Origin of the sequence: Vibrio sp. 5S239, from assembly GCF_041439575.1 — a bacterium.
In the GTDB taxonomy this organism is placed as follows: Bacteria; Pseudomonadota; Gammaproteobacteria; order Enterobacterales; family Vibrionaceae; genus Vibrio; species Vibrio kanaloae.
This window is the reverse complement of the sequence record NZ_JBGOOM010000026.1, coordinates 1-57671: the sequence shown is the minus strand read 5'-3', so window position 1 is coordinate 57671 and position 57671 is coordinate 1. Positions and strand designations below refer to the sequence as shown.

59 protein-coding genes and 3 pseudogenes (1 of these 62 running past the window's edge) are annotated in these 57671 nt (G+C 43.4%); 46 read left to right on the top strand and 16 right to left on the bottom strand.

Annotation, left to right across the window (positions count from 1 at the left end):
• On the top strand, positions 1–553 hold the 3' portion of the coding sequence (locus ACED48_RS17420; RefSeq protein WP_017058233.1) for an energy transducer TonB. It extends 68 nt beyond the left edge of the window; only the last 553 of its 621 coding nucleotides appear in the window; its start codon lies beyond the left edge, outside the window; the stop codon is at positions 551–553.
• Positions 550–1728 (top strand): lipopolysaccharide assembly protein LapB, encoded by a 1179-nt coding sequence (locus ACED48_RS17415; RefSeq protein ID WP_032547987.1) that lies wholly within the window; start codon positions 550–552, stop codon positions 1726–1728. The genes ACED48_RS17420 and ACED48_RS17415 overlap by 4 nt, the downstream gene beginning before the upstream one ends.
• Before the next feature lie 125 nt (positions 1729–1853).
• Here ACED48_RS17415 and ACED48_RS17410 read toward each other — a convergent pair whose 3' ends face one another.
• Positions 1854–2174 carry a hypothetical protein gene (locus tag ACED48_RS17410; RefSeq protein WP_017058235.1) on the bottom strand — a complete coding sequence of 107 codons (321 nt, stop codon included), beginning with the start codon at positions 2172–2174 and terminating at the stop codon, positions 1854–1856.
• 419 nt (positions 2175–2593) lie between these two features.
• Between ACED48_RS17410 and ACED48_RS17405 the strand changes: the two genes are divergently transcribed.
• The 9 genes from ACED48_RS17405 (at position 2594) to ACED48_RS17365 (ending at position 9289) form a co-directional block, all read left to right on the top strand.
• Entirely contained in the window at positions 2594–3223 is a 630-nt protein-coding gene (locus ACED48_RS17405; protein ID WP_017058236.1) for a PepSY-associated TM helix domain-containing protein, read from the top strand.
• Positions 3224–3293: 70 nt separating this feature from the next.
• On the top strand, positions 3294–3812 hold the full coding sequence (locus ACED48_RS17400) for a DUF2271 domain-containing protein (protein WP_017058237.1): 519 nt from the start codon (positions 3294–3296) through the stop codon (positions 3810–3812).
• 83 nt (positions 3813–3895) lie between these two features.
• Positions 3896–4732, top strand: coding sequence for a DUF4198 domain-containing protein (locus ACED48_RS17395; RefSeq protein ID WP_029627253.1), 837 nt, complete (start codon positions 3896–3898; stop codon positions 4730–4732).
• Between the two features lie 115 nt (positions 4733–4847).
• Entirely contained in the window at positions 4848–5183 is a 336-nt protein-coding gene (locus ACED48_RS17390; RefSeq protein ID WP_017058239.1) for a hypothetical protein, read from the top strand.
• A complete protein-coding gene (locus ACED48_RS17385) occupies positions 5180–5773 on the top strand; it encodes a DUF6162 family protein (protein WP_029627255.1) in 594 nt (197 codons plus the stop codon). The genes ACED48_RS17390 and ACED48_RS17385 overlap by 4 nt, the downstream gene beginning before the upstream one ends.
• A 45-nt stretch (positions 5774–5818) precedes the next feature.
• Positions 5819–6754, top strand: a complete 936-nt coding sequence (locus ACED48_RS17380) for a metal ABC transporter solute-binding protein, Zn/Mn family (RefSeq protein ID WP_017058241.1) — start codon at positions 5819–5821, stop codon at positions 6752–6754.
• Positions 6754–7488 (top strand): metal ABC transporter ATP-binding protein, encoded by a 735-nt coding sequence (locus ACED48_RS17375; protein WP_017058242.1) that lies wholly within the window; start codon positions 6754–6756, stop codon positions 7486–7488. The genes ACED48_RS17380 and ACED48_RS17375 overlap by 1 nt, the downstream gene beginning before the upstream one ends.
• A complete protein-coding gene (locus ACED48_RS17370) occupies positions 7488–8363 on the top strand; it encodes a metal ABC transporter permease (protein ID WP_017058243.1) in 876 nt (291 codons plus the stop codon). The genes ACED48_RS17375 and ACED48_RS17370 overlap by 1 nt, the downstream gene beginning before the upstream one ends.
• A gap of 2 nt (positions 8364–8365) precedes the next feature.
• Positions 8366–9289, top strand: a complete 924-nt coding sequence (locus ACED48_RS17365; protein WP_017058244.1) for an ABC transporter substrate-binding protein — start codon at positions 8366–8368, stop codon at positions 9287–9289.
• Positions 9290–9404: 115 nt separating this feature from the next.
• On the opposite strand, the gene ACED48_RS17360 is transcribed toward ACED48_RS17365, so the two are convergent.
• Positions 9405–9635, bottom strand: coding sequence for a DUF2986 domain-containing protein (locus tag ACED48_RS17360; protein ID WP_017058245.1), 231 nt, complete (start codon positions 9633–9635; stop codon positions 9405–9407).
• A gap of 97 nt (positions 9636–9732) precedes the next feature.
• On the opposite strand from ACED48_RS17360, the gene ACED48_RS17355 reads away from it, so the two are divergent.
• On the top strand, positions 9733–10248 hold the full coding sequence (locus ACED48_RS17355; RefSeq protein ID WP_017058246.1) for a GNAT family N-acetyltransferase: 516 nt from the start codon (positions 9733–9735) through the stop codon (positions 10246–10248).
• A 2-nt stretch (positions 10249–10250) separates the two neighbouring features.
• A complete protein-coding gene (locus ACED48_RS17350; RefSeq protein WP_017058247.1) occupies positions 10251–10646 on the top strand; it encodes a nitrous oxide-stimulated promoter family protein in 396 nt (131 codons plus the stop codon).
• Between the two features lie 104 nt (positions 10647–10750).
• On the opposite strand, the gene ACED48_RS17345 is transcribed toward ACED48_RS17350, so the two are convergent.
• Positions 10751–12148, bottom strand: a complete 1398-nt coding sequence (locus tag ACED48_RS17345; RefSeq protein WP_017058248.1) for an MATE family efflux transporter — start codon at positions 12146–12148, stop codon at positions 10751–10753.
• 50 nt (positions 12149–12198) lie between these two features.
• Between ACED48_RS17345 and ACED48_RS17340 the strand changes: the two genes are divergently transcribed.
• Positions 12199–13092: an AraC family transcriptional regulator gene (locus ACED48_RS17340; protein ID WP_017058249.1), complete on the top strand. Its 894-nt coding sequence runs from the start codon at positions 12199–12201 to the stop codon at positions 13090–13092.
• Positions 13093–13327: 235 nt separating this feature from the next.
• On the opposite strand, the gene ACED48_RS17335 is transcribed toward ACED48_RS17340, so the two are convergent.
• Positions 13328–14479, bottom strand: coding sequence for an MFS transporter (locus tag ACED48_RS17335; protein ID WP_017058251.1), 1152 nt, complete (start codon positions 14477–14479; stop codon positions 13328–13330).
• 292 nt (positions 14480–14771) lie between these two features.
• Here ACED48_RS17335 and ACED48_RS17330 point away from each other — a divergent pair.
• Positions 14772–15064: pseudogene (locus ACED48_RS17330) on the top strand (long-chain fatty acid--CoA ligase); the annotation flags it as partial.
• Positions 15057–16706, top strand: coding sequence for a GMC family oxidoreductase (locus ACED48_RS17325; protein ID WP_017058252.1), 1650 nt, complete (start codon positions 15057–15059; stop codon positions 16704–16706). The pseudogene ACED48_RS17330 and the gene ACED48_RS17325, both read left to right, overlap by 8 nt.
• An 86-nt stretch (positions 16707–16792) precedes the next feature.
• Here ACED48_RS17325 and trxC read toward each other — a convergent pair whose 3' ends face one another.
• Positions 16793–17227 carry a thioredoxin TrxC gene (gene trxC, locus ACED48_RS17320; RefSeq protein WP_016787647.1) on the bottom strand — a complete coding sequence of 145 codons (435 nt, stop codon included), beginning with the start codon at positions 17225–17227 and terminating at the stop codon, positions 16793–16795.
• 122 nt (positions 17228–17349) lie between these two features.
• Between trxC and ACED48_RS17315 the strand changes: the two genes are divergently transcribed.
• The 5 genes from ACED48_RS17315 to ACED48_RS17295 all read left to right on the top strand — a co-directional run bounded on the left by ACED48_RS17315 (position 17350) and on the right by ACED48_RS17295 (position 21396).
• Positions 17350–18447: a ketoacyl-ACP synthase III gene (locus ACED48_RS17315; protein WP_017058253.1), complete on the top strand. Its 1098-nt coding sequence runs from the start codon at positions 17350–17352 to the stop codon at positions 18445–18447.
• Between the two features lie 22 nt (positions 18448–18469).
• Entirely contained in the window at positions 18470–18934 is a 465-nt protein-coding gene (locus ACED48_RS17310) for a GNAT family N-acetyltransferase (RefSeq protein WP_029627258.1), read from the top strand.
• Positions 18935–19043: 109 nt separating this feature from the next.
• A complete protein-coding gene (locus tag ACED48_RS17305) occupies positions 19044–20276 on the top strand; it encodes a glycosyltransferase (protein WP_017058255.1) in 1233 nt (410 codons plus the stop codon).
• 212 nt (positions 20277–20488) lie between these two features.
• A complete protein-coding gene (locus ACED48_RS17300) occupies positions 20489–20965 on the top strand; it encodes a YeeE/YedE family protein (RefSeq protein ID WP_084026624.1) in 477 nt (158 codons plus the stop codon).
• Positions 20965–21396 carry a YeeE/YedE family protein gene (locus ACED48_RS17295; protein ID WP_017058257.1) on the top strand — a complete coding sequence of 144 codons (432 nt, stop codon included), beginning with the start codon at positions 20965–20967 and terminating at the stop codon, positions 21394–21396. The genes ACED48_RS17300 and ACED48_RS17295 overlap by 1 nt, the downstream gene beginning before the upstream one ends.
• 125 nt (positions 21397–21521) lie before the next feature.
• Here the strand turns inward: ACED48_RS17295 and ACED48_RS17290 are convergent, their stop codons facing one another.
• Positions 21522–22400: an endonuclease/exonuclease/phosphatase family protein gene (locus ACED48_RS17290; RefSeq protein WP_017058258.1), complete on the bottom strand. Its 879-nt coding sequence runs from the start codon at positions 22398–22400 to the stop codon at positions 21522–21524.
• A 303-nt stretch (positions 22401–22703) separates the two neighbouring features.
• On the opposite strand from ACED48_RS17290, the gene nrdD reads away from it, so the two are divergent.
• Together nrdD and nrdG are read left to right on the top strand one after the other, a co-directional pair.
• Positions 22704–24824 carry an anaerobic ribonucleoside-triphosphate reductase gene (gene nrdD, locus ACED48_RS17285; protein ID WP_017058259.1) on the top strand — a complete coding sequence of 707 codons (2121 nt, stop codon included), beginning with the start codon at positions 22704–22706 and terminating at the stop codon, positions 24822–24824.
• 174 nt (positions 24825–24998) lie between these two features.
• Positions 24999–25469 carry an anaerobic ribonucleoside-triphosphate reductase-activating protein gene (gene nrdG / locus ACED48_RS17280; RefSeq protein WP_017058260.1) on the top strand — a complete coding sequence of 157 codons (471 nt, stop codon included), beginning with the start codon at positions 24999–25001 and terminating at the stop codon, positions 25467–25469.
• Between the two features lie 152 nt (positions 25470–25621).
• Here the strand turns inward: nrdG and ACED48_RS17275 are convergent, their stop codons facing one another.
• Complete coding sequence (locus ACED48_RS17275; RefSeq protein ID WP_029627259.1) at positions 25622–27049, bottom strand: MATE family efflux transporter; 1428 nt, start codon at positions 27047–27049, stop codon at positions 25622–25624.
• A gap of 135 nt (positions 27050–27184) precedes the next feature.
• Here ACED48_RS17275 and ACED48_RS17270 point away from each other — a divergent pair, with 135 nt between their 5' ends.
• The 4 genes from ACED48_RS17270 (at position 27185) to ACED48_RS17255 (ending at position 32009) form a co-directional block, all read left to right on the top strand.
• Positions 27185–28021, top strand: coding sequence for an AraC family transcriptional regulator (locus ACED48_RS17270; RefSeq protein ID WP_017058262.1), 837 nt, complete (start codon positions 27185–27187; stop codon positions 28019–28021).
• Positions 28022–28232: 211 nt separating this feature from the next.
• On the top strand, positions 28233–29417 hold the full coding sequence (locus ACED48_RS17265) for an amino acid aminotransferase (protein WP_017058263.1): 1185 nt from the start codon (positions 28233–28235) through the stop codon (positions 29415–29417).
• Between the two features lie 11 nt (positions 29418–29428).
• Positions 29429–30112: a RimK/LysX family protein gene (locus tag ACED48_RS17260; RefSeq protein WP_017058264.1), complete on the top strand. Its 684-nt coding sequence runs from the start codon at positions 29429–29431 to the stop codon at positions 30110–30112.
• A 289-nt stretch (positions 30113–30401) separates the two neighbouring features.
• On the top strand, positions 30402–32009 hold the full coding sequence (locus ACED48_RS17255; RefSeq protein WP_077681451.1) for an ABC-F family ATPase: 1608 nt from the start codon (positions 30402–30404) through the stop codon (positions 32007–32009).
• 220 nt (positions 32010–32229) lie between these two features.
• Here the strand turns inward: ACED48_RS17255 and ACED48_RS17250 are convergent, their stop codons facing one another.
• Entirely contained in the window at positions 32230–32754 is a 525-nt protein-coding gene (locus ACED48_RS17250; protein ID WP_017058266.1) for a hypothetical protein, read from the bottom strand.
• A gap of 111 nt (positions 32755–32865) precedes the next feature.
• Complete coding sequence (locus tag ACED48_RS17245; RefSeq protein ID WP_017058267.1) at positions 32866–33243, bottom strand: YgiW/YdeI family stress tolerance OB fold protein; 378 nt, start codon at positions 33241–33243, stop codon at positions 32866–32868.
• A 231-nt stretch (positions 33244–33474) separates the two neighbouring features.
• On the opposite strand from ACED48_RS17245, the gene ACED48_RS17240 reads away from it, so the two are divergent.
• The 4 genes from ACED48_RS17240 to modC are packed head-to-tail and all read left to right on the top strand — an operon-like array spanning position 33475 to position 37557.
• Entirely contained in the window at positions 33475–34947 is a 1473-nt protein-coding gene (locus ACED48_RS17240; protein ID WP_029627261.1) for a cobyric acid synthase, read from the top strand.
• 49 nt (positions 34948–34996) lie between these two features.
• Complete coding sequence (gene modA, locus ACED48_RS17235) at positions 34997–35755, top strand: molybdate ABC transporter substrate-binding protein (protein WP_017058269.1); 759 nt, start codon at positions 34997–34999, stop codon at positions 35753–35755.
• Complete coding sequence (gene modB, locus ACED48_RS17230; protein ID WP_029627263.1) at positions 35756–36454, top strand: molybdate ABC transporter permease subunit; 699 nt, start codon at positions 35756–35758, stop codon at positions 36452–36454. It abuts the gene before it with no gap.
• Positions 36451–37557 carry a molybdenum ABC transporter ATP-binding protein ModC gene (modC, locus tag ACED48_RS17225; RefSeq protein WP_017058271.1) on the top strand — a complete coding sequence of 369 codons (1107 nt, stop codon included), beginning with the start codon at positions 36451–36453 and terminating at the stop codon, positions 37555–37557. Before modB ends, modC begins: the two co-directional genes overlap by 4 nt.
• Positions 37558–37717: 160 nt before the next feature.
• Here modC and ACED48_RS17220 read toward each other — a convergent pair whose 3' ends face one another.
• Positions 37718–38155, bottom strand: coding sequence for a DUF3069 domain-containing protein (locus ACED48_RS17220; RefSeq protein WP_017058272.1), 438 nt, complete (start codon positions 38153–38155; stop codon positions 37718–37720).
• A gap of 153 nt (positions 38156–38308) precedes the next feature.
• Here ACED48_RS17220 and ACED48_RS17215 point away from each other — a divergent pair, with 153 nt between their 5' ends.
• Positions 38309–39259, top strand: coding sequence for a diguanylate cyclase (locus ACED48_RS17215; protein ID WP_017058273.1), 951 nt, complete (start codon positions 38309–38311; stop codon positions 39257–39259).
• 73 nt (positions 39260–39332) lie between these two features.
• The gene (locus ACED48_RS17210) at positions 39333–40346 is read left to right on the top strand and encodes a Solitary outer membrane autotransporter beta-barrel domain (RefSeq protein WP_017058274.1); all 1014 of its coding nucleotides are present in this window, start codon (positions 39333–39335) and stop codon (positions 40344–40346) included.
• A gap of 97 nt (positions 40347–40443) precedes the next feature.
• Here the strand turns inward: ACED48_RS17210 and ACED48_RS17205 are convergent, their stop codons facing one another.
• Positions 40444–41685, bottom strand: a complete 1242-nt coding sequence (locus ACED48_RS17205; RefSeq protein WP_032547988.1) for a GGDEF domain-containing protein — start codon at positions 41683–41685, stop codon at positions 40444–40446.
• A gap of 395 nt (positions 41686–42080) precedes the next feature.
• Between ACED48_RS17205 and ACED48_RS17200 the strand changes: the two genes are divergently transcribed.
• From ACED48_RS17200 to ACED48_RS17160, 9 genes are all read left to right on the top strand, one after another.
• Positions 42081–42449, top strand: a complete 369-nt coding sequence (locus ACED48_RS17200) for a late competence development ComFB family protein (protein WP_017058277.1) — start codon at positions 42081–42083, stop codon at positions 42447–42449.
• A gap of 39 nt (positions 42450–42488) precedes the next feature.
• Complete coding sequence (locus ACED48_RS17195) at positions 42489–42770, top strand: HlyU family transcriptional regulator (protein ID WP_017058278.1); 282 nt, start codon at positions 42489–42491, stop codon at positions 42768–42770.
• A 300-nt stretch (positions 42771–43070) separates the two neighbouring features.
• Entirely contained in the window at positions 43071–44618 is a 1548-nt protein-coding gene (gene pntA / locus ACED48_RS17190; RefSeq protein WP_017058279.1) for a Re/Si-specific NAD(P)(+) transhydrogenase subunit alpha, read from the top strand.
• Between the two features lie 10 nt (positions 44619–44628).
• A complete protein-coding gene (gene pntB / locus ACED48_RS17185; RefSeq protein WP_017058280.1) occupies positions 44629–46008 on the top strand; it encodes a Re/Si-specific NAD(P)(+) transhydrogenase subunit beta in 1380 nt (459 codons plus the stop codon).
• Positions 46009–46308: 300 nt separating this feature from the next.
• Positions 46309–47781, top strand: coding sequence for a sensor histidine kinase VxrA (vxrA, locus tag ACED48_RS17180; protein ID WP_017058281.1), 1473 nt, complete (start codon positions 46309–46311; stop codon positions 47779–47781).
• Complete coding sequence (gene vxrB / locus ACED48_RS17175) at positions 47756–48415, top strand: response regulator transcription factor VxrB (protein ID WP_017058282.1); 660 nt, start codon at positions 47756–47758, stop codon at positions 48413–48415. Before vxrA ends, vxrB begins: the two co-directional genes overlap by 26 nt.
• The gene (locus ACED48_RS17170) at positions 48415–49302 is read left to right on the top strand and encodes a DUF2861 family protein (RefSeq protein ID WP_017058283.1); all 888 of its coding nucleotides are present in this window, start codon (positions 48415–48417) and stop codon (positions 49300–49302) included. The genes vxrB and ACED48_RS17170 overlap by 1 nt, the downstream gene beginning before the upstream one ends.
• Before the next feature lie 50 nt (positions 49303–49352).
• A complete protein-coding gene (locus ACED48_RS17165) occupies positions 49353–50501 on the top strand; it encodes a conjugal transfer protein TraF (RefSeq protein ID WP_017058284.1) in 1149 nt (382 codons plus the stop codon).
• Positions 50502–50542: 41 nt separating this feature from the next.
• Positions 50543–50695, top strand: coding sequence for a YoaH family protein (locus ACED48_RS17160; RefSeq protein WP_004731009.1), 153 nt, complete (start codon positions 50543–50545; stop codon positions 50693–50695).
• 553 nt (positions 50696–51248) lie between these two features.
• Here ACED48_RS17160 and ACED48_RS17155 read toward each other — a convergent pair.
• Positions 51249–51713, bottom strand: a pseudogene (locus ACED48_RS17155) (GGDEF domain-containing protein); the annotation flags it as partial.
• 748 nt (positions 51714–52461) lie between these two features.
• On the opposite strand from ACED48_RS17155, the gene ACED48_RS17150 reads away from it, so the two are divergent.
• On the top strand, positions 52462–52638 hold the full coding sequence (locus tag ACED48_RS17150) for a hypothetical protein (protein WP_017058285.1): 177 nt from the start codon (positions 52462–52464) through the stop codon (positions 52636–52638).
• Between the two features lie 312 nt (positions 52639–52950).
• Positions 52951–53121: pseudogene (locus ACED48_RS17145) on the top strand (single-stranded DNA-binding protein); the annotation flags it as partial.
• A 266-nt stretch (positions 53122–53387) separates the two neighbouring features.
• Here the strand turns inward: ACED48_RS17145 and yciH are convergent.
• Together yciH and ACED48_RS17135 are read right to left on the bottom strand one after the other, a co-directional pair.
• Complete coding sequence (yciH, locus tag ACED48_RS17140; protein WP_017058287.1) at positions 53388–53699, bottom strand: stress response translation initiation inhibitor YciH; 312 nt, start codon at positions 53697–53699, stop codon at positions 53388–53390.
• 3 nt (positions 53700–53702) lie between these two features.
• Complete coding sequence (locus ACED48_RS17135; RefSeq protein WP_017058288.1) at positions 53703–54071, bottom strand: DUF3319 domain-containing protein; 369 nt, start codon at positions 54069–54071, stop codon at positions 53703–53705.
• 100 nt (positions 54072–54171) lie between these two features.
• On the opposite strand from ACED48_RS17135, the gene ACED48_RS17130 reads away from it, so the two are divergent.
• Positions 54172–55140 (top strand): tyrosine-type recombinase/integrase, encoded by a 969-nt coding sequence (locus ACED48_RS17130; protein WP_017058289.1) that lies wholly within the window; start codon positions 54172–54174, stop codon positions 55138–55140.
• A 138-nt stretch (positions 55141–55278) separates the two neighbouring features.
• Here ACED48_RS17130 and ACED48_RS17125 read toward each other — a convergent pair whose 3' ends face one another.
• Together ACED48_RS17125 and ACED48_RS17120 are read right to left on the bottom strand one after the other, a co-directional pair.
• Positions 55279–56274, bottom strand: a complete 996-nt coding sequence (locus tag ACED48_RS17125; protein WP_017058290.1) for a D-alanine--D-alanine ligase — start codon at positions 56272–56274, stop codon at positions 55279–55281.
• Positions 56275–56454: 180 nt separating this feature from the next.
• Positions 56455–57006 carry an SPOR domain-containing protein gene (locus ACED48_RS17120; protein WP_017058291.1) on the bottom strand — a complete coding sequence of 184 codons (552 nt, stop codon included), beginning with the start codon at positions 57004–57006 and terminating at the stop codon, positions 56455–56457.
• Between the two features lie 216 nt (positions 57007–57222).
• Between ACED48_RS17120 and ACED48_RS17115 the strand changes: the two genes are divergently transcribed.
• Positions 57223–57671, top strand: a 449-nt coding sequence (locus ACED48_RS17115) for a CoA-binding protein (RefSeq protein ID WP_371726457.1), incomplete at its 3' end; no start/stop codon positions are given.

Genomic DNA, 57671 nt, shown 5'->3' with positions numbered 1-57671 from the left:
TTGGATGGTCGATAATGGCCATCAACGTTCACCAGACAACAGTGAGACGTTAAGTTTCAACATGGTAATGGTGGAACAAGAACAAGAAGTTCAAAGAAGACAGCGCGCAGTCCCTGAAAAACCTGAAATGCCTGAACCGCCACCGGAAGCGCAAACGTCTCAGTCACAAGCTGAAGTTACGCCTCTGAATTCGATGTCTTCACTGCCTTCTTTGGATTTGAATACATCTATTGACGGCCTAGCGATTAATGCACCGACATTTTCTGATTTTGGGTCAAACCAACAGGCAATGCCTTTGTATCGAGTAGAGCCTCGTTACCCAGCAAAAGCGCTTAAGCGCGGTGCTGAAGGTCATGTGATTATGTCTTTTACTATCGATGAAACGGGACGCCCAGTAGACATTGAAGTCACTGATGCAAACCCACGTCGTATGTTTGAACGTGAAGCGATGAGAGCACTTAAAAAATGGAAATATCAACCGAAAGTCGTCGATGGAAAAGCGATAGCTCAGGTTGGTCAAACCGTGAAACTCGAGTTTAAGTTGGCAAAATGATGAAAAAGATATGGATATTAGTGGGCTTGTTGTTCATGCCCCTTACAACGCAAGCAAAAGACCTAACCCAATATACTGCAATTCGTGTTCAAAAGGCGCATAAGCTGGCTCAAGATGAACAGGTTAAACAAGCGATTGACGTACTTGCAGGCTTGGAGCTTTCTAAAGGCTACGATAAGGCGTACGTTGCTCGAATGTTGGGTGTGTTTTATTGGCAAGAGGGTAAAACGGATGCGGCAATTAAGCAGCTTACTTATGCGGTCGACAGTAATTTACTGATTGATGAACAAGCTTGGGTAACGAAGCGCATGCTTGCTGACTTGTTGTTAAATGATCAGCAGTTCAAAAAAGCGCTTCCGCACTATTACCTGCTAGTAAAAACGGCCCCAGAAACGGAAAAGAAAGACACGCTTTGGATGCGAATTGCACAAGCGGAATACCAAATTGAAAACTGGTCGAAAGTCCTAGTTGCCATCGGTAACCACGACAAGTTTAATTCGAAACCAGAGTTATCATCTCTATCGCTAAAACTCGGCGCACAGCTCCAGTTAAAGCAGTGGAAGCAGTCTATTCCTACACTGGAAAGCCTTATTGAACTCCAACCAGAGAAAGATAACTGGTGGCGTCAACTTGTGGGTATTCAGTTAAGACTAGAACGTAACCGTGATGCATTGAACACGTTAGCACTGGCTGATTTACAAGGCGTCGAGCTGAAAAACTCAGATCGCCGCTTGTTAGCACAGCTTTACGCGAAACGCGGCATTCCAGAGCGTGCTGCTCAAGAGATCGCTAAGTTAGATGATGCGAACAGTGATGTTCAGCTTCTGGCTGAGCAAGCAACCTACTGGCAGTTAGCTAAAGAGTGGGACAGTGCTATTGAAGTGTGGACGCTAGCGGCTAAAAAAGACATCCAATATCATTGGAATGTCGCTCAGCTGCTGGTTCAGCAAGGTTACTATGATCGAGCGCTGGTTGTTCTCGACAAAGTGAAAGATAAAAACAAACAAGCCGACGTTGCTTTAGCGAAAGTACGATCATGGTATAAGCTAAAGAACCTAGATAACGCTCTTGCTCAAGCGAAGCGCGCGAACAACATCGATCCCTCGTCTGAAGCAAAAGGTTGGATTAAATATCTGACTCAGCTTAGAACAGTTAGCGATAACGGAAATGTCTAACTGCTGATAGTGAAAAAAGAAGATAAAAACAAATAAGTAAAAGGGTGTCATCTGATGGTTCAAATGACACCCTTTTTAATTCTGGCGGCTGAAGTACATTCCGTTTTACTGTTTGGATAATTTGCTCAAGGGCTGCACATCGTGCCACTAAACGTTGCACTTTGAATCACGCCTCCGGTGACAGCTATCCAGTTAATGGTACAGTCTCGATAAGGATTCTTAAATATATATAAAGTATAACCATTATCTAATGGCTTCTTCGTCTCAATCCAAGCATAGTTTCGAGATGCCCAAAAACTGATAGGGCGTGAGCGTTCAGTTAGATACTGTTCTTGTACATCAGTTATGTCTGAACCGATATATTCTTGGATGCGCTCTTCCGTGTTGGTTATTTGGCTAGTACACGCAGTTGCTAGCGTGGCAAAAGCCAAAACAATAATACGCATTTCAAAATCCCTTTCAGCTTAATTAGCTATCTTCAAATCGGTTATGGGTTCTATTTTTTAGTAAACCATATCAACCGATGAGTCCATCATTTGTTCTTGATCGTCAAAGTGTTCCAACGATCAAATAGTCCTAACTTCGTTTTTTAACGCCACAGCGCTTATTTTAAACCCACCTCAATCGAGCATGTTGAGGCTAAGGTTTTTTGAGGTTTGACGTTGTTCTCAGTCACCTCCAATACAAGTTATCAATTACCTTCAGTACAAGCTAGCAAGAATATGCATACAGCTCGATGACTTCCGATGTAATGTTATGTAAATCTCCTTACATCGCTCGGCAAACGTAAACAATGTAAATTGAATGCCAATACGAATTATTATCAACTAAATTGACGCCATAAAAATTATAGGTATTGGTTCGTATGTTGCTAAAAAGTAGGGAAGTTCAATCATGGGCTCGTCGACTTCATGTTTATATTTCAATGGCGCTTCTGTTCGTTGTTCTTTTCTTCTCAGTAACAGGTATAACCCTCAATCGACCTGAGTTATTTGAATTAAGTCATCCCAATATCCAGCGCTCTACGTTAACGCTTCCTATGAGTTTGTTCACCATCCAAAACGGTCGATTAAAAGCTGATGAGCCTGCTTTCGAGATGTTTCTGTTTGAAGAAGCCAATCTGTCTGGTGTTCCTTCCGGCTTAGATATCTACGCGGAGATTGAAGACGGTGAGTTGCTGATAGGGGAAGTATCCATGGACTTCAAAGGGCCAGGCTACAACGCTTCTGTATTTGTCGACGTGACGTCTGAAATGGTCGAAGTCGAAACCACCAATTACGGCGTTATCGCGCTTTTGAATGACCTACATAAAGGGCGTAATAGCGGTGAAGTTTGGAAATGGTTTATCGATATTACAGCACTACTGATGATCTTCTTTGTGCTTACTGGCGTGTGTTTACTGTTACCTAAGAAAAAAACACTGAATACCTCTATAAAATGGACAGTGTTTGGGTCTGCAATCTCACTTGTTATCTATTTTGTCGCCGTGCCTTAACACTTATTCGATTGATTAATCGAATTGAGTAATGAATAAAAGGTTAAACGGATTTAAAAGGTTGTTAAACATGAAAAAAATGAACTGGAGCAAGATACTTCTTGTTTTGTCTCTTTTGCCAAGCTTAGGTATAGCACAAACAATTCCTGACACGGCAAAACTGGATGTGACCTTCGAGCTACCGAAGATTGATACCTCAATGTACGCCCGTCCATACGTTGCTGTCTGGGTTGAAAACAGTGAACGAAAGTCAGTGAAAACGATTGAACTTTGGGTCGGTAAAGACGAATGGCTTAAAGATTTGCGTAGCTGGTGGCGAAAGGTTGGACGTTACGATCGTGAATTGGTTGATGCTGTGACATCAGCTACGCGTCCTGCTGGCAAGTACCGTTTCGTTTGGGATGGTAAGAGCGATGACGGACAAGATCTAGAACAAGGCGAATACACGGTTCATATCGAAGTTGTTCGTGAACACGGCGGCCGTAACTACCTTCGTCAAAAAGTATCACTCACAGATTCAAACGCGTCTTATGAATTAAAGGCAACGGAAGAGACGGGGAAAATCACTCTGAACTATATCGCTAAGTAAAAAAGCGTGAACAGAATAAACAGCATTCCTCGCAGGCTTAGGTTAAGCGACACAGCTAAAAATTATAAATAATGGAATTGAACATAATGAAACAGACAAAAATCAAAGTACTTGCACTAGCGGGTGTGATGGCATTCGGCCTAGCGGTAACGACAACAGCGCAAGCTCACCCACGTTGGATCCTGCCGTCTCATTTTACCGTGTCTAAAGAAGGCGGTGACTGGCTAACGTTCGACGTAACAGCATCTCATGGTACGTTCGTTTTCGATAAGCCTGCAGGCAGTGAAAACGCTCATGTCATCATGCCAGACGGCCGCAGCGAGCGTCCTAACTTTGTGATTCGCGGCAAACGTCGTTCAATCTTCGACTTCTATTTTGAAGAAGAAGGCACACATAAAGTAGCGATTAACAACCAGCCGTCTTACTACACGCAATACAAAGCGGGCCGTCGTGACACGGTGAAATGGATCAAAGCAAACAAAGCGGAACGTGACTCTGTTCTTCCTGAAAAGTCGCGTGACGTTGTAACTCAAGTCGGCTTCACTCGTGCAGAAAGCTACATCACAGTAGGTAAGCCAACGGATTCAGTATTCAAAATCGAAGGGAAGCTTCTAGAAATGAAGCCTGTGACACATCCTTCAGACATCGTTGAAGGCGAACCAGTGACGTTCCAATTCTTCTACAACGGTGAAATTCAAAAAGACGTGAAAGCTGAGATCACTCGTGAAGGTACGCTTTATCGTAACCACCAAGAGCAGATTGATGTCGTCAGCGATGAGAACGGTGAAATCACGTTCACTCCAGATGTAGCGGGTCGTTACGTAATGAAAGCGAACTACAAAGGTGAGTTGATTGACAACCCACTCGCAGACAAAGCAAGCGCGAACGTTCACCTAACGTTCGAAGCACTGCTTCAATAACCTGTGATATCAGGGCTAGATCTCTGATTAAGCAACCAAAAACATAAGGGCTCATTTGAGCCCTTTATCGCTCAGTTTACTACTGAGAATTTGCACTGTGGCTAAGGTACGAACCATGACAATAAAAACAAAACTAAAATCTCTCATCACTCCATGCTTGGCTTTAGGACTTGGTTCCGCTGCATTACCTGCGCAAGCACATTTTCCATTGATGAGCTGCTGGTTTGAAGGCAAAACCGTGGCCTGTGAAGCTGGCTACTCAGACGGTAGTAAAGCGATTGATTATGCGGTTGAGATGTACGATTACGAAGACAACTTGATTGCAAAAGAGATGACGGATAAGCGCTCCATCGTTGAGTTTCCAAACCCTGACACTGAGTTCTACCTTGTGTTTGATTCAGGCCACGAGTTTCCTGTTGAAGTAGACGTTGTTGAGATCAGCGAGAAATGATGATCCAAGGTGTACGTGCTGACACGGGCGGCAGAGAAGGCAAATGGGTAGGGCTGATCATTGTGTTCATTCTGAGCTTTGCCACGGTTGCTATCCCATTTCATCAAGCAGAATCCCGCGTGAAAGCGATACTTGATCATCAAATTCTGGTGACCGATGTTGAACAAGAAAACTTGGCAATGTTGTCAGAACTGCGTTTAGCGCATGAAGAGATTCGTGATCTGCGTATGGACTCAGACGGCGAATGGCCAAGTGTTGCATCACTGAAAGATGAATGGGTCGCGCCATTTGTTGAAGATCAGAGTTGGAAGCGCAAAGGTTCTCATGCTTGGCTCTTGGATGAGCGTGGTTACTATTTTTCTACACCAGATCAACATGCAACATCAAGCGATCATACTACACCAACCGATCATGGCTTTGCGAACTCCTTTATTTTGAACGCGAACAGCGTTTCTCCTGAAATCTGGATTTTCTTCGGTGGTGTAGCGAAACAGCCTGATGCTTTTGACCAACACACGCTTGAGTCTGCTGGGTGGAAAATGGTCGTCAATGAATCAGAAGTTGAACAGCATGATGCTTCTTCTCATTAAACAATCCGGCTTACAAAAATGTTCACAAATAATAAGAGATTTACTATGCGAATTATGACTCTATTGATGTCGTTATTGGCGGTGTTCATGACACCCAATGCATTGGCAAAAGAATACAAGATCGATAGCGATAAGCTAACGATTGGCATAACCCTCCAACCTTACTACAGCTACGTAAAAGCCGTGGTGGGTGACAAAGTGAACATACTTCCTTTGGTTGATGCTGGTTTTAATCCGCATAACTACTTACCACAACCCAATGATTTAAAGCGATTGAGCCAGATGGATGCAATCGTAGTAAACGGTATTGGTCATGATGACTTCGCGCTTAAAGTGATTTCAGCCGCGCAACGTGATGACTTAGTCGTGATTGAGGCAAACAAGGAAGTGCCTTTGCTTCCTGCTCTTGGACAGTCTGTTGGTCAAGGTGCCGTTAACCCGCATACCTTTGTTGGGCTTTCGACAACGATTCAAAAGGTTTACACCATCGCCAGTGAAGTCTCTAAACTCGACCCAGACAACGCTACGTTTTATCGCAAGAACGCGCGTAAGTATGCCAAGCAGTTTCGATTGATGAAGCGTGATGCGATGTTGTCATTAGGTGAGCTAGACACATCAGGCATGAAGGTCGCGACTACGCATAATGCTTATGGCTACATCCTTCAAGAGTTTGGTGTTGATGTCGCGGCAGTAATCGAGCCTGCACACGGTGTTGAACCAAGTGCTAGCCAGCTGCAAGAGACGATCGAGAAGATCCGCGCATCAGGCATTGATGTTCTGTTCTATGAACTCAACATGCCAAACCGCTTTGTTGACACCATTGAAGCAGAAACCGGCGTGCAGCTTTACCGTTTCTCTCACATGACGCACGGCGAATATGAAGACGATAAAGTCGAAGTTGAGATGAAGAAGAACCTAGAAACGTTAATCGAAGCAATGAAATTTGCGGCAGCGAACCAAGATAAAAGCGGGAACGCATAATGCTGGGTCCATCGATTTCAATTAATCAACTCGGTCTACAATACGACAACAATGTGATTCTTGATGATATCTCGCTCGAACTTAAAGCGGGTCAGTGTCACGTGATCATGGGGCCAAACGGCGGTGGCAAAACCTCTTTGCTACGCTCTGTTCTTGGTTTGACGCCTTTCTCTGGGCAAATCAATATTCATTGGCCAGAAAAGCCAAGTATTGGTTATGTTCCTCAAAAGGCGACCTTCGAATCGAGCTTACCTCTGACGGTCATGGATTTTGTATTACTCAATCAAACTCGAATCCCACTGTTTTGGCGTCGCAAATCCAAGCAATTGGATCTTGCATTAGCGCAGCTAGACCGTGTTGGTATGGCGACGCGTAGCGACCGCCGTATGGGCCAGTTATCGGGCGGCGAACAACAACGAGTGTTGTTTGCTCAAGCCTTATTGGATAACCCAAGCCTATTGGTGTTGGACGAACCGACTACTGGTATGGACGAACAGGGCGTTCGTTATCTTGAATCTCTCATTCGTGAATGCGTTGATGAAGGTCGCACCATTCTTGCGGTTCACCACGATGTCACCGCAGTGCGTCGCCTGGAAGCAAACGTACATGTTGTGAACCGATTTTTGGTAGATAGCGGTCCACATGAACAAGTATTGCATCAAAGCAAAATTGAAAGCCTATTCCAGCATTACAGCAGTGGTACAGCTGTCGTTAACTCGAAGGAGGTGGCGTAATGGATTGGTTACGACAACTTGCCGTAACTGGTGTTGAAGCGGGTTGGTTATCAGACAGCTTCATGTATGCGTTCATGGTGAATGCACTGGTTGCCGCGTTATTACTTGGTCCGTTACTAGGTGGCCTTGGTACTTTGGTGATCGCGAAGCGTCTGGCTTTCTTCTCTGAAGCCGTCGGTCACGCAGCGTTAACCGGTATCGCTATTGGTGTTTTGCTTGGCGAGCCACCAGAAAACCCAATCATTGGTTTGTTTAGCTTCTGTATGATCTTCGCTCTGCTTCTTCATTTTGTAAGAAACAGAACCAACGTTCCATACGATACCCTAGTCGGTGTTTTCCTTGCACTAGCGTTAGCGGTTGGTGCGGCATTGCTGATGTATGTGGCACGTAAGATCAATATTCACATGCTTGAGAATGTACTGTTTGGTTCAATTCTTACCGTAACGGACCAAGACTTGATGATTCTCGCAGGCAGTTGCGCACTCATCATTTTGCTCTTAATACCAACGTTCAACCGTATTCTGCTGACTTGTATCAGCCCTGATATTGCCAAGGTACGTGGTTACAACACCAGTTTCTATGATTACTTGTTTGTCATGATGATCACCTTAGTGACGATTGCAGCCGTGAAGATAGTGGGTGCGGTTCTGGTCGGCGCGTTATTGCTGATCCCAGGAGCAACAGCTCGACTGCTAACTAAACGCATGGGCAGCTTTGTTTTACTGTCTGCGTTGTTGGCAACTATCGCATGTTTGGTCGGAACAGTATTGCCGATGGAACTTAAACTGCCAGTGCCATCGGGTGCGTCAATCATCATCGTTTCCGCAACATTTTTCCTAGCGGCAACGCTATACCGAATTGTAAGAAAGGCATAATCATGACTTCTTTAATGAATCGTATTTCAAGTTCACTAAAAGCAACGGCTCAAGTGAGTGCAGTCAGCAGCATATTGTTAGGTATCCCAATCGTGTCTTTCAACGTAAATGCAGAGGATATCCTCACCAGTACGCCCGTGACCTACGCGTTAGCGACAGAGCTAACCAAAGGCACTGACATTACGACCGAGTACCTACCACCAAAACGCTACGGTATTGATCGTCTGCCGAATTGGTTTGGTACCAAGGGCGTAAGCAAAGTACTTAAATCAGGTGAAAAGGCGACCGTTGCGTTAACGTTGTCATCCATCTGGCAAGCTGATCCTACCTTTGTATACGCAAGACAAGGTAACATCCGCTTGGTTGAGGTGGATGTCGCTCAAGCGATTACACCGCGCGCGCAAGGTGTGGCAGCGCTGACGTTATCGAATGGCGAAGTGTCTAAATATGCCTGGTTAAACCCGACTAACCTAACGCGTATGGCGGCAATTGTGGCTGATGACTTTAAGTTATTGTGGCCGGCGCAAGCAGATACGATTGATAGCAACTTACAGCGTGTGATGCTTGATGTTCGTGAACTGATTAACAAGCAACAAGCGGTGTTATTGGATAACGACGTAGATTCAGTGTTGTTGCTTTCAGAAAGCTTGGAAGATTTTGCGTCTGGCAGCCAACTGTTTGTTGAAGAGCGCATGTTCAAAGCTGAGCTTGAGTGGACTGAGCAAGACAAAGCCAAGCTTAAAGCGATGTTTTCTGAAGACGATGCGCTTTGGTTAGTCACAGCGAAAAAGCCAAGCAACTTAATTAAATCACTAGTACCGAACGAGCGTATCTTAGTGGTGGATTCCGTTGATCGTTGGGGAAGAACAGGAATTAACGCAAAAGCGCCATTTGCCCGTTGGGAAGTACAGCCTTTCAAAAGTTAATCAGTGAAATTAAAAGCGGTAGGATCAAAAAAGCAGCCGAAATAGAGGCTGCTTTTTTGTACTTGTCCATTGGCTCCGTTCTGAGTGTTAAACAAGAGAACTGCGAGTTTACAATTTACTCTACAGCTTTTTTCTCTTCAGTTTCGATACCGGCTTCTTCAGCTTCAACAGTTGCTTCGACTGCCCCCTCAACTTGTTCTTGAGCGGCTTTCTCTTGTTCTTCCGCTTCCATTTTTGCGCGGTCAGCTTTAGAAATGTAGCGAGGTTTGTTGCTACCATGCAGTTTTGAATTCGCCTGTTTCTGCTTCTTTTTTAGAATTTGATTAATTTTTTTCTTACGGTTCATTGCTGCATAGCCTTGTATTTAGTTTAGGCGGTGGAGGATAATCATTTTAGTTCTAGAACTCAATATTTACATGGTACTCAGCAAGGAAAATATCACTATGCAGGCAGTCGAGACCGAACGTTTACGATTAAGAATGATTACCTATCAAGATGCGGCGTTTATTCAACGATTATACAGCTCAGAAGATTTCCTGCGTTACATTGGTGATAAGGAAATCAGCGATACTGAAAAGGCTGTGGAGTACATCGAAAACAACATTCTTAAGATGCATGAAGAGAAAGGCGTCTGTTTGTTGATGGTTGAAATCAAGGATTCTTCAACACCAATTGGTATCTGCGGATTAATCAAAAGGGATACCTTAGAGTCGCATGATATTGGTTATGGTTTCGTTCCTGAAGTCTATGGTCAAGGTTTTGCCCAAGAAGCAGCGGAAGCGATAATTGAACAAGCTAAGCAGAATGCTGACATCGGTCATTTAGTTGCCATCACAACCTCTGATAACATTCGAAGTATCGCATTGCTGACTAAACTAGGTTTTGTGTTTGAGCGAGTCGAAGACGTATTAAGTGAAAGCGTCAATCTCAACCTGTACGGTTTATCTCTGGGCAATTAATCATGTTTCAACATAACAACATTCTTCAAGGTGAACTCGCAACGGAGTACAAAACCGTTATAGCGATGGTGCACATCTACTGTAAAGCTCACCACGGTGAAGATCGTCAGAATAACGCGTTATGTGAAGAGTGTGAGCAACTGTTGCGTTACGCCGAAACACGGCTCGATAGATGTCCTTATGGTGAAGCAAAACCGACCTGTAACAAGTGTCCAATTCATTGCTATAAACCTGATCCGAAAGAGCAAATGCGTTTAGTGATGCGTTATGCTGGGCCAAGAATGCTACTCAAGCATCCGGTTTTAGCGATTCGACATTTGATTCATGAAAAACGGAAAGTGCCAGAGAAGCCACTGCCAAACGTGTCTAATCGCCATATTAGAATGAACAAGAAGTAAATTACGCTCTAAAACGGTTGTACCAAAAATGAAAAAGGTCTGAGAAATCAGACCTTTTTGTGTTTATAGCCGATGCCTAAACCTAGAACCTTGAACGTAAGAGATTACGCCGCTTGTGGTTCTTCGTAGGTCACTGTCAGGTTGTTGATCCAGCGTCGACTCAGGTAACGGTGTGAACAGATAGTGAGCTTCACTAATTCTTCCACGAGCATCAGACCATAGATGTATTTGAAATCCCATCCCGCGACAAACGCGCCGTAAACACACACTGGAATACCAACCATCCACATCGCAATGAAATCCATACGCAGACAAAATGCATTGTCTCCACCAGCACGAATAATGCCGTTGATGATCACCATATTTAACATACGGATCACTACCGCAAAGCACATGATCATCATCGCTGGCGAAGCGAGTGGGTATAGTTTCTCGTCCGTTAAGTTCAGCCAATTCAATACGTGTTCTTTTCCTAGGAAGAGAATAAGGCCGACAACTGCGCCAAACCCAACCACTGCCTTAATAAATGTCAGCCCCATGCTCATTGCGTCATCAAATTCATCACGACCCAGTGAGTGACCAAGTAGCACTGAACATGCCACCGAAATACCAAAGAAAATCGAGTAACATAGCGACTCAAAAGGCGCCAGCATTGAGAAGACTGCCAGTTCTGTTGTGCCCATATGACCAAAGATCATTTGATACGCCATCGTCCCCATTGCCCACAATACTGCATTCATCGTTAGCGGCAGAGCAATACGACGATAAGACAACCCAAGTGATGGACGATGTGGTGAGCTAGGCGTGGTTAACAACCAATGGTTGCGCATACGCATGTAGCCATACATCAGGCCCACTTGAATCAAGCGCGCTAGGGTGGTTGCTAGTGCCGCACCCGCAACTCCCATCGCTGGAATACCAAAGGCCCCTTTGATGAGTACGAAGTTAAGCGCAATGTTGAGGGCAATCGTCACCGCACCGAGCAATAGTGGGGTGACGGTGTCACCTGATGAGCGCATGCTCGCTTCGACCACGACCACAATGTGAGTCAGCAGCAAAACAGGGAAGCCGTACCAAAGATAAGTAGCACCAAGCTCAATGACGGTTTGATCGCTGGTTTGCAACATCATTAAAAATTGGGAACCAAGAGTGATGATTGCAGTGACAGGCAGCAGAACTTTTAAGCCAAACACCATTGCGATGGATGACACTGTGCGCGCACTTTTTCGGTCATTCTTCCCCCAGTATTGAGCAACTAATGTTCCGTTTGCTGAGGCCAACCCTGCCATAATCATAATCGCAACGAAGTGCCATTTTGATGCAATTCCCACAGCGGCAGCTGCTTCCATACCATAATCACTGACCATTAAGACGTCAGCAAGGGCAAGAATAGCCACCAGTGCACTTTGCAAAGCAACGGGCAAACCAAGTTTAACGATACGAGGTAAGATGCTTTCTGGCTTGTTATTCATAGATGAGTTAGGGTTGATGTTAGTTGTCATAAGCTCTCCGATTTATGGCAGAACTATAGTGACTTGAGTGAAGTAACAACATGTTTAAAAAACAACAAAACCTGTGCGAATCCGTCATTGATGTTATGAAGCCTAAAACAACGTGGCAAGATGAAGTTTTTCTCGCTGAACATTGCAAAGAACGTTTTTTGACCGTTGAAGATATCCCAGAGATGAAAAGCTGCGGTGTCTATATGGGGGGCATGGCGAAGTTGTATGACGCGTATTGGGTTGAACGTGAATCTGTGAATGTTCATACGTTGATTTTTACTCAAGAAGGAGGAGGAATCCTCACCACTTCAACCTCGGTACAAGCCATCACGCCATACACGCTTGTGGTTCTGCCTGCGGGAACGTCATTTCGCTTCGAGCTTGATCCTCAATACAATTATTGGAAAATGGCGTGGATGCTGACGCCCGATACATTGCAATGGCAACATATTGCGGGCTTAGGTCAGAGTATTGTGCCTTTCGGAGAGTGCGAACAGGTTTGGTCGCTGATGAACTTGATTCACTTTGAAATTGGTGGCAGGGCAAGTTACAGAAAACTCCTCATGAGCGAGATCATTCGAACCCTAACGGGGTTTGAGCCTAAATCGACCAACACCACAGCGCGTGTTCAAGCGTTATACAACGAAATTGAAAGTAGTCTGCATTTAACGTGGACAGTGGCAGGTATGGCGGAGCGGGTGTTTATCAGTGAAGAACAGCTAAACCGAGTGACTAAATTACTGTTTAACGTTTCCCCTCGTAGCAAGTTGATCCAGCTTAGAATGGACAAAGCGACCAGTTTGTTGAAACATCAAGATTGGTCGGTGTCGATGATTGCCAATCGATTAGGCTACAAAGATCCTTATAATTTCTCACATCGTTTCAAAAAGCATTTTGGGCTGTCACCAAGTCAATACCGAAAGAGTCACCGAGTCACAAGTTAAGCGACTGCTCTTTTGTTTGAAGGGTTAGGAAGGTTGTGATGTTGATGTTTTTCAATTTTGGCGTCGAATTTTATGTGTTTATGGGTTTTCTTATCGAGGTTGACTTCCCAAAATTGAAAAGGGGGCTTCTCCTTGAAACTAAATAGTCTGAATGAGAGCCCCCAAACATCATCAATTGTCACAATGCAGCGACTTGTGTGATTATAATTCAATGATACAGACGCGATTTAATTACTTACTCGCCTGCGATTTGAAGAGGAGAGCGTTTGAGGCTCGCCATAAGCATGTAAATAGTTGTCGCAAGCAGAGACGCAAATAGGTAAGTAAATAGACCTGCTTGTGAATCCATGAAGCTGTCTGCTACTAGTGGGCCTGCAACCGAACCAATGCTGTAACAAAGCAGCATGATTTGAGTCACTGAAACCAGATAGCTTGGGTCTAAGTTACGGCAACCTAAGTTAATTGCTATAGGGTAAAGGGCAAATGTCGCCATCCCCAACACAAACAAGCTCATGCCTAACATTTGAAGCTCGTGATTCATAGTCAATGCAGCAATGCTCGCGACACCGAGTAAGCTGAACAAAGCCATCAACAGAACTTGACCTACATAACGTGATAACCAAGTCACCATAGGCTGAACAGCCATACCCCCCATAATAACCAAAGCCATTAAGCTTCCAATGTCAGATTGAGAAATGTTGCGCTGAGCTAGCTCAACAGGCATCAAGCCATAAATCGCGCCTAGCGTTAGGCCCGATACGATACAACCAATTAGAGCGCTGTGGCTCAACTTGCTGACTTGCTTAAAAGACAAAGACTGCGCATCGTGGATCGGTGGTGGTGTCGCTTGTCCGTATATTAATACAATGATTGCCCCAAACAACAGGGTGAAAATTGCGATGAAAGGGACACCGCCTGTAATCCCTAGGTAACCAATGCCAAGCTGACCAATAGCCGAGCCACCATAGAGTGAACACATATAGATAGCTAAGCGTTTTGCTCGTTGTGACTCTTCACCGCTCATTAACCAAGATTCAACGATCACGAAAATGCCTGCCACAGAAACACCTGCGACAAAGCGAGCAAGTAACCATATTGTTTGGTGTGGAAGCATTGGTAACACAATGATTGTAGAGATGAAAATGCTCAGTGCCATCACAAATGCGTCTTTGTGACCAATACGAGCAATTGCACGTTCAATCAATAACGTACCAGCCAGTAGACCCGCATAGAATGCACTCGCCAGCCAACTCGATAAACTACTGTCTAGGCCATACTCAGAAAGCATTAATGGTAGTGAGCTCATTAAGTAGCCTGAAGCGATCGCGTAAAAAGACAGCGCAATAACCGGAACGGTGATGCGAGTTGGTGGTTGAACGTTTTCCAATGCAGGAGCCTCTATCTAAAGTGAAAGAAATTAAGAATTTTCCGCGACTATGTAGTAGAAAGTGAATTGGGTAAAACGAATAAAAATGGTCGTTAAGATAAAAGAGATCTATCGTCTATATACACCAAAATACAATGAAGATATTTTATGATCTGTTATCAATTTATAAGGTTAGAAAAGCCGTTAATCCTTTTATCATTGGCTTTTAATTTGGAAGAGAATAGACCGTTGACTTGAACTTAGTTACAAAACAAATTCAATGAACCGTATATAGACACGCGTGTATCCGTGAGAAATCGAAGAAGTGTTGATGTGCCACCCCGATGTGGAAATGGTCGCGGCGGTGGGTGAACGATCATGATCCTCTAGACGAAATCTAGGCGAAAAAATTCGCGCTCATGTGGTGCTTCACGAACATACACAATGTGATAGTGCTATGTTGATAGCATGGTGTAGTGAGCAACTCGCGACTACCAATACCCTTGCAAGGTGTTCATTCGTAAAGCGCTACCAATGACGGCGACAGGCAAAATTTTGAAACGAGAATTACACCCACTAGAAATAGCGGAGATGACCAATGGATAGTTATGATTTTATTGTTGTTGGCGGAGGTTCGGCTGGGTGTGTGATGGCTTCTCGGTTGTCGGAAGATCCTAATGTGACGGTTTGCTTGTTAGAAGCGGGCGGTAAAGACACGAGCCCCTTTATTCACACACCCGTTGGCGTGGTCGCGATGATGCCAACCAAACTCAATAATTGGGCATTCGAAACGGTTGAACAGCCGGGTTTGAACGGTCGTAAAGGCTACCAACCAAGGGGAAAGACACTTGGCGGGTCTAGCTCTATCAATGCAATGATGTATGCCCGTGGGCACCGCTACGACTACGACACATGGGAAAGCTTAGGTAATGCTGGCTGGAACTATGAATCGTGTCTGCCTTACTTTAAAAAAGCAGAGAATAACGAAGTCCACCAAGATGAATATCACGGCCAAGGTGGTCCTCTTAATGTGGCTAACCTTCGATCTCCAAGCCCTATGTTGGAACGTTATTTAACGGCGTGTGAATCGATAGGTGTGCCTCGTAATGAGGATATTAACGGTGCTGCTCAGTTTGGGGCGATGCCGACGCAGGTAACACAGCTGAATGGCGAACGATGCAGTGCTGCCAAGGCTTACTTAACGCCAAACCTTTCACGATCGAATCTCACGGTCGTTACTAAAGCCACCACACATAAGGTCTTGTTTGAAGGCAAGAAGGCGGTCGGCGTTGAATATGGCTCTAACGGAAAGCGTTATCAAATACGTTCTAACAAAGAGGTGATTCTATCTGCTGGCGCGTTTGGTTCTCCGCAATTGCTGTTACTGTCGGGTGTCGGTGCTGAAGCTGAACTAGAGACGCATGGCATCGAACAAGTTCATGAATTACCTGGAGTGGGAAAGAACCTTCAAGACCATATCGACTTAGTGCACTCGTACAAATGCAGTGAAAAGCGTGAAACCTTCGGCATCTCGCTGCAAATGGCCTCTGAAATGACCAAAGCCTTACCGCTATGGCACAAAGAACGCCGCGGTAAGATGAGCAGCAATTTTGCAGAGGGGATAGGCTTTCTCTGTTCCGAAGATCATATCGCTGTGCCGGATTTAGAGTTTGTATTTGTGGTCGCTGTTGTAGATGACCACGCCAGAAAAATACATACCAGTCATGGGTTTACCTCTCACGTCACCTTACTACGACCGAAAAGCATAGGAACCGTGATGCTCAATAGCAGTGATCCCTATGATCCGCCTAAGATCGATCCTGCGTTTTTCAGTCATCCTGAAGACATGGAGATCATGATTAAGGGTTGGAAGAAGCAGTATCAAATGTTAGAGAGTTCCGCGTTTGATGATATCCGTGGCAACGCTTTCTACCCCGTAGACGCCAGTGATGACAAGGCTATCGAGCAAGATATTCGCAACCGTGCAGACACACAATATCACCCGGTGGGTACCTGTAAAATGGGACCTAGTAGCGATTCATTAGCAGTGGTGGACAAAGATCTCAAAGTTTATGGATTGGATAATTTGAGAGTCATTGATGCTTCTGTGATGCCGACACTGATTGGGGCAAACACCAATGCACCAACCATTATGATTGCCGAGAAAGTCGCAGACCAGATCAAACAGCAATACGGATTAGGTAAGCAAGAATCTAGTATTCAAGAGAAAGGCGAAGCTGTGGTTTAATTCAAGAAGTTAAGTGATAACCATAAATAAAACAGTAGGTTAGAGAGTCTTGGTTTGATACGACTCTCTAACCTATTTTTGTGTGCTTACTTAGCTAGTGCTTGATTAAGCCACTGATCAAATTGACCTTTTGGCAGTGCACCGTTAATCGTATCGACACGTTTACCGTCTTTAAACACCATCACGGTCGGAATGCTTCTGATTTGATACATTGCTGCGAGCTGCTGCTGAGCTTCAGTATCAATCTTAACGAATCGAACATCTCCAGAGCGTTCTTTTGCAACGTCACTGAACACTGGCGCAAAGCCAACACATGGGTTGCACCATGTCGCCCAGAAATCGACAACCACAGGTTGTGAACTGTTCAAGATAGATTGAAAATTAAGTGACGTTCCCTCGATAGGAGCGCCATCGAGCAGTGCTGTTTTGCACTTACCACAAGTTGGGCTTTCTGAAATTCTTTCTGAAGGAACTCGGTTTACGCCATTACAAGAAGGGCAGCGTGTGTTGAATGTAGACATAACTTTCTCTTTTTATTGCAACTCCGTGGCTAACGCGATTTACGAATCACGCACAGAGCGCTTATACTGTTTAAAACTAGAATACGATACTTAAATAAAAACAAACAATAAATAGGTAAATGATGACAAAATTTTACGCCGAAATTACTGGCTGGGGAAAGTGTCTGCCACCAGCCGTGCTGTCCAATGATGATCTAAGCACTTTCATTGATACGTCTGACGAGTGGATTCGAACTCGAACTGGTATCGAAAACCGTCGTATCAGTCATGTAAATACCTCTGAGCTAGCGACTGTTGCTGCGAAACATGCCATGGCGTGTGCTGGTCTAGCGGCTGAAGACATCGACCTAGTTATCATCGCGACGTGCAGCCCAGACTCACTGATCCCAAACACTGCATCTAAGGTTCAACAGAACCTAGGCATTAAAAGCGCAGCGGCTTTCGACCTTAACGCTGCGTGTACTGGCTTCATTTACGGTGTTGAAACGGCGACTCGACTGATTCAAGCGGGTAACTACCGCAATGCGATCGTTGTAGGCGCAGAACGCCTGTCATTCTTCATTGATTGGACCAAGCGTGATACCGCGGTTCTTTTCGGTGATGGCGCTGGCGCTGTGGTTCTATCTCGCACCGAAGAACAAGTTGGCTTACAAGAAGCGCAAATCGGTTGTGACGCAGAGGGCCGTGACATTCTAGCAGTACCAAAATTCGGTACATCTATGGACCGCTTTGCTGCTGATAACGGTTACTGGGACTTTGATTTCGTTGGTAAAGAGATCTTCAAGCGTGCAGTGAAAGGCATGGGCGCAGCGGCACACACAGTGTTGAGCCGCACAGGTATCTCAACCGACAACATCGACGTTGTGATCCCGCACCAAGCGAACATCCGAATCATTCAAACTCTGTGTGATATGGCGGGTATCGATCGTGAGAAAGCGTTTGTTAACATCCAAAATTACGGCAACACATCCGCAGCGACTGTGCCAATCGCATTGTGTGAATCGCTAGAGCAAGGTTTCGTTAAGCCTAACGACAACATTCTTGTTGCAGCATTTGGTGCGGGTTTAACGTGGGGTGCTGGCCACATTAAGTGGGGCAGCCGCGTTGAACCGTTAGGTCAATCGGATGCTAAGCTTCCGGAAGCTGATAAATCTGCTTTAGAGCTTCTAGAAAGAGCCATTTTACACTGTAAAACGCGTCCTAATTCTGAGAACGAATAGTAGTATGGCCCAAGTTCGTTTTATGACAGAAGCCGATCTCGACGTGGCGGCTTTGGTTCATCAATCTGCCTTTGTTCGACAGAAAAACTCACGATATTGGTTACAATGTAACTTAAACGCTTCACCACGATTTCTTAACTTTGTTGTTGAAAGCGAAGGTGAAGTTGTTGGTTACATTATTTGGGTGCAGAAAAGCGGGTTTAGACCTGAAGCTGTTTTAGAACTAGAGCAACTTGCCGTGTTAACAACTGCGCAGGGGAAAGGATTGGGCAAAAAGCTGATTCTGGACTCCTTGCCGCAAGTGAAACAGAAGCTAGCAGAGCAAGGATCGATGCTAAAACATGTGCTAGTGACGACCAGAGCGGATAACTTTGCACAAAAGCTCTATCAGTCGACATTAGGCTCTGAAGTCGAAACTACGATTTCAAACCTGTACTCTGCTGATGAAGTGCTTATGATAGCTCGTAATGTAGGTGAGCGAATCTGATCGCAGAGTGATTAGAACTCATTATAATCAGCGATATAAGTCGACCACGATCGATAAACGTTTTATTAGGGGCTAAGTTAGTCCCTTTTGTTATTTCTTAGGAAGTGTTTTGAAGAAAGTTTTAGCAATTGGCTACGTTTGGCCAGAACCGAATTCATCGGCGGCTGGCAGCCACATGATGTCTCTTTTACGTCTATTTAAGAGACAAGGTTGGTCAGTTGAATTTGCAACGCCAGCTCAAGAAACCGAGCACATGATCGATCTCTCTGAAGAGGGCATCACGAGCCAATCTATTCAGCTAAATTGCGATAGCTTTGACCAGTACATCGAAGAGTTGCAGCCTGATGTTGTTATGTTTGACCGTTTCATGATGGAAGAACAATTTGGCTGGCGCGTTGAGAAGGTATGCCCGAATGCCTTTAAGCTACTGGATACTGAAGATTTACAGTTCCTACGCAATGCTCGTCATGAAGCTGTTAAGAAAGAAACGGAATTGACCAAAGCACATTTGTACAGCGATTTAGCTAAACGTGAAGTTGCCGCTATTCTGCGCTGTGATCTTTCGTTGATCATTTCAAGTTACGAGATGGAACTGCTTCAATCCGAGTTCAATATCGACCCCAAACTGCTTCATCACTTGCCGTTCATGGTTGATCTTAATACGCTTCCGGTAAGCACGAAAAGCTTTGAAGAACGTAGGCATTTCATGACGATAGGTAACTTTAGACATGCGCCTAACTGGGATGCTGTACTTCAGTTACAAAAGATTTGGCCGAAGATTCGCAAACAGCTGCCTGACACTGAACTTCATATTTATGGATCGTATCCACCACCGAAAGCGACGGCTTTGCACAACCCTAAAACTGGCTTCCATATCAAAGGTTGGGCGAAAGACGCTCAAGAAGTGATGGAGCAGGCACGTGTGTGTGTCGCGCCACTACGTTTTGGTGCGGGCATTAAAGGTAAGTTGCTTGATGCAATGAAGCTGCAAACTCCAAACGTGACCAGTGAAATTGGTAGTGAAGGCATGTTGCCGCAAGGTGAGTTGCAATGGCCGGGCGCGGTTGCAGACGATATCGACGAGTTTGTTGAACAAGCTGTTGCTCTTTATAACGATGAAGAGAAGTGGCTCAAGGCTCAAAGTCAGTGTCATTCAATTCTTGAAGCGCACTATGAACAGAATCAACTGGGCGATAAATTGATCGAGCGATTGATTACGTTAGACTCCGAGCTTGAGTCTCATCGACTGGATAACTTCTTTGGCTCTATGCTGAAGCACCACAGCATGGCGAGCACTAAGTACATGTCGCAGTGGATTGCTGAGAAGAACAAGATCAAATAGCGGTTCTTTACCAAAAGACAGAATAAATCTTAAGCCCTTAGGTTAACGCCTAGGGGCTTTTTCATGGGTGAAGCTTCTTGGCTTTAGACACTAGACTTGCAAACCGAAACATAGTGCCATTACATTAGCATTGACTAATTTATATTTATTAGTAAACTCTAATTTAACTTGTGGTGAGTTAGATTAGAGTTTGTGGATAGGAGAGGTCAGTGATTAGTTTTATACCTTGGGATGCGTTTTTCGGCGGCATGCTGCTAGGCGCGTCGGCAATTATTCTGATGTTGGGCATCGGGCGAGTAGCAGGAATCAGCGGAATCGTTAGTCGTTTATTGCCGTCTAGAAAGAATACAAGTTTAGAATCAGGATTTGAATCCAGCTCGGACTTCCACATTGAGAAAACCGAGAAACATTGGCGACTTGCTTTTGTTGTCGGAATGGTTGTGAGCGGTTGGTTGTTGATTCCAACGGGCTATCAACTTCCTCAGTTAGAAGAGATCAACTTTGCAGTGGTTATCATAGCCGGTCTTTTGGTGGGCTTCGGCACTAAGGTTGCAAATGGCTGTACGAGCGGCCATGGCATTGTGGGAATGGCACGTTTGTCTAAACGTTCAATTGTCGCGACTTGTGTGTTTATGGGTGTGGCAATGGCAACTGTGTTGGTTAAGAATCTGATTGGTTTGGGGGCGTAATGAAAAACTCTTCGTTTACTATAGTTATTGGCTTGCTCGCAGGTCTTCTTTTCGGCGCTGGCATGATCATTTCAGGCATGGTTGATCCAAACAAAGTACTTGGCTTTTTAGACATTACAGGCGACTGGGATATCAGCTTGGCATTCGTCATGGGTGGCGCGTTATTGGTGTTCGCTCCGTTTTATCATTTGGTCATTAAAAAGCGCTCTCAAGCGGTCAATGGCGAACCGTTAGATAGCCGTAACAACCCGCTAATCGACAGAAAGCTGATTCTAGGTTCAACTGCCTTTGGTTTAGGCTGGGGGATTGCAGGCTTTTGCCCGGGGCCTGCAGTAACCAGCCTTAGTGGCGGTAACCCAACGGTATGGCTGTTCGTCTTAAGCATGCTGGTGGGAATGTGGCTGGCGGGACGTACGAATAAAACCTGCTAGCAGTGCGGATATTGCTTATCCGATAGGCTGATATGACCATTTGAGAGGTTGACTCGCTTTAAGTAAAAAGCCAGTCAGCCTCTTTCCGTATCTACTATTTTCTATTATCTGAGGATATCTGAAACCTACTTGTTGATCGTTGTTGAAACTGGGCAATGGTCGCTAAGTTTGTAATCAAGCACATCCTGCGTTTCAAATACCTTCTGCTTTGCAGGAGAAGCATTTAGCGACTTACTCACTACAATATGATCAATCACAGAGCGGAACTGGTGCGTGCGATGGTTATTGCGGTTAGATCGTACCTTACAATCTGATCGAGTTTTTCTTGTTGCCAACTGAGCATCGGTATTTTGCGTCATATCTTTCCACATCCAATCTCTTGAGTAGGATAGGTTATGGTTGAAATCGCCTAGTATCGCGTAATCCTGACCGTTTCTTTCTCTTTGCTGAATCCACTTATTGAGTTGTTGTGCTTGGTCTTTGAGTCTTGAACAATCGCGGTTCGACTTGTAAGCGCCGCTGCAACCCGCCTTTAAATGCACAGACAACATGTAAATCGGCTTGCTTTCCGTTTCTACGACCATGTAACTGGCAAACCTAAGCTTGCTGTTAGCACTCGACTCCAGAAGAAAGTCAGCGTAGTCGGTGAGTGTGATTCCTCTACGAACCGCGAACCCTGTGTATTGGTTCACTTCTTTGAACTGATGGTTACTGTTTTCGGGCAATGCTCGGTCAGACATCAATATCTTGTATTGATCGCCGGCGATGCGCTGAATGGCATTGACGTCGTCGACTTCTTGAAAGGCGACCACATCCGCATCTAAGGATTGAAAGTATTCTTCAAGTTTGTCGAAATCAGCTTGATCACGTTGGGCAGAAAACTTATTCACAGCCTCGTTGGTTGATAACCATTCGATATTCCAACTGGATATGGTTAAAGGTTCAGCAAATGTCTGGCTACTGAGTAAGCAAGCTAACATTATCCACTTTTGAAGTCGTTTCATCCCAAATATCCCTAATTTTGGTGTCCAATATAGTTGAGCCGTTATCCTACAACACTTACCAAAAATTCAACTCTTTTTAGCAGTTTTTTTATTGTTACATTGTTTCTTTTCGACTTGAGAACTCACGTAATAATATTGGATTTATCTTGTTCAGCGTGCGCGTTTTATTGATCCAAATCAATACTCAAAGTTGGTGGTTCTCGTTAAATACGCCACAATATCTAGTGTTAGTTAAACGATAAATCGCTCTATATAGTGTGTTTGTGGATAAGTCTGTGAGTACCTCAAGAGTAAGGAGAAGTGGTGAAATCAATCGTAATCAAGCGTGATGGCTCAAGAGCTCCATTCAATAGAGATCGCATCCAAGCTGCAGTGGAAGCAGCGTCAGACAAAGCCGATAAGGAAATTGCTATTTATGCACTGAATGTGGCATTAGCAGTTGAGTTGAAGCTCGAAGACTACGATGAAGTTCATATCTCTGAAATTCAAACCATGGTCGAGAACGAGCTAATGCAGGGACCATACAAGTCTCTGGCTCGTGCCTACATTGAATATCGTCATGACCGCGACATCGCACGTGAGAAGCAAAGCGCTTTAACTCGCGAGATCGAAGGTTTGATCGAAGAAAGCAATGTTGATCTGATCAATGAGAATGCCAACAAAGACGGTAAAGTTATCCCAACTCAGCGTGACTTGCTGGCGGGTATCGTGGCTAAACACTATGCAAAAACTCACATTTTGCCGCGTGACATCGTACAAGCTCACGAGTGTGGTGACATTCACTACCACGATCTAGACTACGCACCGTTCTTCCCAATGTTTAACTGTATGCTTATCGACTTGAAAGGCATGTTAACGCATGGCTTCAAGATGGGTAACGCGGAAATCGACACACCTAAATCGATTTCTACAGCAACAGCGGTAACGGCACAGATCATCGCACAAGTGGCGAGCCACATTTACGGCGGTACTACGATTAACCGTATCGACGAGGTTCTAGAACCTTACGTGATGGCGAGTTACGAAAAGCACTTATCGCTAGCGAAAGAGTGGGACATTCATAGCCCAGAAGCTTTTGCTATCTCTCGTACCGAGAAAGAGTGTTACGACGCGTTCCAATCTTTGGAATACGAAGTAAACACGCTACACACGGCTAACGGTCAAACACCATTCGTTACGTTTGGTTTTGGTCTAGGCGAAAGCTGGGGTTCAAAACTGATTCAGCAATCTATCTTGAAAAACCGCATCGCAGGTTTGGGTAAGAACCGCAAAACAGCGGTATTCCCTAAACTGGTGTTTGCAATCAAAGATGGTTTGAACCACCAGAAGCAAGATCCAAACTACGACATCAAGCAATTAGCGCTTGAATGTGCGTCTAAGCGTATGTATCCAGACATCCTTAACTACGACAAAATAGTAGAAGTGACAGGGTCATTTAAAACCCCTATGGGTTGCCGTAGCTTCTTGAATACTTACGAAGAAAACGGTGAGTTAATTCATGAAGGCCGTAACAACTTAGGTGTTGTTAGCCTGAACTTGCCACGTATTGCGATTAACGCAAAACAAGATATGACTAAGTTCTACGAACTGCTTGATGAAAAACTGAAGCTAGCTCGTCGTGCGCTAGAAACTCGTATTTCTCGTCTAGAAAACGTGAAAGCACGTGTTGCTCCAATTCTATACATGGAAGGTGCATGTGGCGTTCGCTTGAAAGCAGATGACTCTATTGCAGATATCTTCAAGAATGGTCGTGCATCTGTTTCTCTTGGTTACATTGGTATCCACGAAGCAATGACTGCGCTTTACGGCACAGACGTTCACTTGTACGACGACGGCGAAATGCGTGCTAAAGCGCTTGAGCTGGTGGAGTACATGAAGCGTGAAGTGGAATCTTGGACGAAAGAGACAGGTTACGCATTCAGCCTATACGGCACACCAAGTGAAAACCTATGTAGCCGTTTCTGCAGCATCGACACTAAAGAGTTTGGTGTGATTGATGGCGTAACAGACCGTGGTTACTACACAAACAGCTTCCACTTAGATGTGCAGAAGAAAGTGAACCCATACGACAAGATCGATTTCGAGATGCCTTATCCTGAAATTTCTAGCGGCGGTTTTATCTGTTACGGCGAATTCCCGAACATGCAGAAGAACATCGAAGCACTAGAAAACGTATGGGATTACAGCTACACACGTGTTCCTTACTACGGCACCAACACGCCGATAGATGAGTGCTACGAATGTGGTTACAACGGTGAGTTCGACTGTACAAGTAAGGGCTTTACGTGTCCTAAGTGTGGCAACCATGACTCAACCAAAGTATCGGTAACACGCCGTGTTTGTGGTTACCTTGGTAGCCCAGATGCACGACCATTTAACTTTGGTAAGCAAGAAGAAGTTAAACGCCGCGTTAAGCACCTTTAATCTAACGAAGGATCTTGGTTAAGATCTGCGATCGTTAGCTAGTGAACTTAGAAGAGCTACGTTCCAAGAAATAAGATTGGTATCGACGCTATGTCGATACCAATTCTTTCGTTTCAGTTGTTACAACACATCTTCTCAAACTATTAAGTAATCACGAGTTTTCAATACTGCCTTATGAATTATCACCAATACCACCCAATCGACGTTGTAAATGGCCCAGGAACACGCTGCACTTTGTTTGTGTCGGGTTGTGTACACCAGTGTCGCGGGTGTTATAACCAATCGACGCAGAGGTTGGACTCTGGGCATTTGTTTACTCAAGAACTACAAGACCACATTATCGCTGATCTCAATGATCCACGAATCAAGCGTCGTGGCTTGTCGCTTTCTGGTGGTGATCCTTTGCATCCTGCAAACGTTTCTGAAGTGCTTAAGCTTGTTCAGCGTGTAAAAGCAGAATGTGAAGGCAAAGACATCTGGATGTGGACTGGTTACGAGTTAGATGAGCTTGATGAAAAACAGAAGCAAGTACTGGAATACGTTGATACTTTGATTGATGGCCGCTTTGAGCAAGATAAAGCAGATCCAATGTTGGATTGGCGTGGTAGTTCAAACCAAATCATTCATCGATTTACTGACTTATAGCTTTGCTGACTTATAAGCTTGTTCTGATTTAGTACTCTCGTAAACAGAAACAGAAAAAAGGGCTTCATCGTTAGCGAAATGCTACAAATCAGCCCTTGGGTGTGAGTTCTTTGAATCTATCGCCCGCACGTTAGTGTCGGTTTGGCGCCTGCTTAAATAGGAATGTGCTCAGGCTCGTCGATTAAATTGTTTATCCATTTCTTAGATTGAATCCTCTGACTGGTCAGAGCTATTTTGGCTAGCTCTTCCAGCAGCACAATCATCAAAACCCATTCTAGCGGCCAACCCAACACCAGCGCAGTAAAGTAGGCAAGGGGGATACCGATTGCCCATTGGCCAAACAAGTCGATGAATATACTGTAGTTGATGTCTCCACCGCTTTTCAACACACCACCAATGCCAACCATATTGAAGACTCTTAGTATCATGCCGAGTGCCATGACTAAGGTGACGTTAACAGCCGTCTCTTTGAGCTCTAAGTGAGTAAGGCCGATCATGTATACGATCGCGGGTTTAGCAAACCAGCACATCAAGGCTAGTAAAGCCGCAAGCCCACAGCTGACCAATACATACCCCCAAGCGGTGTTCTCAACACGTTGATAGTTTTTCGCGCCGATCTCGTTGCCTAAAATGATCGATGCCGCGACTGCAAAACCCATAAACGCCGAGATCAAGATGCTTTCTACTGGCGATAACAGTGAGACTATCGCAAGCTCGCCAACACCCATCTGACCAACAATAACGTTATAAATCAGTATTCCACCCGCCCAAGCCGTATCATGAACCAACATCGGAATCGCTATCTTGAGATACTTCTTTCTATGTTTAGGCAATATTGCATCGCGCCAATTAGTCAGTGTTGGGAACAGGTGAGCGTAGTGTCTATTCGCCATACCAAGCAGGGCAATCGTTTGAAAGAATCGAGATATGGTGGTGCCAATTGCCGCGCCAACCACCCCCAGTTCAGGGATGCCAAATAAGCCGAATATCAGCAATGCATTGAGAATCGCGTTCACGATGATCGCCCAAATACTGATTTTGGTGGGCAGCTTGGCTTCGCCCACAGAACGAAGCGCAGTTTCTAGCGGCACAACTATAGCGGTTCCAATAAGGCTGGCTCCTGTTATCCAAAGGTAATCCGTTGCCAAGCGGACGTAATCAGGGTCTGAGGCCACCACAGACACGACTGATTCAGGAGCCAATGTATAAATGAACACAAAGGGGATGATGGCAAAGACAGACAGTGTCCATGACTGCGCTAATGTGCGTCTAATTCCGTTGAAATCTCCCGCACCGAAATATTGCGAAGCTAGCACGCTGACGGCGCCGCTAATCCCAGATACCATGATTAAGTTGAAGAAAAATATACGGTTACCCACGCCAACCGCTGCGGTTGCAGAGTCACCCTGTTGGTTAACCATAAAAATATCGACTACGCCAAGTAATGAAAACAACATAGTTTGTAGCGATACAGGCAAACCGATGTGTAAAAGCTTTTGCCAAAAATCTTTGTCTAGATGACGATATGTCGAGCGCATCGCATTTCCCCTGTGGTTAATATGCGAGAAGTTTATCGGCATTTGTTTTGGCTGTATTGTTCAGGTTCATCACAAACTTTTGCCAAACTATCTATTTTCAAAAGCATCTATTTCAAAACTATCGAATGACTAATGTGGCGATTCAATTGCAGACAAACCTAATGAGCGACCAGTGAAATGAGTGAGAAACACGAACGCTACGAGATCTCTGATCAGACACACCAAGAGTTTGTCGATCAAAGCCATGTATTGGCATTCGAACAATTAGGTATCGTTCAGTGTGGGACGGCGTCGTGCCGAGATTTCTTTTCGGTACATCGGAAGAATCCTCAGAAACACATGCTGCTATACACGGTTAGGGGTAAAGGGTGGTTAGAAAGCGGGGCGTGTCGCTATCTTCTAGAGCCAGGGTCATGCATTACGGTTCCTGCGGGCACAGAAAATGGCTTTGGGATTGAAGAAGAAACATGGCAAATCGCATGGATCTTTCTCTCGCCAGATAAGCAATGGGATAAAGTAGTGAGCGATGAAGTGAGTTACACACTTTCGCCAGCAGCAGAGGTGGTGTCGTCTTGCATTCATACCTTGTTAAGAAGCATTGCGCTGCCCATCGATTTGGGTGGAGCGATCGCCAATCATAGTGTGGCTCAAATAGAGTTTATGATTAATGCACCAGTGCCTCAGCAACAATCACGTAACATAATTCGTTTAAGACGCGTGTTCGACAAAGTACAAAAGCAGCTCCATAAAGAGTGGAATGTTCATGAGCTTGCGAGCTTGTTCCCGTGCTCAGAGCCGCATTTCCATCGCTTGTGTCAACGATATTATTCTCATAGCCCGATGACCCACATTATGCGTATGAGAATGGAGTACGCGGCGCGATTACTCAGGTCGAGTGATTGGTCGATTCAACATATTGGCGAGATCGTGGGTTACCCGAATGCGGCTAACTTTAGTACTCGATTTAAGACTTGGTCGGGCATGACACCAAGGCAATTCAAACAAGGTATTTAGCCGAAAATCAACAAGGTACTTTTTAAACAAGCTACTGCTCTATTGATAAAGCACTAAAAGTGTTCGATATTTGCGCTGTTTAGTGACGTAAAATGACCAATCTCTGATTACTTATTCTAACTAAGCGCTTCTATTAAAAAATGTTTCTGATTTGTCTACGATAATGTTAACGTGAAACTCATTACTTGAATTTCAAAGGGTTGTGACTTTCATGTTTTCACATCTACCAAAACCAACTTTAGATCCAATTCTATCTCTTTCTGTTGCTTACCGCGGCGATACTCGTACTGATAAAGTCGACTTGGGCATTGGCGTTTATAAAAACGACCAAGGCGAAACACCGATCATGAAAGCAGTTTCTATGGCTCAAGATATCGTTGTTGAAACGCAGAAAACCAAAGCTTACGTTGGCCTAGCAGGCTGTGAAGAGTTCAACCAGAGTATGGTTGATCTTCTGCTTAAAGGGACTTCTGCAATGGATCGCGTTGCTGCGATTCAAACACCGGGTGCAAGTGGTGCACTTCGTATGTTGGGCGACTTAATGAAAGTTTCTCAACCAGATACCACAGTTTGGATTTCAAACCCAAGCTACGTTAACCACAAACCGGTGATGGAAGCGGCAGGCTTAAAAGTTCGATACTACAATTACTTCAGTCCTGAAACGAAGCAAGTTGATACTGAAAAAATGTTGGAAGACCTTGCAAAAGCAGGTCCATCAGACGTGGTATTACTGCACGGTTGTTGTCATAACCCAACGGGGGCTGATATCGACTTTGAAGCATGGCAAGAAATCACCAGGTTATCGCAAAAGAATGGCTTCTTACCGTTCGTTGACATTGCCTACCAAGGCTTTGGAGACGGCTTAGAAGAAGATGCGAAAGGTCTTCAACACATGGCTAACAACGTTGAAGAAATGCTGATAACAACATCTTGCTCGAAAAACTTCGGTTTATACCGTGAAAGAACGGGTGCGGCGATCGTTATCGGTAAGAACAACGAGCACGTTGGCAACGCAAGAGGTAAGCTTCTTACGCTGGCTCGCTCAACTTACACTATGCCACCCGATCACGGTGCGGCTCTGGTGAAAACAATTCTTCAGAATCAAGAGTTAACGAAGGTTTGGAAGCAAGAGTTGAGTGAAATGCAGCAGCGTTTGTTAAATTTGCGCCAAAGTTTATGTGATGAATTGCGAAATACTTATAACACGTCACAATTTGATTTCATTGAAAGCCATAAAGGTATGTTTACTGTACTAGGCTTTAAAGAAACTCAAATGAATCAGTTACGTGAAGAGTATGGCATCTATGGTGTTGGTGATGGACGCATCAATATTGCAGGTCTTTCTGAATCGCATATTCCTTACGTAGCAAAAGCGATAGCCAACGTATCAAAATAGAAGGTGACTGAATGTATAATTGGAAAGCGATTATAGTCCTAATGTTAAGTGGCGGTCTTTTTGCTTGCTCGACAACTCAAGTACCTGTCGAGCCAGAGCAAAAGCCTCAAGTCGAACAACCTATTGTGGATGATTCTTCAGAAGCTGACGCAGCAGAAGGCGAAAAAGTCACAGAACCTACAGAAAAGCCTGAAGAAGTAAAACCAACTGAACCTGAGGTAAAACCTGTGCCTGTTGAAAAGCCGGTAGAAAAGGTTAGAAAAACAAACGATGGCAAACTGATTCTTGGGGAAGAGGAGTGGGTGTTTGTTCCTGGTTTAAAAGAAGCGTTTAAAGCACGTGTCGATACAGGTGCCACAACATCATCAATCAGTGCGGTTGATATTGTCGATTTTGAACGTGACGGCAAAGACTGGGTTAAGTTCAAAATTGAACATGACAACATCACAACCGAAGAGATCAGCTTACCAGTAGAGCGTTGGGTTAAGATCAAGCAGTCAAGCGCTGAGGGTACACAACGACGTGCTGTTGTCGTTGCCGCGATTCAAATTGGTGATCTAAAAGATAAAACGGAATTTACGTTAGCAGACAGAACGCATCTTTCTTTCCCACTTCTGTTGGGTAGAAGTTTCTTTAGAGATGTTGCGGTTGTTGATGTAAGCCAAAAATACGTCCAGAAGAAAATAACTAAATAGAATTAAGAGCATGAGTTCGTCCTCAATAGGACGCTTCTGTTTTTGATTAATCGAATCCCCGTTAATGGAATTAACGGGGATTTTTTCTATTTATGGCCTAATCACAGAGGAATTGTATTTAATTTTGCACTGTTCGCCATCCTTTCACCGTTTAACCTCGACAATGTGATCCTGATCTCTATATAATCCGCGCTTCGTTTTATGTTTAACCCATACTTTCGTACTTCTTATATAGGCACGTCTTTCTGCTTAATAATTATGTGTCAGTATACGCTTAGGAATTAGTTCTTTGATATCTACCGCGAACATCACAATGCAATTTGGCGCAGAGCCGCTGTTTGAAAACATCTCTGCTAAATTTGGTAACGGCAACCGCTATGGTTTGATCGGCGCTAATGGTTGCGGCAAATCAACGTTCATGAAAATCCTAAGTGGTGCACTAACGCCAAGTTCGGGCAACGTTTCTATCACTCCGGGAGAGAAGCTGGGTGTGCTAAGCCAAGATCAGTTCGCTTTCGAACAGTACAGCGTTATCGACGTTGTAATCATGGGCGACAGAAAACTTTGGGAAGTAAAACAAGAACGTGACCGCATTTACTCTTTGCCAGAAATGAGCGAAGACGACGGCATGAAAGTCGCAGAACTTGAAAGCGAATTCGCGGAAATGGATGGCTACACAGCAGAAAGCCGTGCTGGCGACATCCTAATTCAAGCGGGTATTGAAGAAGAGTTCCACTTCGGCTTGATGCAGCAAGTAGCTCCAGGTTGGAAACTGCGTGTGCTATTGGCACAAGCTCTGTTTGCAAACCCAGACATCCTGCTTCTTGATGAACCAACCAACAACTTGGACATTCACACGATCAACTGGCTTGCTGAAGAGCTAAACCAGCGTAAATGTACAATGATCATCATTTCGCACGACAGACACTTCCTGAACTCTGTGTGTACGCACATGGCAGATATCGACTACGGTGAACTACGTGTTTACCCTGGTAACTACGAGTACTTCCTAGAAGCATCTGGCTTGATTCGTGAACAGCTTCTAGCAAGCAATGCTAAGAAAGCGGCTGAAATCAGCGAGCTTCAAGATTTCGTAAACCGTTTTGGTGCTAACGCATCTAAAGCAAAACAAGCAAGCTCTCGCGCTAAGAAAATGGACAAAATCACGCTTGATGAAGTGAAATCATCGAGCCGTATGAGCCCATCTATTGATTTTGGCGAAGGTAAGAAACTACACCGTCAAGCGCTTGAACTTCAAGATCTTGGTCACGGCTTCGATGGCGAAACATTATTTGCTGGTGGTAACTTGCTGCTTGAAGCGGGTACTCGTCTTGCGGTTATCGGTGAGAACGGTGTGGGTAAAACCACGCTGCTACGTTGTCTAGTTCAAGAGCTAGCGCAAAACGAAGGTATCGTTAAATGGTCTGAAAACGCATCAGTAGGCTACTGCCCACAAGATAGCACGTCTGACTTTGATAACGACCTGAGCATCTTCGATTGGATCTCACAATGGCGCACAGTGAAGCACGATGACCTTATGGTACGTGGCATTCTAGGTCGTCTATTGTTTACTGCTGACGATGCGAACAAAAAAGCGCGTAACTGTTCTGGTGGTGAGAAGAACCGTCTGTTATTCGGCAAGCTAATGATGCAAGACATCAACGTTCTGGTAATGGACGAACCAACGAACCACATGGACATGGAAGCAATCCAAGCCCTGAACGACGCATTGAAAGTTTACACTGGCACGCTTATCTTCGTAAGTCATGACCGTGAGTTCGTTTCTTCATTAGCAACACACATCATCGATGTAAAAGACCAACAGCTAGTGAGCTTCCAAGGTACTTATGAAGAGTACTTAGATCACCAGAAAAAGGTGCTGATGGTTAATTTATAGAGTAAGTTGCTGGCCTAGGTTTTTCACAACTAAAAGCTAGCGAAACTAACAAACAAAAAGCCCCGAACATTAATTTGTTCGGGGCTTTTTCTATTTAATTTGTCCAGCTACTTATTATACCAATCGTAGTAAATAACTGATCACTTACTTACTTACTGTGATTGGTATTACTTAGTGACGAAACCTAGCTTATTCATAAAACCTAGATACGAAATCTAGCTTAGAAACCGAATCGAGCTGACATTAGGAGTTGGTGACCGTAAGTGCCGTTGTTTCGCATATCAAGACCAACAGAAAGTTGATCTGTCGAGTGAAAGCGAGCACCAACCCCTACAATTGAACGCGTATCGTCGTTGTCGATCAATTGGCCAAGACGTGCGTTAACCTCAACATTTGCCATTAACCATGCTTTTATGCCGATGTTTATTTCAGTTTTAATGTCATTGTTGTCATTACGTTCAATGTTGTGCAATAGCATTTGGCCTGTCACATCAGCAAATTGATTAATCGGACCGTTAAACCCCATACCTACAGCGGCATCCCAATCGCTCTCAAATTCAGAATCGATACGTGCAATGATGTGTGAGTTCTGAGTAAACATTGTTGTGACTTCACCACCGAAAGTACTCGGGCTTGTACCCATGCGCAGCTCGAATGTGTTGTAGTTAAAGTTGTTTGCAGACGCAGAGAATGAACACAGTGCAGCTAACCCCAGAAGGATAGTCTTGTTTGTGCGACCTAGCATGGTGACTCCATATAAATTGTATTTTTCGGCAGTATATACAAAAAAGCCTGCAACATGCAGGCCAATTTATTGAAGTGCGTAATTTAAAGCTAAATAGTTGAGTTTTGAAGCTTACAAAACTTGAATATGATCAACTTCGATCTCTGGTGTTTTGCCACCTTCGTACTCACCAAAGATACGTACTTTGGTATCAGCAGCTAGAGGTTGTGATAGACGGATATCGTCATCCAGCTCTATTTGAATTTCACTCTGTCCGTCAGAGAAGATAAACGTGTCATTTTTTATCTGACGAACAATCCTGCCGTCTACGATCGCGTCCAGCTCTGTGAACATGCTTGTGTCTGCAAGCAGTGTAGCAACAGAAACGGTTTCGATTGGTCCTGTGTAAGCAATAGGGCCTTTGTGTTGATTATTACTGTGGTCACCAGCCATTGCGAAAGCAGGGGCTAAGGTGATGGTTGATACAATTGCTAGTACAGTTTTTTTCATGATGAATTCCTTAGTATTGTTTTTTAGTTGAAACGTCTTCTTTAGCTAAGACAATTTCTTTGGAAGAGGCGTTTAGCTTCGATAATGCTAGTAAACAACATTAAGTTTGAATCCAGAGTGAGTAAGGTATTCATTTTCCATTCATTTTGCTGGGCATCAACTCGACAATGACGCTAATATAGGGGCAGATAAATATTGCCAAACGGCAAGAAATTAAGGATTTAAGTACAAATGCGATCACCATTAAGCGCCCTAATGGTTCAAGGGACAACGTCAGATGCTGGGAAAAGTGTTTTGGTGGCAGGTTTATGCCGTGTATTGGCTAGGAAAGGCATTAAAGTGGCCCCTTTTAAGCCACAAAACATGGCGTTAAACAGTGCCGTGACAAAAGACGGTGGCGAAATTGGTCGCGCGCAAGCGGTTCAGGCACAAGCTTGTAATATTGAAGCGTCTGTTCACATGAATCCTGTATTGCTGAAACCGAACTCAGACACGGGTGCACAAGTGATTTTGCAAGGTCGTGCGTTAAGCAATATGGAAGCGACCGGTTATCACGATTATAAGAAGGTCGCGATGAATACGGTTATCGATTCATTCGACCGACTTTCTGCAGAATATGAAAGTGTCATGATCGAAGGTGCAGGTAGCCCAGCTGAAATCAATCTGCGTGAAAATGATATCGCCAACATGGGATTTGCTGAGAGAGCGGATATCCCAGTCATTATCGTAGCGGATATCGACCGTGGCGGCGTTTTCGCCCACCTTTACGGCACATTGGCTCTATTATCTGAATCTGAGCAGGCACGAGTGAAAGGTTTCGTGATTAACCGTTTTAGAGGCGACATTGCGCTGCTGCAATCTGGCCTAGATTGGTTAGAAGAGAAAACTGGCAAGCCTGTGATTGGTGTATTGCCGTACTTGCATGGTTTTAACCTTGAAGCAGAAGATGCCATTACCTCCGCTCAAGAGTCAGATGGAGAAGCTAAGCTCAAGGTCGTTGTGCCAGTACTAACTCGAATAAGTAACCATACAGACTTTGACGCGCTGCGACTTAACCCGTCGATTGATTTACGTTACGTAGGCAAAGGCGAACGTCTGAACAACGCGGATTTGATTATCTTACCGGGTACAAAGTCAGTCAGAGCAGATTTGGGCTACCTAAAAGAGCAGGGTTGGGATAGAGATATTCAGCGTCACCTCCGTTTAGGTGGCAAGGTTATGGGTATTTGTGGCGGTTACCAGATGCTAGGAAACATTATCCACGACCCAGATGGAGTTGAGGGCGAGCCAGGTAGCAGTGAAGGGCTAGGTTACCTTGATACGGACACTACCTTAACGCAGCAGAAAACCTTAACTAACGTGATCGGTACTATGACGCTGGATGGAAAATCAGCACAAGTAAAAGGTTACGAAATTCACGTAGGTAGCACTGATGTCAAAGAAACAGTATTACCGGTTCAGTTAGAATCAGGCAGCCTTGATGGTGCTATAAATCAAGACAACTCGATATTTGGTACTTATCTGCACGGCATATTCGATAACAGTGATGCGTTATCGCTTATCTGCGAATGGGCAGGAGCCAATGATGTAACAGCGATTGACCACGAACAGCTTAAAGAGTTGGGTATTAATCGAATCGCTGACGCCATCGAAGAGCACTTAAATCTTGAATTGCTTTGGCCTGAGTTTAAAGCTCGGGTTTGAATGGGAATATCGGTTAATAACTGAAACGAATAATAGATAAGTGAGAATAATGAAAAAGCTAGCTACCCTCGTCACCTTAGCGTTAACGACTTCGTTGAGTTCGACTCATCTTTTAGCGGCCGAAAAGCTAAGAGTTTATGCTGCATCGTCGATGACAAACGCGGTTAACCTATTGGTTGATGAGTTTGAGAAAGACCATTCTGTCGATGTTATTCCTGTGTACGCTAGTACTTCTTCATTGGTACGTCAGATTGAAAGAGGGGCGTCTGCAGACATTTTTATCTCGGCGAATGAAAAATGGATGACGTATTTAGTTGATCGAAAATACGCATCTAGTGACAACGTCACTAATCTGTGTGAGAACGAACTTGTGCTAATTTCACCGAAAGGTACGCCGGTATCGTTGGATATCTCAAAGGGTGACCAATGGACTAAATTGCTTACTGATGAAAGACTTGCAGTTGGAAATACGATGTCGGTTCCTGCTGGTATCTATGCGAAGGAAGCATTAGAAGCTTTGGGTGTGTGGGATGACGTGAGCGATCGGTTAGCACCAAGTAACAATGTACGTATGGCATTGGCTTTGGTAGAACGTAATGAAGCTAAACTTGGAATTGTCTATAAAACTGATGCTCTACTTTCTAAAGAAGTGAGTTTAGTCGAGACGTTCCCTGCAGATTTGCATACTCCAATACGTTACCCTGTAGCGAAGTTGAGCGATAAAGTAGTTGCAGAACAGTTCTATACTTTCTTAAAGAGCGAAAAAGCGAAAGACACCTTAAATAGTTTTGGGTTTGAAGTACGTTAAATTATGTATTTATCAGAATACGAATACCAAGCCTTAATGCTGAGCTTGAAAGTCGCTGGTTTTGCCATCTTATGGCTGATTCCTATCGGCATTGGTTTAGCGTGGCTGCTTGCTAAGAAACAATTTTTTGGTAAAAGCATTGTAGAGAGCTTTGTGCATCTGCCTTTAGTGTTACCTCCTGTGGTCATAGGCTATCTGTTGTTGGTGATGATGGGCAGGCAAGGCATTATTGGCTCATGGCTCAATGAGGTGTTTGGTATTGTATTCAGCTTTAGCTGGAAGGGGGCGGCATTGGCGTGCGTTGTTGTCGCGTTGCCATTAATGGTTCGCTCTATCCGACTTAGCCTAGAGACGGTCGATAGTAAACTCGAAGAAGCGGCAGCCACATTGGGCGCGTCGCCGATTCGTGTGTTTTTCACAATCACATTACCTCTGATGCTCCCTGGGATCATTACCGGTACCATGCTCTCTTTTGCGAGAAGCCTTGGTGAGTTTGGCGCGACGATTAGCTTCGTTTCAAATATTCCCGGTGAAACCCAAACTATCCCTTTGGCTATGTACACCTTTATCGAAACGCCTGGTGCGGAGATGGAAGCCGCACGTTTATGTGCCATTTCTATCGTGATAGCGCTTGGTTCATTGATGCTATCTGAGTGGCTAAATAAAAAGTCTGCACAACGATTAGTAGGTAATGCATGAGTGCCTTAATACTCCAATACCAACAACAGCTTGGTGAAACTTTTTTTGATATCGACTTAATGTTACCTAGCCACGGTATCACTGCGATTTTTGGCCGTTCAGGTGCGGGTAAAACCTCGTTAATTAATGCAATTAGTGGTCTTAAACAGCCAGATAAGGGCTTGATCAGCGTATCGGGAACCACCTTATTTGATAGTGACAAGGGCATTAACTTGCCGACACACAAACGCAACGTCGGTTATGTTTTCCAAGAGTCGAGATTGTTTCCACATCTAAAGGTGTCAGCGAACCTCAAATACGGAATGAAGGGCGTTGATAAAACGCATTTTGAGCAAATCGTTTCACTGTTGTCTTTGGGCTCATTGCTTGATCGCTATCCGGCACGTTTGTCTGGTGGTGAGAAGCAACGTGTGGCGATTGGCCGTGCTTTGTTGTCTAAGCCGAGCATTTTGTTGATGGATGAGCCTTTAGCCTCTCTCGACTTGCCTCGTAAGCGTGAAGTGATGCCGTTTTTGGAGAACTTATCCGAAACCGTTCAAATCCCGGTTATCTATGTCACACACAGTCTTAATGAAATATTACGCTTGGCGAACTACTTAGTGATTATCGATCAGGGTAAAGTCATTTCATCGGGCGTAACCGAAAAAGTATGGGCATCTAGAGCCATGCAGCCTTGGCAATCTTTCTCAGAGCAAAGCTCGCTATTTGAAGCAACATTAACGGAACACAATAACGATTATACTCTGTCTCGTCTGACGCTTGGTAAATCGACGTCGTTATGGGTTCAGAAGGTGTCGAGTGAGATTGGTGCCGCGGTGAGATTACAAGTTAGAGCAAATGATGTTTCTATCGCACTACATAAGCCGAAAGGTACTTCGATACGTAATATCCTCCCTGTAACCATTAAAAGCGTAGAGACGCAGCAACAGGGCAATAATAGGCAGAGTGTAGGGGTTAAGTTGGAGTTAGAGTTAGGGTGTTACCTTTGGGCAACAATCACGTTATGGGCTTTGGATGAACTCAATCTAGAAATTGGCCAGCGTGTTTATGCTCAGATCAAGGGGGTTAGTGTCACGCAGAGAGATATTGCTGTTACACACTAAATCGTTAATTGAAAGTTTAGATCGTGAACTAGACTTTAGGGGACGTCAGTTAAGCACAGGTTGTTATAGAGTAACAACGACAAGAAAAAGTCGCGGGCACAAAAAAAGCCGCTACTTTTAAGTTGTAAGCGGCTTAATCATAAATAGTACTGTTAGCGATTTACTTAGTAAAAACTTCTTTAAAATCACGCTTCAAGATAGCATCACGACGCGCTTTCTTGATTTGCTTAACCATGTCTTTTACACAGTTGTGTAGGACTTGGTCTAGCAGTTGAGCACGGTACTCTTCTTTTTCTTCGTCAGTCATGTCTTCTGGAAGTTTAAGAGTCGGGAACTCTTCCATCACGTTGACGCCAGCGAACGCTTGGCTCACAGAAATTAGAGCGTGAAACTGTTCAAAGTTGTCTAAAACATTTTGTGCGCTTGCTGGAAGGCTATCCCAAGCTTCACGTACCGCTTCTTCAGACACTTCGTGAATAGAAGTAACCATGAAGTGCATCTCTTTTGGCACTTCATCAAATTCGATAACTTGACGAAGCTCTGGTGAGATAGTGGTTAAATCGATTTCTGGTTGTTCGTTGCTTTTAGCGTCTGACATAATATTTCTCTTTAAAAAGAAAACAATGCTAAAAAGATCTGTAAAAAAGTCAATATAATATAGAGATTAGTGCATGATTTAAGCCCCAAATTGAGCTACTTTGAATATTCAGCACAATATAAAGGTGATGTGATGATAGAAAAGGGAGCTTCGATGCGCATATTACTGGTTGATGACGTTCAACTAGACAGAATGCAGCTTGCTATTCGACTCAAGCAACTGGGCCATATTGTTGAAGCTGTTGGAAGTGGTAAGGAAGCCCTAAATATTTACTCTAATTTTGATCCTGAACTCGTGTTGCTTGATATCACTATGCCTGATATGGACGGTTTTGAGGTTGCAAACGAGGTGCGTCATCAATTCCCCGAGTGGGTTCCCATCATCTTTTTGAGTGGTCACGAAGAGCCTGAAATGATTGCAAAAGCGATTGATGCTGGTGGCGATGATTATCTGATCAAGCCAGTGAACAAAGTTGTTTTGAATTCTAAGTTGATAGCGATGCAGCGTATTGCGCACATGAGGCGTGAGTTAAAGCAGAGCACAGCCAAACTAGAAGAATTGAACATCCTTCTTCAACAGCAAGCCAACGAAGACGGTTTAACCAAATTGTACAACCGTCGATATATGGATACTAAGCTTGAAGAGAGCATCGCATGGCACGGAAGGCGTAATATGCCCATGACCGTGATACTCCTAGATGTAGATTTCTTTAAGTCTTATAACGATAATTACGGCCATATTCAAGGAGATAAGTGTTTGCAAGAACTTGCTAGTACATTAAAGCGCCTCTTTGTTCGAGCTGGAGAGTTTGTAGGTCGTTATGGCGGTGAAGAGTTTGTGTTGATTTTGAGTGATACGGATATCAAAGCAGCTAAATTACATGCGGATCGGGTAGAAGAAGCACTTCATGAAATGAACTATACACACAATTACTCAACCGTTTCTGATAGAGTTACAGTGTCGCAAGGGGTGCTATCTTTCATTCCCTGTGGTAATGAATCTATTGACTTTGTTTACGAAAAAGTTGATCAAGTGCTTTATCAAGCCAAACAAAGTGGTAGAAATACTTACATACAAAGAAACATTTTGGATGTTGCAGTTTAGTTGATCTGCTCGTTAGATATTTGACATGACACTTCTATTAGTGTTGAAGATAGAAAAGGATTTAAGGGATAAAATGCCGCACTCAAAGCCATTTTTTATGGTTAATAGAGGTTGGACACAGGTCGTTTCTGTACTTTGTTTTGTTGTTCCTACCGTTGTTAATGCTGCCACGCCGCTATCTGACCTTTTTCGTAAAAATATCGAACAGAGTTTTGCGACGAGTGTACTGCTTAACGATACCGATGTTTTCACTTTTGGTATCAATAACTTTGATCCAAATAAAGTATTTAGTTTAGACAATGATGCGATTGGTTCGAACGATTCCGTAAGTCGCCGAAAAAGTATTACGTCCCTCAGCCTACCATACACATTTGAACTACCAGCTTACATCGAAGATAACCATCAAGAGGTGACTCTTAGTTTGTCTGCATTGCGTGTTGAAAGAGATGTTCAATATGACTCAACGACAGTAACTGATTTTCAAAAAGAGACCATAGTATCGGGATATGTTGAGTTCGCTAACGTTTCTCAATTGAATGAGTATTGGAGTTTCCATTCAGGGGTTGGTAATCATGTTTCTTACTATCGTAACGACTTCGATTATCGTGCTAATCTGCTTAAGCCGTTTGCTGGCCAACTTGACGGGACTTATCTCAATACTGATGCTTGGGCCTATATCATTGAGCCTAAAATCAAGTTGATCTTTGAAGACAAGAACGATTGGGGAAAATACAAACTCAGTACCAGTTGGCGTTATTTTAATGGTGTCGGTTGGGGCGAAGCTAATAACGGTAATATTGGCCATCCAGAAGGTTGGTATATAGCCAATGAAGCGAAGATTTTTTACGACCTAGTACGTTGGGATAAAAACATTACGTCTATGTACTCCAGTATCAGGAGAATTGATATTGGAGGTGATACAGTTGCTCCTATGGGAACGACGTCGTATTACGAAGGTAGTGTGGGCTGGTTGCTTAACCCCAACCTATTTAATGAATGGGTCGATAATGTAGGCATTGGCTTTACGATCAATTACGGAAGCAGTTTGAAAGGAGGGAGCTTGATCATCTTCTTCAACCAAGATTAGTCTTCAAACTTATCCTGTCCTATTCGGCTCTCAATTTATTGATGTTTATTGTTGAAGGCTCTAGCTAACTGTAGATGCGCTTAACTGCCACCTAGAACTAACTTTTAACACACAGTTTGTTTCGGCCGGTTTCTTTAGCTTTGTACAGTGCATTATCCGCTAGCTTCAAAACTTCTTCGGGCTGTCTTGTGGTCGTACTATCAGCCAACCCAATACTTACCGTAACATTCACAACATCTGCTGGTTTACTATTCTTGCCACGCTTTTTCATACCGACTTCATGGTCATCAGGACGCTCGTGAGTGTTACGAATGGTGATGTCGTAATTCTGGATCTCAGAAATCAGAGCCTGAAGGTGCTCTTTCACTTGTTCGGTGTACTTACCTTTAAAAATGATCGTGAACTCTTCACCACCATAGCGGTAGGCACGAGCTCCGCCTGTTGTTTCTTTCAATACACGAGCCACTAGTTTCAGCACATCGTCGCCGATATCATGCCCGTAGGTATCATTAAATTTCTTGAAGTGATCGATATCAACCATCGCCATCGAGTATTTACGCCCTAAGTGCTTCATATCCACTTCTAAGGCGTGTCGACCAGGGATGTTAGTCAGTTGGTCATTAAAGGCCATATCGTGGCTTGCTGACATCACATAGATGATGATTAAGGTTCCCGATAGTGAAAACATAGTGCTTGAGATGTATTGAACGTCAAAAAAGATAAATGTACATGACGCGATCAAAATTGCACTGTAAACCACAACATCGATAGAGCGGTTATACACCAACACTAGAATGGCAGTAAGGCCAAGTAAACAAAGGCTATACAACACTAAAACTAAAGGCAGTTTGGAAAAATCCCTCACGACAAACAAAATGCCTTCGCTCCATGATTCAAAACCTCCGGCATGGAAGTGAGAAACAATCAATTGTGTCCACACCATAAACAACACGAGTACCAAGGCATATAACAGCATGGATTTTGAGTTAACGCCATTATCGGGGAAGGCATAAACGAGTAAGCAAGTCACAGGCAGTAGAGCGGCCAGCAGAGATAGCTCTAACAAAGTGGTCCCGGTATTTAGTGGCGATTGCAAGCGAACTTGGATGATTAAATAAGCGACAAGCATGGTTACAGAAACCATGGCCATTCGACCTTGCTTAAAGGTGTGGCACAGCATGACCGCAACACTCAATAAAATATATGGGAGGTTGCTAACAAACCCTATGTTTGAACCCGTCACGAGAATGACGTTATTCATACCTGCAAGTAATATTGCTAAGAGAAGTAAGGGGAAGCAAAATCGAAACATGCTCGACGTTACGAAAGAAGATGTCATTTATGTGGTGAGCCTAACTATAATGATGATCTTATAATTTAATGTTATACGTAGGATACGGTTAAACAAGTTATTGCCAAGCTTTTTGCCTAAATTAGAGCAAAAACATTGCCATTGGTCGCTAATAGCGCAACTATTTTTATATGTATTTGAGTTGCTATTAACCATAGAACGAACTACACAGTATATATGATAAATTAATTAGTCGTTATAAGTACTTAACAAAATTTAGGTGATTTTGGCTTAATTGTTATATTAGCTCCGGCAACAGGCAGAAGCAAAAACTGTAATCAAGTTCGAGCAAGATCTGTAATAGAGTTAAAGTAGGTTTTGTTATTAGGTTGTTCACTATTTGAAACTAGGTCACAAGCAACCGCTACAAATGGAGGTGTAGTATGCAAATTAGTGTTGATGTACATAACTATATGGAAACTTTGGTAGGACACGTTTTGTCTACCGAGGAATATGTGTCTAGTTATACTAACGAACAGTTGGCCGATCTTGCGTGCCTGGCTTTAGGGCAACTCAAGCCGATCTACATTCGCTTTGATATCGATTTTCTTTCAGCACTGCCAGAAGATAAATTGGTGCTCTATAAACGAAATAGTGAGGTCGCGGTAAAAAACGCAGAAAGTATGGTTATTGACGATCGAAGACGCGAACGTGACGACAATGTGCCCGTTATATTTAGTCAACACAATTTTGATGATGACGTAGAATTGCAATGGTACGAAAAGCCGTTGTTGAACCGTAAACAGTCATGATAGTTTAGGGTGAATACGGTCATTTAAGGAGTAAAAAACGTGGGATTCTTTTCTAGATTATTTGGTGGCAAAGAAAAAACCGAACAAAAAGTAGAGATTGAACCAGTCGAATATAAGGGTTTCAATATCTATCAAGATGCCATTGCAGAATCTGGTCAATACCGTGTTGCTGGGCGAATCGAGAAAGAATTCGATGGTGAAATCAAAACTCACCGTTTTATTCGTTCAGATGTTGTTTCAAACAAACAAGATGCCGATGAATTGATGCTCAAAAAAACGCAGATGTTCATCGACCAAATGGGCGACAATATATTTAGCTAACCAAATAGGGTTAGAATTGATGTTGGTCATAATTTAGAGAGCTTTCAGTGTATATGCTGAAAGCTCTTTTTAGTTTTAGGGACAAAGAACAGCTAGTAAGTTGTTATTTAAAGGATTATTTGCAAGTGGTTTGACCTCTTAGTTCGAGACGGTCGTCATTTCTTCAAATGAAGCGCTCAAATTCCATCCAAATCGTTATAAGTAATAACTTTTCCTGTTCTTTGAACAAAACGCTTGAAGTATTAGTTGTCGTTAGATACAAACGAATAAGTCATTCGTGCCAATAGTCAAGGAATAGCTATGCAAATTGGTGTACCAAGAGAAACACTCGCAGGTGAAACGCGAGTCGCTGCTTCGCCGAAATCGGTAGAACAGCTTCTAAAATTAGGGTTTGAAGTTTGTGTTGAATCACAAGCAGGTGCGTTAGCAAGTTTTGAAGATGCAGCTTATGAACAAGCTGGAGCAAAAGTTGTTACTGCAGATGAAGCTTGGAAATCCGATATTATCTTTAAAGTTAACGCTCCGATCGTTGACGAGTCTAAAAATGAAATCGATCTTCTTAAAGATGGCGCAACATTGGTCAGCTTTATTTGGCCAGCTCAAAATCCAGAGTTAATGGAACAATTGTCCAGTCGCAACATCAACGTGATGGCGATGGATTCTGTACCACGAATTTCAAGAGCTCAGGCGCTAGATGCGTTGAGTTCTATGGCAAACATCGCGGGTTATCGTGCTGTTGTTGAAGCTGCGCATGAATTTGGTCGATTCTTCACGGGTCAGATTACGGCTGCGGGTAAAGTTCCACCAGCAAAAGTACTGGTTGCAGGTGCAGGTGTTGCTGGCCTAGCGGCAATTGGTGCTGCGGGTAGCTTAGGTGCGATCGTTCGTTCATTCGATGTTCGTCCTGAAGTTAAAGAACAAGTTGAGTCGATGGGCGCTGAATTCTTGGAAGTGGATTTCAAGGAAGATACCAGTGCTGGTGACGGCTACGCAAAAGAGATGTCTGAAGCATTCAATAAGAAAGCTGAAGAGCTTTATGCGGCTCAAGCGAAAGACGTCGATATCATCATTACAACGGCGCTGATCCCAGGTCGCCCGGCTCCGAAGCTGATTACCAAAGAGATGGTAGACAGTATGAGTGCAGGTAGTGTGATTGTAGACCTTGCGGCAGCCAATGGCGGTAACTGTGAATACACGGTTGCGGATCAAGTCATTACAACAGCGAATGGCGTTAAGATTGTTGGTTACACAGACATGGTTGGTCGACTGCCGACTCAATCATCTCAGTTGTATGCAACGAACCTAGTTAACTTGCTGAAACTACTTTGCAAAGAGAAAGATGGCAACATCAATATCGACTTTGAAGATGTTGTTCTGCGTGGTGTTACTGTCGTTAAAGAAGGTGAGGTCACTTGGCCAGCTCCACCAATTCAAGTTTCAGCTCAACCACAACAAGCTAAGCCAAAAGCGGCCAAACCAGAGCCTAAAGTTGAAGAACCTGTTTCTCCAATTAAGAAAGTGGCGGGTATGGCGGTAGCTGTTGGTGCATTCGCTTGGGTAGCTTCGGTTGCTCCTGCTGCGTTCTTATCTCACTTTACTGTTTTTGTTCTCGCTTGCGTGGTGGGTTATTACGTAGTTTGGAATGTAAGCCATTCTCTGCACACACCGTTGATGTCCGTGACTAACGCGATTTCAGGGATCATTGTGGTAGGGGCACTGTTACAAATAGGACAAGGAAGTGGCGTCGTCACGTTCTTATCATTTATTGCCGTATTAATTGCAAGTATCAATATCTTTGGTGGCTTTACCGTGACCAAACGTATGCTTGAAATGTTCCGTAAAGACTAAGGAGTAACAGATGTCTGAAGGATTAGTACAAGCAGCTTATATTGTTGCTGCTGTATTCTTTATCATGAGCTTGGCTGGATTATCGAAACAGGAATCTGCACGTGCAGGTAACTATTACGGTATTACGGGTATGGCAATCGCATTGATCGCGACGATCTTTGGCCCTCACTCTACAGGTATTGTGTGGATAATCATCGCAATGGTGATCGGTGGTGGTATTGGTATCCACTACGCTAAGAAAGTTGAAATGACGGAAATGCCTGAACTAGTGGCTATTCTGCACAGCTTTGTGGGTATGGCAGCGGTACTTGTGGGTTACAACAGTTACATTGATGCTCCTGAAGCGGCAACACACGCAGAGCATGTGATTCACCTAGTGGAAGTGTTCCTTGGGGTGTTTATCGGTGCGGTTACGTTCACTGGTTCGATTGTTGCGTTTGGTAAGCTTCGTGGCGTTATCTCTTCGTCGGCACTGAATATCCCTCATAAGCATAAGTGGAACCTAGCGGCTATTGTTGTTTCTACATTGCTAATGATCATGTTCGTGAAAGCAGACGGCAGCATGTTTGCACTTATGATGATGACATTGATCGCGTTTGCATTCGGTTACCACCTAGTGGCATCGATTGGCGGTGCAGATATGCCTGTGGTGGTTTCTATGCTTAACTCGTACTCTGGTTGGGCAGCGGCGGCGGCGGGTTTCATGCTTGCGAACGACTTGCTTATCGTAACCGGTGCACTCGTTGGCTCGTCAGGTGCAATCCTGTCGTATATTATGTGTAAGGCGATGAACCGTTCGTTCATTAGTGTTATCGCTGGTGGCTTTGGCCAAGAAGTCACAGTATCTGATGGCGATGAAGAGCAGGGCGAACACCGTGAAACCTCAGCTGAAGATGTGGCTGATATGCTTAAGAACTCTAAGTCAGTAATCATCACTCCGGGATATGGCATGGCAGTAGCCCAAGCTCAATACCCAGTACATGAAATCACTGAGAAGCTGAGAGCACAAGGTATTAACGTTCGCTTTGGTATCCACCCTGTTGCTGGTAGGTTACCGGGTCACATGAACGTGCTGCTTGCTGAAGCAAAAGTACCTTACGATATCGTTCTTGAAATGGACGAAATCAATGACGACTTTGACGAGACAGATACGGTATTGGTTATTGGTGCGAATGACACTGTAAACCCAGCAGCGCTGGAAGATCCAAACAGCCCAATTGCTGGCATGCCAGTACTTGAAGTTTGGAACGCTCAAAACGTCATCGTGTTCAAGCGTTCTATGAACACTGGTTACGCAGGTGTGCAAAACCCACTGTTCTTTAAAGAGAATACACAGATGCTGTTTGGTGATGCGAAACAGAGCTGTCTAGGAATTCTAGAACACTTGTAAAGACCGGTCTGACAAACACCTTTAAAACAAAGGAGCTCATTTGAGCTCCTTTTTTTGATCGGTAAAAGTCATCGTTGACTATTATTCATAAACGATTGGAAAGAAATTACGTAATCGCACACTCGCTTGGATTGCTGGATTATTAAATCAACGCTCTGGTACACCCGTACAATGTATCCATATTATGATGGAATTAATCATTAATATTCGCTGCTTTCACTGCTTTCACTGCTTTTACTGCTTTTCATGCGCTTAAAAATTTATCTTTGATAGCGAATGGTATATATTTGTCTGATCTATATGAATTTGCGCTGGTTTGTGATCATCAAAAGAAAATTTACGCTTCTTATTGCTACGTTGTCAGTTTCAGTAAACGCATTTGCTGATTCTTTGCCTGAGCGTATCGATAACTTCACCAAACTTTTTGATCATGAAACGGCAGTTGAATCTTATGACATTCGACTGCTTCAGGCTGATTATCCAACTCGCTTGATCATGCCATCTTCAATGCTGCCGCAAACAGCAGAGTATCCATTAAAAGATATCCAACGCTTATATCAGTTATCAAAAACATGTAGCGGAAAGCTTCCGTTAAGCCCTTTGATCACAGAGCCGTTAGTTTTTACCCGTGCGATGTGTAAAGGCACCAAACTTTCAGACCGCTGGTTTAGCCGTAGTGGCTTGATTCACCCTGGTGGTGGCTCTTATGCGGCACGTTATGTTGAGAAGTACCCGGACAAGTTCAACTCTTTGAAGCGTTTTATGCATATTCAAGAGCGGCCAAATACTGAAGATGATGAACTGTTATCTCGTTTACAAAAAATGGACAATGAAGCCATAGCGGCGCTGTTAGCTGGGGCAAGCATGTTTGTTGAGCTTGATGAAATGTGGGTGAAGCGCGGCGACAGATATTATTTGTATGACGAATCTGTGTGGAACGAAAATGCAACGGCTGCTGGATTATCGTTCAGTTTATCTTCAGAAGACAATAGCTGTTTTGTCCAACGCGGTAACGTCTGTTGGGAAATAGAAGATCATTCAGAGCTGCTGCAAATCGCGATGTTTATCTTGGTGATCGCCAACATCATGCTTGTACTTGGTTGGGCCGTATATCGTTGGAATAGCAAGAAGCAAGAGATGAAGAGCCGCATGCTTGTTCTTCAAATTTTAACGCACGAATTAAGAACACCGATTGCGAGTTTATCATTGACCGTTGAAGGGTTCAGACGCGAGTTCGAACACTTACCAGAATCGGTTTATGATGAGTTTCGTAGGTTGTGTGAAGATACTCGTCGTTTAAGACAGTTAGCTGAAGCAAGTAAAGACTATTTGCAGTCAGATAATCAACCGCTCGCAACTGAATGGGTACCAAGCGTCGAAGAGTGGCTTCAATACAAAGTTGAAGAAGAGTTCGCACCGGGAATTGAACTCCGTGTGAATAAAGATATTGCCGCAAAAGTGAACGTATATTGGTTAGGGACGTGCATCGATAACCTGATCAGGAATGCTGTTAAATACGGTGTCGCACCAGTGATACTAGAACTGAATACTTCTGACAAGAAGCTGACATTCAAAGTTATAGATAATGGAGACTTGTCCCGCAAAGATTGGGGGCAACTAAGAAAGCCATTTGTTAGTAAGAGTGGACTCGGTTTAGGTCTGACGATAGTGGAATCTATGGTTGGAAAAATGGGCGGTCACATGACGCTTATCGGCCCCCCAACAACATTTATTTTGGAGATACCTTGTGAAACAGACATTGCTTCTCGTTGAAGATGATAAAAATTTAGCTGACGGTCTATTAGTTAGCCTTGAGCAAGCTGGGTATGAATGTTTGCATGCAGAACTAGTCTCTGAAGTTGATGCCTATTGGGAGCAAGCGGATCTAGTGATTCTAGATCGCCAGCTTCCTGATGGTGACTCAGTAGATGCTCTTCCCGGTTGGAAGAAAAAGAAAGATATCCCCGTAATTTTGCTGACAGCTCTCGTTACAGTAAAAGACAAAGTAGCGGGTCTAGATTCAGGTGCGAACGACTACTTAACAAAGCCATTTGCTGAGGCTGAGCTGTTTGCTCGTATTCGTGCTCAACTTCGCCTACCAGACGCTGAAGAGCAGGATGAATCAAAAGTAATCGCTCAAAACCTCGTTATCGATAAAGCGACTCGTGAAGTGTTTTTTAACGAGCAAGAAGTCACGTTAACGCGCACAGAGTTTGACCTGTTATTGTTCTTGGCAAGTAATCTTGGCCGCGTATTCACCCGTGACGAGTTGCTTGACCACGTTTGGGGTTACAACCACTTCCCAACAACACGTACAGTCGATACCCATGTTTTGCAACTTAGACAGAAACTGCCGGGTCTAGAAATCGAAACGCTACGTGGCGTTGGTTACAAGATGAAAGCGTAATGAAAAAAGCCTTACTTCCATTATTAATGTTGTCTTGCGTGGTGAATACCGCGCAAGCAACAGATTGGTTTAAAAATAGCGATGCTCTAACTCAAGTGCACAAACATCTATTGGATAATGACTTATCCCTTATGTTTGATTCATTAGTGGAAGTTTGGCAAATCAATGCTTCTCAGTCTCGAGAAGATCACCTAAATGAACTGTTCGACCAAGCGTTGAATAAAGATTGTGGTAAAACCCTCACAAAAAAAACACTACCTGATTGGATCAGTTCGGTGGTCGTAAAAAGACACATCATTCAAAGCCCGGGGCGAGATACATTTCGCGTTGCGATTGAGGTCGAATCTGATAACAACATTCAAGATATCACCTTCGAGAAGTGGGTCGATAAAGTTGTTTCGTCTGATAGCGAATTTACTAAGGAAAGCGAAGTCGTCAACAATGCCTCAGTCAATTTATATCTCAAGCGTTATAACTTAGCGTCTCAACTCGACTCTGGTTTATATCGTTTAAGCGTAAAAGGTGATGACGGCAATTCTTGGAGTACTTGGGTTATTCTTGGTGAGGTCGCCATGCGTCAGCAAGTTCGCTGGGCATCTAAAGACACTTGGCGAATCGATAAAAAAGAACTCCTTAACCCTTATTGCCCACTGCCTAAGCTTGAAGTCGGTTTGTACGATTATATCGACGAGCACTATGAGCAGGTGTGGGGTAAGAGCTATGAATCTGACTATCCGATGAACCTCACAGGTGAAGAGCTACCCAATGATCGCTATGTTTTGGCCATTTCAATGGTGCATTATCGCTGGCAGGGCGACATAGCGATAGAACAAGCACAAACTATCAGTAAAACTTATGATATTTCTAGCGAAGAAGAGTTAAAGTAATTTAAAATTGAGCCGTTAACTATGTAAGGGATCTAACAAAGATAAACGGCATGAAAAAAACTACTAAACTACTCGCAACGTCAATTGCATTCGCCAGTCTTCCTCTTTCAGCAGCCAACTACGCCATTGAAGCGCGTGGTGATGCTATGGGTGGTGTTGGTGTTGTTTCTGCAAACTTCCTAACCGCTCCATTTTATAATCCAGCACTGGTTGCAATATATCGTCGTAACGATGACATGGGCATGATCACGCCAAGCTTTGGCGGTAGCTATAACGATCCTAACGACATGAAATCGAACATCGATAGTGTCGTTGATGCGTCAAGTACCGCAGACTTGGATGCAGCGCTTAATAAACTTGATGGTAACCAAGCTAATGTAGAACTTGGTGGTGTTGTCGCATTTGCTCTTCCTAATCAGTTTGTAGCGGCAAACCTTTTCGCTAAAGCCTATACAGAATCATTTGCTACGCCTAACGTTTACACGATAGGTTCAGACGAAGATAAAGTAGAGTTGTCTACAGTTGAAGCGGTTTCAATCGGTGTCGCAGAAGTCGGCCTTTCTTTAGCAAAATACCAAACCTTTATGGGGCAACATATCTCATTTGGTATTACACCTAAGATCCAGCGTATTTACACGTATAACTATGTTGCATCGGTTAATGATTACGATTTATCTGACGTACGAGAAAACAGTGATGGTGAAAGCGCATTCAACATGGATGCAGGTGCACTTTGGTTTTTCGGCCCATTTCGTGTAGGTGTTGCAGCAACCAACTTGATCTCCAGAGACATCGAAACCAAAGATACAACGAGAACGCTAAACAGCAGTACAAGTAGTGCTACACACCAGGTTGGTGGTATATACACTTACCAACTAGAACCGGTTTACACGGTTGGTGCAGGAATCGTATCAGATTACTTTTCTTTTAGTGTGGATTATGACCTAAACGAGACTGAAAAGTTTACTTCGTTTGAAGACAATGAACAGATGATTCGTGTGGGTGCTGAAGTTGATCTGCTACGTCAGCTTAAGTTAAGGGGAGGGTACTACAAAAATCTGGCTTATTCAGATTCAGAAGGAACCGTGACAGCCGGTATTGGTCTTTCGCCACTCAATTTGTTTCAGTTAGATTTAAGTGCCAACTACACAAATGAAAATGCTATGGGTGCATCAATCAATTTCCTTGCTAGTTACTAGCACTCCTTATATAGTTCTGCTCCTAAACAAAGGAGCAGAGCATGTTAAACGATTTACCAACCCTTTCTCACGAAGAACAACAGAAAGCTGTTGAACGAATTCAAGAAATGATGACCCAAGGCATCAGCACAGCGCAAGCTATCAAAATCGTTGCTGAGCAAATTCGTGAAGAAATGAGTAATAAAGAAGAGTAGGGCATCAGCCCTTCTTTTTTACCCCTTAGTGCACTATAACTAAAAACATTACCCTCTAGTATATTATCTCGTACATACCAACTTTTTATTCAACCTAAACCACGACCTTTCCAAAATCCTTAAATTCATTTTATTCAGTAAGTTATAGCAGAGTAATTCACTTTTAAGGCCTTGCTTGGTGTTTAATTGTAATTAAATTACAGCAAGATCTGAAAGTAAAACAATCGCCACTTTAGGTGTCAGTATTTGTGTCACCATGCCTAAGTTACTAAATATATGGCGTTTTTTAAGGCTAGTGACGTTGTGACTTGTATTTTGAACGGATGCGAGTGCATGAGTGTTCAATGTTCAGAAGCAGACAAATGAGGATTTCATCGAAGAACAGAGCGAGACAAGCCACAGCGGTAATGATAAAGACTCGCAGCGAGAGTGACTTACCACCGCTTAGAGTAAGCTTCGTTGCCACATGTGTGCTGTACAGAATAAGTATTTAAAAAGCTTACGAGGCGTAAGGAGTTGTGTAGAAGTCGATTAAGGATTGCGACGCGTATCAATTTGAGAATGCTAAATCGATGTGTTTTCTATCGGGGAATGATAAGTCTAAGCGATTGAACTTGTTAGAAATAGGGTCGCTTTGAGCGCTGTAGTTGTCGTCGTGGTTACGTATGTAGAATCGAAACCTTGGATCCTCTTGACCTTCATATTCCATATTGATGGTGACCGAATCGAACGTTGAGAGATCGAGCCCTTTATTTTGGGTCGATATAACGAACTCAATTTCACAGAAGGGTAAGCTATAGGTTCGTTCAAAGTCACACTGTAACTCAATTCCATCTTCTGACTTATGTAATGATCCTACGGTGCCACCATCGTGGTCTCTGTCTGTATTTACGCGCGTAGGCTATCTGTCTGGTGTGATGATGATGAGCGTATTAAAAGAGATCAACGACACTAGCGTGATTGCTAGGCAAAAAATCGAAAGGAATATGTTGAGTTTTCGGAATGCTTTGTCGCTCATAATATATTTCGTACGTAAACCTGTAACATTATGCATAATGGAGTATCTAGGGATTCGATTTTGGCTAGTATCGTTTGGTCAACAAGCCAGATACAGTCGTTCTTCACCAAAAAATACGCGCCCAGCGATCGATATATGCCTAAAGAGCGTTGTTTTTGTTCGGTATTTATACGAAAGGTGACGTTTTTATGGGGTTAACAATTTAACTGTATAAATATACAGTTATTAGTTAAGGTCTTGATTTTGTGTTCCATACGATCAAGCTTTTACCTGTACAGATAGCTACAGTGTCACTTTTTTGTTGATTACATGTGTCGATAACCATTAAACGCTTTATAAGCTTTCTAATCTTAGGCGGTAACACCATTGCGACTTCAAAAGCGGGCATATCAGTTAGAGAAAACAAGTAAAGCAAAACTAAGTGCAATGAGTTTAAAGTAACTCTTAGGTTTATTACCAAAGCTACCTAAATCCAATTGAACGTAATATCAGGGCAAACCGTGATTATGGATCTCCCAAGTATCGGTGTTGTGTACCAACGAATAAGTGTAATGAATCTATTCAAACATGTTTGCGCTTGTTTGGCATGTTGTTACAAACAACATAGGATATACATTGCCGTTTAATAATCTCACTAAACACAAAGTATAACGCTAGAGTGTCGTTAGACAGGTTTGAAAAATCTGTGTGCTAATCTACGTAAAAAGACGAACTTTATTAGTTGATAGATTTAAACGAGAGCTAGCATGTGCAGTTGATAATAAACATTGGTCGCGTGTGTGAAATCTGGAAAATAAGCAACACCAATGCTCACAAGAATCACACACAGCGCGGCGGTTCGTTAGTGCAAACAGAGAAGTGGCAAGATAAGTTAAACCAGATGGACAAAGTTTCTCGTCAATTAGATTTGCTGAATGAAGATTGAATTGTGTAGACGCTGGCCGCACATATAATTATTAGATTTCAAGTGCCATAAGAAAACTCTGGTCGACGCAAGAAGCGTGAGAGTCAGTTGGAACAAGGGTTTTAAGGCGAAACGATGATAATACTATCTTTGAAATTAATCACACATTACTGCGTATTATGGTTATGAATTATGTTGAGGGTTTGCTTTGCTTAATCGCCTAAGAACGTGGGTGAGTAACATGCTCAATCAGGAGGTCGGCTTGTCCGGCCTTTTTGATGCTCGTTAGGAAAATCGTTGTTAAAGATTAACCCGTAACATAATTTGCACAATTTGGAAGGTCGGTTCCCAACGTTAACCAAAGTTCAGTTAGACGAAGGCCAAGAGCCTTACGAAGCTGGGCTTTATACATTCCACAGTTCATCTTACGTAGTGAATAACTTTAATAGCGTTGAGCTTAAAAAGTATGGAAAAATCATCGTACCGCTAGAAGTCGAATTATAGAGTACACACAAAAATAACGCTCAGAAGCTCTGTGTGAGCCCAGAAAGCCCCTCAAAATCAAACTAGTTTAAGTGCGTATTATGTACGTTATGTTAAATTGGTTTTGGTGTTTATAAGGCAGGTATCTTTGTGTGATGCCCTGCCTTTGTATTGTGTCGATAGTCTCTAATTTATACTGTGTATTTAACCATATTGGCTATTTACCATAAAATATCTAATAACCAGTGATAATAATCTTCGATTTTAACCCTGGTATTAGTTAGAGATTAGCCGCCAGCAAATTTAACTTTGTAGCCTTTCTTTTCAAGGTGCGCTTTGATCTTGTCGCGCGCGTCCCCTTGAATTTCTATGTTGCCATCTTTTACTGAGCCACCGCAGCCGCAAACTTTTTTGAGCTCTGCTGCCATTAGTTTTAATGGTGCGTCATCTAGGTCTAAGCCAGTTACGACAGAAACACCTTTGCCTTTACGGCCTTTAGTTTCTTTTTGGATTCGAACGATACCATCGCCTTTAGGACGTTGGACTTTCTCTTCTTCAGGCTCAATACGACCTGTTTCTGTTGAATATACTAGGCTCATAATTTACTTCTTTTGTTGCTCTGCTTTTTGTTTTGCGAGTAAGTAAGCTTCTATATGACGTTGAATTGCAATTTTTCCGCCCTTAATTAGGCGTCCGTTAAACATGCAATACCACGCATTAGGCTCACCGGTGTCATTCTTGATTTGGTAACCGTTGAAGTTTTCAGTTGAGCCACCAGTTCCTCTCGACTTATTTAATGCTGTGAATTCTTTTGGATCAATAATAGATGCGGTTTCAATCCACCAATCAATACTTTTCTTAACAGCAGCTAGGTTACCTTGAATAACATTGTTTTTTAACTTCGCACGCCAGACCGTGTGATTAGCATCTATCGATTGAAGATGGACGCTCCGGTAAATTGAATTAGCCATATCTATTGATCATCTTTTTGTTTTCACTATATTAATCATAAGTATACTTTTAATGATATCAAGCATAATATGGTAAAAACACCTGTTAAGGTACGGTAATTTGAGAAAAAAAGTCCCTATTTTATCTGATTCTGTGACAGTTAATTTGTTTGTTGAAAAGTTGAACAGTAATGTGTCAATTGAAATTATAGATGAATTAACAGGATACCAATACTCGCGTAATTCACTCTTAGGCATCTACAGTGACTGGAATCGCTACCACGCGTTTTGTACTAAAAACCGTATCAATACACTTCCAGCATCTGTTACGGCTATTCGTCGTTTTTTAGAGACTGAATCCAACGACAGAAAATATGCATCTCTAAAACGTTACACTGCAACGCTTAGTTTATTGCACATTGTGCTTGGTTTCGCCAACCCTATCAAGCACCGACAAGTTCGCTTTACTCTACTCCACTTGCAAGCCAGAATGGCCGGTGATGCTAAGCAAACCAACGCCATGACGTCCGCACACCTCACTGAATTGAACATATTGCTTTCGCATGACAAGGCCAACTTAAAAGAGATTCGTGACATTGCCATTTATAATGTGATGTTCGAGTGTGCTTTAAAGCGTTCAGAACTTAAGCTGTTATCAACCACCGATGTTGAGAGCACCGATAGTGATTATCAGATCATTATTAAAAATTCTGTATACCAGCTTTCACAAGTCGCGAGTGTCGCACTTGAGCGTTGGCTTTCGTATGCTGGGGTACAAGAGGATTTACCTGTGTTCCGTGCAATAGACAAGCATGAAAACATTGGACGTCAACCTTTGGACGATTCGTCTATCTATCGAATCCTGCGCAGAGCAAGCGATTTACTACAACTGGCGGAAAACCACCATTTCTCAGGTAACTCGATTCGTGTTGGTGCTGCACAAGAGCTTTCTAAACAAGGTCTTAAGGTAAAAGAAATTCAGGATTTTGGTCGTTGGCTCAGCCCTGCCATGCCTGCGCAATATGTGGGGTATACGGGCACAGCGGAGAAGGAGAAAATGAAATTCAAAGCCTTAATACCGTGGCAATAAACTTTTGTCGTCAAGCCAGTAAACTAGTGGCATCGTCGGCGTTAAAAATATCGGCTTCTAAAAAACAATAATGCCTTGGCAGAAAAGCTCAAGGCATTATGTTGTCAGGGTCAAAAACAGAAATAACGATTCGATAAACTAAGCAAGGCTCGTTCTAACGCAGTTCTCCAAGAATTGACTAAACTTGTGTCCATTATGCTCCACCATTTTAGGGAACATGGAAATTGGAGTCATACCTGGAAAAGTATTTACTTCGTTCAGGTAGATTTCGTTGTCTTGGGTTAAGAAAAAATCAATTCGAGATAAGTGACGTAGCTTCATTTGAGTGAAAACTTTGCGTGCACTGTCTGCGATTAATTCACATTGTTCACCAGTCAGATTACTTGCTTCAACTTCAGTGATTGAGTGGCTGTCTGCGCTGTACTTTTCTTCATAAGAGTAAAATGCGCCATTTGGTGCTATCACCTCGCCCGGCTTGCTAATGTGTAGCTCACCGTCGATTTGATAGGCAGCGACTTCTAGTTCTCGTGGTACGACTGACTTCTCAACAAGTACTTGATCTGAGAACGTAAACGCTTTGTTGATGGCTTCGTTTAAGTCTTCTACTTGGTTCACTTGATAACAGCCAACGGAAGAGCCTTGACGTGCAGCCTTCACGAACACTTTCCCCCACTTTTCAAAAGCTTGAGTCGCTTGTGAGTGAGCTTGTTCCGTGTTGTCAGACAAGAATAAGTATGGTGTATTTGGAATACCAAGTGCGTCATACCAAAGTTTTGATGTGATTTTGTTGAAGCTGTTGTTGCTTGCTTCAGAGCCACAACCTAGGTATGGAAGTTTAGCCATTTCAAACAGTGACTGAATATCACCCGTTTCACCTGGGAAACCATGAATACACGGCACAATAAAGTCGACTTTTGATTCTATATTGTCGCCACGTAGAGTTTGCTCATTAATATCAAGGTAAACTAATTCACCGGAATCAATACACCAGCCTTCACTCTTAATCTCAACTCTTAAAACGTTAAAATCTGCAACGCTATTGAGTTGTTCAAAAAGGTAATTAGCTGAAACTAAAGACACTTCATGCTCTGAAGATCCACCGCCGCAAAGTAGAAGAATGTTTGTGGTGCTCATGGGTAAAATCGGTCCTTGAAACTAGGAGTACTGACTTCAATGATAAACAAAAGTCGAGATAGGTACAGTGTTTTGATTGTTAAAATTGCATCCGAAAGATCGAGCGATTAACTATTAAACAAAACCGATAGTCTTAAAACAAAAGAAGGAGCATTTGCTCCCTCTTTTATGAATCAAAACTTAGTTTAACTTGTTAAGCGTTGGGTATTCAGAATTCTTGATGTCATCAATGCTTTTAACGAACGGCTTTAAGTTTTGAAAAGTGGTTGGCAGTTTTGAAATCGCCTTTTTGGCTTCTAAGCGTGTTGCGTAGTCACCGTAAAGTACGGTGAACCACTTAGTACCGTTAACCATTTTGTAGTTTTCCCAAACTGGTTGAGAAGTCGGTGGTAGCATTTTCACGAAAGAGTCGACTTTACTTTGGCTGCCAACAGCAACAACTTGAACCGTATAACCAAAGCGTTGATTCATGTCTTGTTGTTTTTTCGTTGGCCCCGTCACGCTTGTAACTGGCTTAACCTTAGTTGTTTGGGTGACAGGTTCTGTTCTGATAACGTTAACAACGTTCTCTTCTACAACGACTGCTTGCTCAGATTGAGATACAACTGGAGCTTCAACTTTGGCTGTTTTGTACTCTTCTTGATAGCTATCTGAAGTCACATCCGTAATGTAGTTTTCAGATACACATGCAGCCAAGAGCAGAGGTAAAGTCGCAATTGCAATTTTTTTCATGGAAAGCTCTATGTCCTTAATAATAATTACTATAAATCATGCCGATACGTCGGTTTAGAATCAAGTTAACTTTGAGATTATACACCATTAGTGGGTGACCTATTTCACAAACTTTATGCAGTGTCTGCTTATTCATCTGAATTCGGTGAATTTGCCATCAACCTATCAGTGAAAAGTAAGTTACGATGAACTTACGTGCATTGCTAGGATATGTCTATGAATCATCTTGATCCCCTACTTAAACCCCGCTCTATCGCTGTTGTTGGCGCTTCGCAACGAGAAACGCGTGCGGGCTATATTGTTATGAATAATTTGTTGCACGGGGATTTTAAAGGTGCGGTGATGCCAGTTACACCGAAATACGACTCAGTGGCTGGCGTACTCTCTTATAAGAAAATTCTATCCCTACCTATCGTTCCAGACCTTGCGATTTTGTGTACGAATGCGAAACGCAACGTCGCCATTTTTGAAGAATTGGCCGAGAAAGGCATCGCGTCAGTAATTGTACTTTCCTCCGACATGCAACAGCTAAGCGATAATGGTGAGACATTTGATGAAAGATGCCTAGCGATTGCCAAAAAACACAATATTCGCGTGCTCGGTTCAAACAGCTTAGGGATTATTGTTCCATGGCTAAACTTAAATGCCTCTTTCTCTCCCGTTAC

What these genes read in the sequence shown, in the direction of transcription:
- ACED48_RS17415 (WP_032547987.1), top strand. Translation starts at nt 550, where the DNA reads ATGATGAAAAAGATATGGATATTAGTGGGCTTGTTGTTCATGCCCCTT.
- ACED48_RS17410 (WP_017058235.1), bottom strand. Translation starts at nt 2,174, where the DNA reads ATGCGTATTATTGTTTTGGCTTTTGCCACGCTAGCAACTGCGTGTACT.
- ACED48_RS17405 (WP_017058236.1), top strand. Translation starts at nt 2,594, where the DNA reads ATGTTGCTAAAAAGTAGGGAAGTTCAATCATGGGCTCGTCGACTTCAT.
- ACED48_RS17400 (WP_017058237.1), top strand. Translation starts at nt 3,294, where the DNA reads ATGAAAAAAATGAACTGGAGCAAGATACTTCTTGTTTTGTCTCTTTTG.
- ACED48_RS17390 (WP_017058239.1), top strand. Translation starts at nt 4,848, where the DNA reads ATGACAATAAAAACAAAACTAAAATCTCTCATCACTCCATGCTTGGCT.
- ACED48_RS17385 (WP_029627255.1), top strand. Translation starts at nt 5,180, where the DNA reads ATGATGATCCAAGGTGTACGTGCTGACACGGGCGGCAGAGAAGGCAAA.
- ACED48_RS17380 (WP_017058241.1), top strand. Translation starts at nt 5,819, where the DNA reads ATGCGAATTATGACTCTATTGATGTCGTTATTGGCGGTGTTCATGACA.
- ACED48_RS17375 (WP_017058242.1), top strand. Translation starts at nt 6,754, where the DNA reads ATGCTGGGTCCATCGATTTCAATTAATCAACTCGGTCTACAATACGAC.
- ACED48_RS17370 (WP_017058243.1), top strand. Translation starts at nt 7,488, where the DNA reads ATGGATTGGTTACGACAACTTGCCGTAACTGGTGTTGAAGCGGGTTGG.
- ACED48_RS17365 (WP_017058244.1), top strand. Translation starts at nt 8,366, where the DNA reads ATGACTTCTTTAATGAATCGTATTTCAAGTTCACTAAAAGCAACGGCT.
- ACED48_RS17360 (WP_017058245.1), bottom strand. Translation starts at nt 9,635, where the DNA reads ATGAACCGTAAGAAAAAAATTAATCAAATTCTAAAAAAGAAGCAGAAA.
- ACED48_RS17355 (WP_017058246.1), top strand. Translation starts at nt 9,733, where the DNA reads ATGCAGGCAGTCGAGACCGAACGTTTACGATTAAGAATGATTACCTAT.
- ACED48_RS17350 (WP_017058247.1), top strand. Translation starts at nt 10,251, where the DNA reads ATGTTTCAACATAACAACATTCTTCAAGGTGAACTCGCAACGGAGTAC.
- ACED48_RS17345 (WP_017058248.1), bottom strand. Translation starts at nt 12,148, where the DNA reads ATGACAACTAACATCAACCCTAACTCATCTATGAATAACAAGCCAGAA.
- ACED48_RS17340 (WP_017058249.1), top strand. Translation starts at nt 12,199, where the DNA reads ATGTTTAAAAAACAACAAAACCTGTGCGAATCCGTCATTGATGTTATG.
- ACED48_RS17325 (WP_017058252.1), top strand. Translation starts at nt 15,057, where the DNA reads ATGGATAGTTATGATTTTATTGTTGTTGGCGGAGGTTCGGCTGGGTGT.
- trxC (WP_016787647.1), bottom strand. Translation starts at nt 17,227, where the DNA reads ATGTCTACATTCAACACACGCTGCCCTTCTTGTAATGGCGTAAACCGA.
- ACED48_RS17315 (WP_017058253.1), top strand. Translation starts at nt 17,350, where the DNA reads ATGACAAAATTTTACGCCGAAATTACTGGCTGGGGAAAGTGTCTGCCA.
- ACED48_RS17310 (WP_029627258.1), top strand. Translation starts at nt 18,470, where the DNA reads ATGACAGAAGCCGATCTCGACGTGGCGGCTTTGGTTCATCAATCTGCC.
- ACED48_RS17295 (WP_017058257.1), top strand. Translation starts at nt 20,965, where the DNA reads ATGAAAAACTCTTCGTTTACTATAGTTATTGGCTTGCTCGCAGGTCTT.
- ACED48_RS17290 (WP_017058258.1), bottom strand. Translation starts at nt 22,400, where the DNA reads ATGAAACGACTTCAAAAGTGGATAATGTTAGCTTGCTTACTCAGTAGC.
- nrdG (WP_017058260.1), top strand. Translation starts at nt 24,999, where the DNA reads ATGAATTATCACCAATACCACCCAATCGACGTTGTAAATGGCCCAGGA.
- ACED48_RS17275 (WP_029627259.1), bottom strand. Translation starts at nt 27,049, where the DNA reads ATGCCGATAAACTTCTCGCATATTAACCACAGGGGAAATGCGATGCGC.
- ACED48_RS17270 (WP_017058262.1), top strand. Translation starts at nt 27,185, where the DNA reads ATGAGTGAGAAACACGAACGCTACGAGATCTCTGATCAGACACACCAA.
- ACED48_RS17265 (WP_017058263.1), top strand. Translation starts at nt 28,233, where the DNA reads ATGTTTTCACATCTACCAAAACCAACTTTAGATCCAATTCTATCTCTT.
- ACED48_RS17260 (WP_017058264.1), top strand. Translation starts at nt 29,429, where the DNA reads ATGTATAATTGGAAAGCGATTATAGTCCTAATGTTAAGTGGCGGTCTT.
- ACED48_RS17250 (WP_017058266.1), bottom strand. Translation starts at nt 32,754, where the DNA reads ATGCTAGGTCGCACAAACAAGACTATCCTTCTGGGGTTAGCTGCACTG.
- ACED48_RS17245 (WP_017058267.1), bottom strand. Translation starts at nt 33,243, where the DNA reads ATGAAAAAAACTGTACTAGCAATTGTATCAACCATCACCTTAGCCCCT.
- ACED48_RS17240 (WP_029627261.1), top strand. Translation starts at nt 33,475, where the DNA reads ATGCGATCACCATTAAGCGCCCTAATGGTTCAAGGGACAACGTCAGAT.
- modA (WP_017058269.1), top strand. Translation starts at nt 34,997, where the DNA reads ATGAAAAAGCTAGCTACCCTCGTCACCTTAGCGTTAACGACTTCGTTG.
- modC (WP_017058271.1), top strand. Translation starts at nt 36,451, where the DNA reads ATGAGTGCCTTAATACTCCAATACCAACAACAGCTTGGTGAAACTTTT.
- ACED48_RS17220 (WP_017058272.1), bottom strand. Translation starts at nt 38,155, where the DNA reads ATGTCAGACGCTAAAAGCAACGAACAACCAGAAATCGATTTAACCACT.
- ACED48_RS17215 (WP_017058273.1), top strand. Translation starts at nt 38,309, where the DNA reads ATGCGCATATTACTGGTTGATGACGTTCAACTAGACAGAATGCAGCTT.
- ACED48_RS17210 (WP_017058274.1), top strand. Translation starts at nt 39,333, where the DNA reads ATGCCGCACTCAAAGCCATTTTTTATGGTTAATAGAGGTTGGACACAG.
- ACED48_RS17205 (WP_032547988.1), bottom strand. Translation starts at nt 41,685, where the DNA reads ATGACATCTTCTTTCGTAACGTCGAGCATGTTTCGATTTTGCTTCCCC.
- ACED48_RS17200 (WP_017058277.1), top strand. Translation starts at nt 42,081, where the DNA reads ATGCAAATTAGTGTTGATGTACATAACTATATGGAAACTTTGGTAGGA.
- pntA (WP_017058279.1), top strand. Translation starts at nt 43,071, where the DNA reads ATGCAAATTGGTGTACCAAGAGAAACACTCGCAGGTGAAACGCGAGTC.
- pntB (WP_017058280.1), top strand. Translation starts at nt 44,629, where the DNA reads ATGTCTGAAGGATTAGTACAAGCAGCTTATATTGTTGCTGCTGTATTC.
- vxrA (WP_017058281.1), top strand. Translation starts at nt 46,309, where the DNA reads ATGAATTTGCGCTGGTTTGTGATCATCAAAAGAAAATTTACGCTTCTT.
- ACED48_RS17170 (WP_017058283.1), top strand. Translation starts at nt 48,415, where the DNA reads ATGAAAAAAGCCTTACTTCCATTATTAATGTTGTCTTGCGTGGTGAAT.
- ACED48_RS17165 (WP_017058284.1), top strand. Translation starts at nt 49,353, where the DNA reads ATGAAAAAAACTACTAAACTACTCGCAACGTCAATTGCATTCGCCAGT.
- ACED48_RS17160 (WP_004731009.1), top strand. Translation starts at nt 50,543, where the DNA reads ATGTTAAACGATTTACCAACCCTTTCTCACGAAGAACAACAGAAAGCT.
- yciH (WP_017058287.1), bottom strand. Translation starts at nt 53,699, where the DNA reads ATGAGCCTAGTATATTCAACAGAAACAGGTCGTATTGAGCCTGAAGAA.
- ACED48_RS17135 (WP_017058288.1), bottom strand. Translation starts at nt 54,071, where the DNA reads ATGGCTAATTCAATTTACCGGAGCGTCCATCTTCAATCGATAGATGCT.
- ACED48_RS17125 (WP_017058290.1), bottom strand. Translation starts at nt 56,274, where the DNA reads ATGAGCACCACAAACATTCTTCTACTTTGCGGCGGTGGATCTTCAGAG.
- ACED48_RS17120 (WP_017058291.1), bottom strand. Translation starts at nt 57,006, where the DNA reads ATGAAAAAAATTGCAATTGCGACTTTACCTCTGCTCTTGGCTGCATGT.